At 46.5% G+C, this 57,671-nt stretch carries 52 protein-coding genes (2 of these 52 running past the window's edge); 51 read left to right on the top strand and 1 reads right to left on the bottom strand.

Features of this window, described 5'->3' with window-relative positions; translation table 11 throughout:
- The 36 genes from fabG to purD all read left to right on the top strand — a co-directional run.
- Nucleotides 1-446, top strand: partial view of a 3-oxoacyl-[acyl-carrier-protein] reductase gene (gene fabG, locus VSQ61_RS01585; RefSeq protein WP_334342677.1) — the 3' portion only. The gene continues 295 nt to the left of window position 1, outside the view; the window shows 446 of its 741 coding nt (coding positions 296-741); the start codon falls outside the window, past its left edge; its stop codon occupies nt 444-446.
- A 125-nt stretch (nt 447-571) separates the two neighbouring features.
- Complete coding sequence (fabF, locus tag VSQ61_RS01580; RefSeq protein ID WP_334342676.1) at nt 572-1,816, top strand: beta-ketoacyl-ACP synthase II; 1,245 nt, start codon at nt 572-574, stop codon at nt 1,814-1,816.
- Between the two features lie 52 nt (nt 1,817-1,868).
- Nucleotides 1,869-2,324, top strand: a complete 456-nt coding sequence (gene accB / locus VSQ61_RS01575) for an acetyl-CoA carboxylase biotin carboxyl carrier protein (protein WP_334342675.1) — start codon at nt 1,869-1,871, stop codon at nt 2,322-2,324.
- A gap of 9 nt (nt 2,325-2,333) precedes the next feature.
- A complete protein-coding gene (gene fabZ / locus VSQ61_RS01570) occupies nt 2,334-2,762 on the top strand; it encodes a 3-hydroxyacyl-ACP dehydratase FabZ (protein WP_334342674.1) in 429 nt (142 codons plus the stop codon).
- Nucleotides 2,763-2,811: 49 nt separating this feature from the next.
- Complete coding sequence (locus tag VSQ61_RS01565; protein WP_334342673.1) at nt 2,812-4,149, top strand: acetyl-CoA carboxylase biotin carboxylase subunit; 1,338 nt, start codon at nt 2,812-2,814, stop codon at nt 4,147-4,149.
- Nucleotides 4,150-4,247: 98 nt separating this feature from the next.
- The gene (locus VSQ61_RS01560) at nt 4,248-5,996 is read left to right on the top strand and encodes an acetyl-CoA carboxylase carboxyltransferase subunit alpha (protein ID WP_334342672.1); all 1,749 of its coding nucleotides are present in this window, start codon (nt 4,248-4,250) and stop codon (nt 5,994-5,996) included.
- 72 nt (nt 5,997-6,068) lie between these two features.
- Complete coding sequence (locus VSQ61_RS01555) at nt 6,069-7,190, top strand: NAD(P)H-dependent flavin oxidoreductase (protein WP_334342671.1); 1,122 nt, start codon at nt 6,069-6,071, stop codon at nt 7,188-7,190.
- 120 nt (nt 7,191-7,310) lie between these two features.
- A complete protein-coding gene (locus tag VSQ61_RS01550) occupies nt 7,311-7,880 on the top strand; it encodes a TetR/AcrR family transcriptional regulator (protein WP_334342670.1) in 570 nt (189 codons plus the stop codon).
- 67 nt (nt 7,881-7,947) lie between these two features.
- Entirely contained in the window at nt 7,948-8,853 is a 906-nt protein-coding gene (locus VSQ61_RS01545; RefSeq protein WP_334342669.1) for a ribokinase, read from the top strand.
- A gap of 100 nt (nt 8,854-8,953) precedes the next feature.
- Nucleotides 8,954-9,802: a DegV family protein gene (locus VSQ61_RS01540; protein ID WP_334342668.1), complete on the top strand. Its 849-nt coding sequence runs from the start codon at nt 8,954-8,956 to the stop codon at nt 9,800-9,802.
- Nucleotides 9,803-10,027: 225 nt separating this feature from the next.
- Entirely contained in the window at nt 10,028-11,077 is a 1,050-nt protein-coding gene (locus VSQ61_RS01535) for a DUF3829 domain-containing protein (RefSeq protein ID WP_334342667.1), read from the top strand.
- A gap of 225 nt (nt 11,078-11,302) precedes the next feature.
- The gene (locus VSQ61_RS01530; RefSeq protein ID WP_334342666.1) at nt 11,303-12,841 is read left to right on the top strand and encodes an FGGY-family carbohydrate kinase; all 1,539 of its coding nucleotides are present in this window, start codon (nt 11,303-11,305) and stop codon (nt 12,839-12,841) included.
- Entirely contained in the window at nt 12,834-14,945 is a 2,112-nt protein-coding gene (locus VSQ61_RS01525; RefSeq protein ID WP_334342665.1) for a BglG family transcription antiterminator, read from the top strand. Before VSQ61_RS01530 ends, VSQ61_RS01525 begins: the two co-directional genes overlap by 8 nt.
- A gap of 90 nt (nt 14,946-15,035) precedes the next feature.
- Nucleotides 15,036-15,332: a PTS sugar transporter subunit IIB gene (locus VSQ61_RS01520; RefSeq protein WP_334342664.1), complete on the top strand. Its 297-nt coding sequence runs from the start codon at nt 15,036-15,038 to the stop codon at nt 15,330-15,332.
- On the top strand, nt 15,326-16,552 hold the full coding sequence (locus VSQ61_RS01515) for a PTS transporter subunit IIC (protein WP_334342663.1): 1,227 nt from the start codon (nt 15,326-15,328) through the stop codon (nt 16,550-16,552). The genes VSQ61_RS01520 and VSQ61_RS01515 overlap by 7 nt, the downstream gene beginning before the upstream one ends.
- Nucleotides 16,553-16,567: 15 nt before the next feature.
- Nucleotides 16,568-16,831 carry an HPr family phosphocarrier protein gene (locus tag VSQ61_RS01510; RefSeq protein ID WP_334342662.1) on the top strand — a complete coding sequence of 88 codons (264 nt, stop codon included), beginning with the start codon at nt 16,568-16,570 and terminating at the stop codon, nt 16,829-16,831.
- A gap of 169 nt (nt 16,832-17,000) precedes the next feature.
- Complete coding sequence (locus tag VSQ61_RS01505; protein ID WP_334342661.1) at nt 17,001-18,524, top strand: sugar ABC transporter ATP-binding protein; 1,524 nt, start codon at nt 17,001-17,003, stop codon at nt 18,522-18,524.
- On the top strand, nt 18,511-19,476 hold the full coding sequence (locus VSQ61_RS01500) for an ABC transporter permease (RefSeq protein WP_334342660.1): 966 nt from the start codon (nt 18,511-18,513) through the stop codon (nt 19,474-19,476). Before VSQ61_RS01505 ends, VSQ61_RS01500 begins: the two co-directional genes overlap by 14 nt.
- Nucleotides 19,469-20,464 (top strand): ABC transporter permease, encoded by a 996-nt coding sequence (locus VSQ61_RS01495; protein ID WP_334342659.1) that lies wholly within the window; start codon nt 19,469-19,471, stop codon nt 20,462-20,464. The genes VSQ61_RS01500 and VSQ61_RS01495 overlap by 8 nt, the downstream gene beginning before the upstream one ends.
- 80 nt (nt 20,465-20,544) lie before the next feature.
- Complete coding sequence (locus VSQ61_RS01490) at nt 20,545-21,786, top strand: sugar ABC transporter substrate-binding protein (RefSeq protein WP_334342658.1); 1,242 nt, start codon at nt 20,545-20,547, stop codon at nt 21,784-21,786.
- A 182-nt stretch (nt 21,787-21,968) separates the two neighbouring features.
- Nucleotides 21,969-24,332, top strand: coding sequence for a glycyl radical protein (locus tag VSQ61_RS01485; protein ID WP_334342657.1), 2,364 nt, complete (start codon nt 21,969-21,971; stop codon nt 24,330-24,332).
- A 2-nt stretch (nt 24,333-24,334) separates the two neighbouring features.
- Complete coding sequence (locus VSQ61_RS01480; RefSeq protein WP_334342656.1) at nt 24,335-25,228, top strand: glycyl-radical enzyme activating protein; 894 nt, start codon at nt 24,335-24,337, stop codon at nt 25,226-25,228.
- 209 nt (nt 25,229-25,437) lie between these two features.
- Nucleotides 25,438-25,707, top strand: coding sequence for a hypothetical protein (locus tag VSQ61_RS01475; protein ID WP_334342655.1), 270 nt, complete (start codon nt 25,438-25,440; stop codon nt 25,705-25,707).
- Nucleotides 25,708-26,234: 527 nt separating this feature from the next.
- Nucleotides 26,235-26,396 (top strand): hypothetical protein, encoded by a 162-nt coding sequence (locus tag VSQ61_RS01470; protein ID WP_334342654.1) that lies wholly within the window; start codon nt 26,235-26,237, stop codon nt 26,394-26,396.
- Nucleotides 26,393-28,327 carry a threonine--tRNA ligase gene (gene thrS / locus VSQ61_RS01465; RefSeq protein ID WP_334342653.1) on the top strand — a complete coding sequence of 645 codons (1,935 nt, stop codon included), beginning with the start codon at nt 26,393-26,395 and terminating at the stop codon, nt 28,325-28,327. The genes VSQ61_RS01470 and thrS overlap by 4 nt, the downstream gene beginning before the upstream one ends.
- A 140-nt stretch (nt 28,328-28,467) precedes the next feature.
- Nucleotides 28,468-29,511 carry a [FeFe] hydrogenase H-cluster radical SAM maturase HydE gene (gene hydE, locus VSQ61_RS01460; RefSeq protein ID WP_334342652.1) on the top strand — a complete coding sequence of 348 codons (1,044 nt, stop codon included), beginning with the start codon at nt 28,468-28,470 and terminating at the stop codon, nt 29,509-29,511.
- 124 nt (nt 29,512-29,635) lie between these two features.
- A complete protein-coding gene (locus VSQ61_RS01455) occupies nt 29,636-30,244 on the top strand; it encodes a hypothetical protein (RefSeq protein WP_334342651.1) in 609 nt (202 codons plus the stop codon).
- A 124-nt stretch (nt 30,245-30,368) separates the two neighbouring features.
- Entirely contained in the window at nt 30,369-31,046 is a 678-nt protein-coding gene (gene pyrE, locus VSQ61_RS01450) for an orotate phosphoribosyltransferase (protein WP_334342650.1), read from the top strand.
- 167 nt (nt 31,047-31,213) lie between these two features.
- Nucleotides 31,214-31,366, top strand: a complete 153-nt coding sequence (locus tag VSQ61_RS01445) for a hypothetical protein (protein ID WP_334342649.1) — start codon at nt 31,214-31,216, stop codon at nt 31,364-31,366.
- Nucleotides 31,367-31,380: 14 nt separating this feature from the next.
- Nucleotides 31,381-31,857 (top strand): VanZ family protein, encoded by a 477-nt coding sequence (locus VSQ61_RS01440; protein ID WP_334342648.1) that lies wholly within the window; start codon nt 31,381-31,383, stop codon nt 31,855-31,857.
- Nucleotides 31,838-32,149 carry a DUF6142 family protein gene (locus VSQ61_RS01435; RefSeq protein WP_334342647.1) on the top strand — a complete coding sequence of 104 codons (312 nt, stop codon included), beginning with the start codon at nt 31,838-31,840 and terminating at the stop codon, nt 32,147-32,149. The genes VSQ61_RS01440 and VSQ61_RS01435 overlap by 20 nt, the downstream gene beginning before the upstream one ends.
- Nucleotides 32,150-32,217: 68 nt before the next feature.
- The gene (locus VSQ61_RS01430) at nt 32,218-34,293 is read left to right on the top strand and encodes an aminopeptidase (RefSeq protein WP_334342646.1); all 2,076 of its coding nucleotides are present in this window, start codon (nt 32,218-32,220) and stop codon (nt 34,291-34,293) included.
- Between the two features lie 108 nt (nt 34,294-34,401).
- On the top strand, nt 34,402-34,902 hold the full coding sequence (gene purE / locus VSQ61_RS01425) for a 5-(carboxyamino)imidazole ribonucleotide mutase (protein WP_334342645.1): 501 nt from the start codon (nt 34,402-34,404) through the stop codon (nt 34,900-34,902).
- An 85-nt stretch (nt 34,903-34,987) separates the two neighbouring features.
- Entirely contained in the window at nt 34,988-36,013 is a 1,026-nt protein-coding gene (purM, locus tag VSQ61_RS01420) for a phosphoribosylformylglycinamidine cyclo-ligase (RefSeq protein ID WP_334342644.1), read from the top strand.
- Nucleotides 36,007-36,609: a phosphoribosylglycinamide formyltransferase gene (gene purN, locus VSQ61_RS01415; protein ID WP_334342643.1), complete on the top strand. Its 603-nt coding sequence runs from the start codon at nt 36,007-36,009 to the stop codon at nt 36,607-36,609. The genes purM and purN overlap by 7 nt, the downstream gene beginning before the upstream one ends.
- Nucleotides 36,610-36,723: 114 nt before the next feature.
- On the top strand, nt 36,724-37,995 hold the full coding sequence (purD, locus tag VSQ61_RS01410; protein ID WP_334342642.1) for a phosphoribosylamine--glycine ligase: 1,272 nt from the start codon (nt 36,724-36,726) through the stop codon (nt 37,993-37,995).
- A 253-nt stretch (nt 37,996-38,248) separates the two neighbouring features.
- On the opposite strand, the gene feoB is transcribed toward purD, so the two are convergent.
- On the bottom strand, nt 38,249-40,561 hold the full coding sequence (feoB, locus tag VSQ61_RS01405; RefSeq protein WP_334342641.1) for a ferrous iron transport protein B: 2,313 nt from the start codon (nt 40,559-40,561) through the stop codon (nt 38,249-38,251).
- A gap of 167 nt (nt 40,562-40,728) precedes the next feature.
- On the opposite strand from feoB, the gene VSQ61_RS01400 reads away from it, so the two are divergent.
- The 15 genes from VSQ61_RS01400 to VSQ61_RS01330 form a co-directional block, all read left to right on the top strand.
- The gene (locus VSQ61_RS01400; RefSeq protein ID WP_334342640.1) at nt 40,729-42,009 is read left to right on the top strand and encodes an SH3 domain-containing protein; all 1,281 of its coding nucleotides are present in this window, start codon (nt 40,729-40,731) and stop codon (nt 42,007-42,009) included.
- Between the two features lie 207 nt (nt 42,010-42,216).
- On the top strand, nt 42,217-44,652 hold the full coding sequence (locus VSQ61_RS01395) for an ATP-dependent Clp protease ATP-binding subunit (RefSeq protein ID WP_334342639.1): 2,436 nt from the start codon (nt 42,217-42,219) through the stop codon (nt 44,650-44,652).
- An 87-nt stretch (nt 44,653-44,739) separates the two neighbouring features.
- Nucleotides 44,740-45,159 carry an endosialidase gene (locus VSQ61_RS01390; RefSeq protein WP_334342638.1) on the top strand — a complete coding sequence of 140 codons (420 nt, stop codon included), beginning with the start codon at nt 44,740-44,742 and terminating at the stop codon, nt 45,157-45,159.
- An 8-nt stretch (nt 45,160-45,167) separates the two neighbouring features.
- Nucleotides 45,168-46,529: a DNA repair protein RadA gene (gene radA / locus VSQ61_RS01385; RefSeq protein ID WP_334342637.1), complete on the top strand. Its 1,362-nt coding sequence runs from the start codon at nt 45,168-45,170 to the stop codon at nt 46,527-46,529.
- Nucleotides 46,530-46,711: 182 nt separating this feature from the next.
- Entirely contained in the window at nt 46,712-48,046 is a 1,335-nt protein-coding gene (rsxC, locus tag VSQ61_RS01380) for an electron transport complex subunit RsxC (RefSeq protein WP_334342636.1), read from the top strand.
- A gap of 20 nt (nt 48,047-48,066) precedes the next feature.
- A complete protein-coding gene (locus tag VSQ61_RS01375) occupies nt 48,067-48,270 on the top strand; it encodes a hypothetical protein (protein WP_334342635.1) in 204 nt (67 codons plus the stop codon).
- A gap of 13 nt (nt 48,271-48,283) precedes the next feature.
- A complete protein-coding gene (locus tag VSQ61_RS01370; RefSeq protein ID WP_334342634.1) occupies nt 48,284-49,822 on the top strand; it encodes an RnfABCDGE type electron transport complex subunit G in 1,539 nt (512 codons plus the stop codon).
- A 12-nt stretch (nt 49,823-49,834) separates the two neighbouring features.
- Entirely contained in the window at nt 49,835-50,509 is a 675-nt protein-coding gene (gene rsxE / locus VSQ61_RS01365) for an electron transport complex subunit RsxE (protein WP_334342633.1), read from the top strand.
- Between the two features lie 3 nt (nt 50,510-50,512).
- Nucleotides 50,513-51,091 (top strand): electron transport complex protein RnfA, encoded by a 579-nt coding sequence (locus tag VSQ61_RS01360; RefSeq protein ID WP_334342632.1) that lies wholly within the window; start codon nt 50,513-50,515, stop codon nt 51,089-51,091.
- A gap of 176 nt (nt 51,092-51,267) precedes the next feature.
- Nucleotides 51,268-52,056, top strand: a complete 789-nt coding sequence (locus VSQ61_RS01355; protein ID WP_334342631.1) for an RnfABCDGE type electron transport complex subunit B — start codon at nt 51,268-51,270, stop codon at nt 52,054-52,056.
- Nucleotides 52,057-52,209: 153 nt separating this feature from the next.
- Nucleotides 52,210-53,928: an AAA family ATPase gene (locus tag VSQ61_RS01350; protein WP_334342630.1), complete on the top strand. Its 1,719-nt coding sequence runs from the start codon at nt 52,210-52,212 to the stop codon at nt 53,926-53,928.
- 208 nt (nt 53,929-54,136) lie between these two features.
- A complete protein-coding gene (asd, locus tag VSQ61_RS01345; protein ID WP_334342629.1) occupies nt 54,137-55,225 on the top strand; it encodes an aspartate-semialdehyde dehydrogenase in 1,089 nt (362 codons plus the stop codon).
- A 31-nt stretch (nt 55,226-55,256) separates the two neighbouring features.
- Entirely contained in the window at nt 55,257-56,162 is a 906-nt protein-coding gene (locus VSQ61_RS01340) for a M15 family metallopeptidase (protein ID WP_334342695.1), read from the top strand.
- A gap of 114 nt (nt 56,163-56,276) precedes the next feature.
- Entirely contained in the window at nt 56,277-57,080 is an 804-nt protein-coding gene (locus VSQ61_RS01335) for an IclR family transcriptional regulator (protein WP_334342628.1), read from the top strand.
- 278 nt (nt 57,081-57,358) lie between these two features.
- Nucleotides 57,359-57,671, top strand: partial view of a sugar phosphate isomerase/epimerase family protein gene (locus VSQ61_RS01330; RefSeq protein WP_334342627.1) — the start only. Its footprint extends 584 nt past the window's final position; 313 of the gene's 897 nt are visible here — the first part of the coding sequence; its start codon is at nt 57,359-57,361; its stop codon lies beyond the right edge, outside the window.

Raw genomic sequence — 57,671 nt, 5'->3', positions numbered from 1 at the left:
TGCGGATGTCAGAGGAAGACTTTGAGGAAGTCTTAAATACCAATTTAAAGGGAGCTTTCCATACCATGCGGCTGGTATCCCGTTACATGCTGAAGCAGAGAAGCGGCCGAATCATCAATATGGCATCCGTGGTAGGCGTTGCCGGCAATGCCGGACAGGTAAACTATGCGGCTTCTAAGGCCGGCGTCATCGGCATGACAAAGTCCGCCGCAAAGGAACTGGCAAGCCGGGGCATTACGGTAAATGCGGTGGCTCCGGGCTTTATTGAGACCGACATGACCGGAAAACTCAGCGATAAGGTAAAGGAACAGGCGGTGAGCCAGATTCCTTTGGGAAAGTTTGGAAGCACGGAGGATGTGGCAAAGGCCGTGGCATTTCTGGCTTCCGATGATGCAGGATATATTACCGGCCAGGTTCTTCATGTGGACGGTGGTATGGCAATGTAATCATAAACAGCAATCTTTTGTACAGTGCCAGAAAGATTTACATGCCCATGTATATGTGACTGGAAATCTTTCTTTAGGAGGGGGCTGGCAGAAAGATTGCGGGACTGGAATAGAGGAGCAGACGGATGAAAAGAAGAGTTGTTGTTACCGGATTGGGGGCGGTGACGCCCATCGGAAATACCGTGCCGGAATTCTGGAAAGGTATCCGGGAGGGAAAGGTCGGCATCGGTGAGATTACAAAATTTGATACCACAGATTACAAGGTAAAGCTGGCAGCTCAGGTAAAGGATTTTAATGCAGGAGAGCGGATGGACCTGAAAGCATCCAAGCGTATGGAGGCATTTTCCCAGTACGCAGTAGCGGCGGCAAAGGAGGCTTTGGCAGATTCCGGCATTCGGATGAGTGATGAGGATCCTTTCCGGGCCGGCGTTATCGCAGGATCGGGAATCGGAAGCTTGAGTACGGTAGAGACGGAGTACGCAAAAATTCTTCAGGGAAAAGTAAACAGGGTAAATCCCCTGATGGTCCCCCGCATGATCTCCAATATGGCGGCAGGCAATATTTCCATTCAGCTGGGTCTTCGGGGAAAATGCACCAATGTGGTGACCGCATGCGCATCCGGCACTCACTGCATCGGTGATGCTTTCCGTGCCATTCAATATGATGATGCGGACATTATGCTTGCGGGAGGAGCGGAAAGCTGCATCTGTCCCACGGGAGTAGCAGGCTTCCATGCGCTTACGGCCCTTTCCACCGAAACCAATCCATTACGGGCGTCTATCCCTTTTGACAAGGATCGGCAGGGCTTCGTGTTGGGAGAGGGAGCAGGTATCGTGGTGTTAGAGGAGCTGGAGCATGCAAAAAAGCGTGGAGCCAGAATCTATGGGGAGGTAGTCGGATACGGGGCCACAGGAGACGCCTACCATATTACTTCTCCCTGCGAGGACGGAAGCGGGGCGGCAAAGGCTATGGAGCTTGCCATGAAAGAGGCAGAAATAGAGCCGTCGCAGGTAGACTACATCAATGCCCACGGAACAAGCACCCATCACAACGATCTCTTTGAGACAAAAGCCATCAAAAGCGCTTTTGGTGATGCTGCATATAAGGTTATTATCAATTCAACCAAATCCATGATTGGTCATTTGCTGGGGGCAGCAGGCGGTGTGGAATTTATTGTGTGTGTGAAATCCATAGAGGAAAGCTTTATTCATCAGACCATGGGTACGGTTGCCCCAGGAGAAGACTGTGATCTGAATTATGCCGTCGGCGCACCGGTTGAGAAAAGCATCAACTATGCCCTCAGTAATTCCCTGGGCTTTGGGGGACATAATGCGTCCATTTTGATCAAAGCTTATAAAACAGCAGAGTGATGCCGGTGTACTGTCAATATTTTGCGGAACTTAAAATAGAAAGGCATAACCAATGGAATTTGAGAATCTTTTAAGGCTGGTAGAATGTGTTTCCGAATCAGGGTTAGACAGCTTTTACTACGAGCAGAACGGAACAAAGATAAAATTAAAAAAGAGTGCCGGGACAGCTGCTCCAAAGGCAAAGCTCTCATCTGCGGGCCAGGCAGAAGCAGAGGTTCAGGAGCAGCCAAAGGCAGTGGCTGAGGAAGAAATATCTGGCCATGTAATGCAGATAAAATCCCCTCTGGTGGGTGTCTTCTACGAAGCGCCGAAAGAGGGCGCACAGCCCTTTGTGTCAGTGGGCGATAAGGTGAAAAAGGGCCAGATTTTGGGTATTATTGAGGCTATGAAGCTGATGAATGAGATTGAAAGTGAATGCGATGGTATTGTAAAAGAGATTTCTGTGAAAAACGGGGATGCGGTGGAGTATGGGCAGACGTTGTTTGTTGTTTTGCCAAAGATGGAATAGGAGAGTGTAATGAAGCGTTTAAATAGTAAGGAAATACAGGAAATTATTCCCCATCGGCATCCTTTTTTACTGTTAGATTATATTGAAGACTATGAGCCGGGAGCCTATGCGGTAGGATATAAATGTGTAACTTTTCGGGAAGATTTTTTTGCCGGACATTTTCCGGGGGAGCCGGTTATGCCAGGGGTGTTAACCATAGAGGCCCTGGCACAGGCAGGTGCGGTTGCGATTCTTTCCTGTGAGGAAAACAAAGGAAAGACAGCGTATTTCGGAGCTATTAATAAGTGTAAATTCAAAGGCAAGGTAGTACCGGGAGATAAGCTTCGGCTGGAAACAAAAATTATCAAGCAGAAAGGCCCTTTGGGTGTGGGAGAAGCCGTAGCCACAGTGGATGGAAAAGTAGTGGCTCAGGCGGAACTGACCTTTATGGTAGGTTAAAAACCCTTTAGTGCTGTTGCGCAGCAACTTATAATGGTAGGAGAGTAATATGATTAGAAAGGTTCTAGTGGCAAATCGGGGCGAGATTGCGGTGCGCATTATCCGTGCCTGCCGGGAAATGGGAATAGAGACAGTTGCCGTATATTCGGAGGCGGACAGGGAGGCACTTCATGCCAAGCTTGCGGACGAAGCCGTCTGCATCGGGCCGGCAGGTCTGAAAGACAGCTATCTTTCCATGGAGAAGATTATCAGCGCTACCATTGTGTCAGGTGCGGAGGCCATTCACCCTGGCTATGGGCTTTTATCGGAGAACAGCAGATTTGCCGAGCTATGTGAAAAATGCCATATCATTTTTATAGGCCCTTCTTCTCAGGTGATGGCGAAAATGGGAAATAAGCAGGAAGCCCGAAATACCATGAAGGCTGCCGGCGTTCCTATTGTTCCGGGAAGCGAAAGCGCCGTTTTTGACAGTAAATCAGGAATGGAAGAGGCAAAAAAAGCCGGCTACCCCGTTATGATCAAAGCCGTTCTCGGAGGCGGCGGAAAGGGAATGCGCATGGTAGAGACAGAGGATGAGTTTGAACACAACTTCCATCTTGCCCAGTCCGAGGCGGAGAAAGCCTTTGGAGACAATGCCATGTACGTAGAGCATTTTATAACAAAGCCAAGGCATGTGGAGGTACAGATTCTAGCGGACAGCTGCGGAAACGTGATCCATCTGGGAGAGCGTGACTGCTCCATACAGAGAAATCATCAGAAAATGATAGAGGAAGCCCCCTGTGCGGCGCTTTCAGAGGAGCTGCGCAGCCGGATAGGAGAAGCGGCGGTAAAAGCGGCAAAGGCAGCCGGGTACGTGGGAGCCGGAACCATCGAATTCCTTTTGGAAAAAAGCGGAAACTTCTATTTTATGGAAATGAATACCCGGATCCAGGTAGAGCATCCCGTTACGGAATGGATTACGGGAATTGATCTTATCAAGGAACAGCTTCGGATTGCAGATGGACGAAAGCTGTCCTACACACAGGAACAAGTGAAGATAGAGGGCCATTCCATCGAGGTCCGTATCAATGCGGAAAAGCCGGAGAAAGGCTTTCTTCCCTGCCCCGGTACAGTTACGGGCTTACATCTGCCCGGCGGAAAAGGCATACGCATTGACTCGGCAATCTACAGCGGTTATACCATTCCGCCCTTTTATGATTCCATGGTGGCCAAAATCAGCGTGTGGGCAAAGAACAGAAACGAAGCAATCCGCAAAATGCAGAGCGCTTTGGGCGAGGTCATTATTGAGGGCGTGGATACCAATGTTGACTATCAGTATGATATTTTAAACAATCCCCAATTTCTGACCGGAAATATAGATATTGAATTTGTCAATGAGTTAGCATAACATTCAATAAATAACTGGTTCAAGTGTGCTAAAATGTCGTACCAGGCAGTGAGAATGGAGCTTTGACTTTGGAAGCATAAGCTTTAGAGGTGAAGGAAATGAATCTGGATCATGTATTTAAAAAGACAAATAAAAGAGTTTCCCCTGACGAAAGCAAAAAGCCCCAGGTACCGGAAGGGCTTCTGTGCAAATGCAGCAAGTGCGGCGGAACGCTTCTTGTGGAGGATATGCGGCAGAATTATTACGTATGCCCCAAATGCAAGGGCTATTTTCGAGTTAAGGCCTACGAACGCATCCGCCGCCTTGCCGACGAGGGAACCTTTCGGGAATGGGATAAGGAGCTCATAGGCAGCAATCCCATGAACTTTGAGGGATATGAGGAAAAGCTTGCGGTCACAAGGCTAAAGTCACGGCTGAATGAAGCGGTAGTTACAGGAAAATGCCGGATAGACGGCTGTGAAGCAGTCCTGGGAGTGATGGATGGCCGTTTTCTTATGGCAAGCATGGGAGAAGCGGTAGGAGAGAAGATTACAAGAGCCGTGGAGCGGGCCACGAAGGAGAGGCTTCCGGTGATCTTATTTACCTGTTCCGGCGGCGCAAGGATGCAGGAGGGAATCACCTCTCTGATGCAGATGGCAAAGACCTCCGCCGCCCTGAAACGGCACAGCAATGCCGGACTTTTATATATCAGTGTACTGACGGATCCCACCACCGGCGGAGTGACAGCAAGCTTTGCTATGGAGGGGGATATCATTCTGGCGGAACCGGGAGCGCTGATTGGCTTTGCGGGTCCCAGAGTCATTGAACAGACTATACGGCAGAAGCTTCCGAAGGGCTTTCAGAGATCGGAATTTCTTCTGGAGCATGGATTTGTGGACCGGATTGTGGAGCGCCGTGAGCTTAAAAATGTTTTAGGAGATATTTTACGGATACATGACCAAGATTTATTCAGGACGGGCGGTACGGCAAACCGTTCTTTGAAAGAGCACGGGAAGGACGGCGCTGTGCAAAAAGAAAAGGGAAAGGACAGCGCCGTACCGGAAGAGCGAAAGATACGCTATCAAAGAATCGGCGTCTGGGATCGGGTGCTGCGTTCCAGAGATAAGAACAGGCCGGTGGGAAGCGATTACATTGAGGAATTATTTGAGAGCTTTTATGAATTTCATGGAGATCGGCTTTTTGGGGACGATATAGCGGTTATGGCCGGCATTGCTTATTTTCAGGGGAGGCCGGTGACGGTGATTGCCCAGGAAAAAGGGAAAAACACAAAAGATCATGTGGCCCACCATTTCGGCATGTGTTCGCCGGAAGGCTATCGGAAAGCCCTTCGGCTGATGAAGCAGGCAGAGAAATTCGGCAGACCCATTATCTGCCTTGTAGATACGCCGGGCGCATTCTGCGGTTTGGAAGCGGAGGAACGGGGTCAGGGAGAAGCCATTGCCCGAAATATCTACGAGATGTCAGACCTTAAGGTGCCTGTTCTGACGATGATTATCGGAGAGGGCGGAAGCGGCGGAGCTTTGGCCCTGGCAACATCCAATGAGGTGTGGATGCTGGAGAATTCCATTTATTCCATTTTGTCGCCGGAGGGCTTTGCAAGCATTCTCTGGAAAGACAGCAAGCGGGCAAAGCAGGCGGCGGAGGTGATGAAGCTTACGGCAAGGGATCTGAAAAAAGCCGGCGTGGTAGAGCAGGTATTCCCGGAGCCGGAGAAATTCTCAAAAGAAAACCTCCATCAGGTAACAGAGCCTATGAAGAGGAAGGTTCAGAAATTTCTGGATACCTATGGAAAGCTTACAGGGGAAGAACTGAGCAGTCACCGATATGAACGCTTCCGCAGAATGTAAGAAGAAACATATCCTGTTTTTTTCAGCAGGAGTATAGAGTATGGGTTCTATTGAAAGAATAGGGAGAAAAATATGGCAGCAAGGTCTTTAAGAATCGGAGATTTAACCCTGAGAAAACCTATTTTTCAGGGGGGAATGGGAATCGGCATCAGCTTGTCCGGGCTGGCGGGAGCCGTGGCACGGGAAGGCGGTGCAGGCACCATCTCTGCGGCTCAGATTGGATTTATGGAGAAGGATTTTGAAGAAAATCCCTTAAAAGCCAATCTGCGGGCCATGGAACAGGAGCTAAAGAAGGCCAGAGAGGTCGCTTCGGGTGGCGTAGTTGGCTTCAATGTTATGGCAGCCATGAACCATTACAGAGAATATGTAAAGCAGGCGGCGAAAATCGGAGCTGATTTCATTGTATCCGGTGCAGGGCTTCCCGTAGATCTTCCCGATCTTGTGAAATCCTATTCCATAAAAATTGCCCCCATTGTTTCCACGGAAAAATCGGCTCAGGTAATCCTCCGGTACTGGGCAAAAAAGTTCAACCGGATTCCTGATTTTCTGGTAATAGAGGGACCAAGGGCAGGGGGACATTTGGGCTTTACCAGGGAACAGCTGGAAGAATTTTCTCCGGAGATTTCCCGCAGCAGCCGTAGCGTGTCCCAATCCGGGAGAGATAAATCCCAGGGCGCTTTTGGGGCCTACGGGAAAGAGATAGAAAAGATTATAAGTAAGGTCCGGGAATACGAGGAACAGTTTGCAAAAAAGATTCCCATAGTTCTGGGCGGCGGCATCAGTGACAGGCAGCAGGCAGAGGCAGCTTTCGCTGTGGGAGCGGATGCCGTTCAAGCAGCAAGCAGATTTGTGGCTACCGAGGAATGTGATGCCCATGAGAATTATAAAAAAGCTTACATAGAGGCCAAGGAGGAAGATATTGTTCTGGTGAAAAGCCCTGTGGGAATGCCGGGACGTGCCATCCGCAATTCCTTTTTGGAGCGTATCAAAAAAGGAGAACGGATTCCGCCCGGGAAATGCCGTGGCTGTCTGAAAAAATGCAGGCCGGCAGAAATTCCCTACTGCATAACGGAAGCCCTAATCCATGCGGCAAAGGGAGAGACGGATAAGGGACTTCTGTTCTGCGGCGGGGATGCTTATAAAATTCGTAAAATAGAGACTGTGAAAAGCGTTATGGAGGAATTATTTGACTGAAATTCTTTCCTATTTAAAAAAACTATGTTACTATGAAAGTACCTTTTTTGCATAGAGGAAAACTAAGTTCAGGGATGCCCCATGCCCCAGGGATATATTATTCGGGAAAGGAGCAGCAGGATGGCGGATCTATTTTCCAAAAATTATAATAAAAGGACAAGATTTACCAGAGTGTGCATAGGCGAGGCTATATTTGCTCTTATGGATAAGAAGGAATACAAGGACATCCGCATATCGGATATTGTGAAAAGAGCCGGAGTATCCAGAATGACTTTTTATCATTATTATGAGACAAAGGAGGATGCTCTGGCGGATTTTTTTCATGAGATAGTTGCTGGCTACATACGGGAATGTATTTCCGAGAAGGAGAAAATCGGAAAATTCCACGATATAACCAGCATTGTTCATGCTCTCAAATATTTTGATCAATATGCCGGTTTTATCTTAAAACTGGTGGATGCAAAGCTCTATTATATTGTCATAGATGCAATGAATGCCTATATGAAAAATAGAATCCAGCCCCGCTACAAAATTCCTATCTATGAACTTTATTTCTATGGGGGAGCATTGCTGAACATTTTTATTATGTGGGAACAGGATGGCAAACAGGAATCAGCAGAAGAAATTGCCCGAATGGTTGCAAACAGCGTAGCCGATCCCGGGAAAGACGAAGTGAAAAACAAAATGTAAGTATACAAATGATTGATAACTTTATAAATTGATGTTATTCTAATCATAAAAGAAAGGGGTGCAGAGAATGAAGGTATTATGTTTTGGATCACTAAATATTGATTATACATATAAGGTAGATCATTTCGTAAAAAAGGGAGAGACAATTTCTTCCGATTTCCTTCAGGTCTTCAGCGGAGGAAAGGGATTGAATCAATCCATTGCACTGGCTAAGGCAGGGGTGGAAACCTGGCATGCAGGTTCTATCGGGGAAGACGGAAGGTTTCTGTTAAAGCAGATGGAGGAAGCAGGAGTTAATACGGAATGTGTGGCTGTTCTGGATGAGATAAGAAGCGGAAATGCGATTATCCAGAATGACAGGGAAGGGGATAACTGTATTCTTCTCTACGGCGGTGCAAACCAGGCCATTACAAGGGAGCAGGTTGATGCAGTTATGAGCCGCTGCCAGAAAGGTGATTTCATTGTGCTACAGAATGAGATCAATGAATTGGCCTATATTGTGGAGCAGGCTCATAAAAATGGCCTTAAGATTGTGCTTAACCCTTCGCCGATGAATGAGAAGATCCGGAAGCTGCCGCTGGAATATGTGGATTATTTTATGCTCAATGAGATTGAAGCAGGACAGATCCTGGGGCAGGATGTAAAAGAAGGCTTTGATAAAGAAAAGCTTGGCAGGGCGCTGATGGAATGTTTTCCAAAAGCAGTGATTGTATTGACTCTGGGCAAAGAGGGAGCAATGTATATGGATCAGAATGAAAGCTTTTTGCAGCCCTCCTACAAAGTGGAAGCTGTGGATACTACAGCGGCCGGGGATACTTTTACCGGATATTTTATCGGAGGAATTTTAAGAGGGCTTTCTGTGGGTAAAGCGATGGATATGGCATCCAGGGCTTCTGCCATAGCAGTAACCAGACAGGGTGCGTCTCCGTCTATTCCGGTATTGAGGGAAGTGGAAAATTTTCAATTTTCGTAAAGCAAGCAGTTATCTGTGAATAGAACTGAAAAATAAAGAGACAGAAGTGATTGGAGTTAAAGGGATATTGCGGAATTCATAATACTAGGAGGCAGACTTTATGGCAGTAAAGCTGGTAATTGATTCGTCATCAGACATTGGCAAGAAAGAAGCAGAAAAACTTGGGATCCATATGATTTCCATGTCAATTTTGTTCGGTGATAAGACCTATATGGATGGCGTGGATCTGTCCGGCAGGGATTTTTTTGAAAAATTGATTGAGAGCGATGAGCTTCCCACTACAAGCCAGATCAATATGTTTCAGTTTGAAGAATGTTTTTCGGAGCTTACGGCGGATGGCAGTGATGTGGTGGCTGTCACCTTATCTTCAAAGCTTTCCGGAACCTATGCAGGTGCCGTAGCGGCAGCAGGTTCTTTTCCAGGGAAGGTTTTTGTGGTAGACAGTTTAAATGCAAGCCTCGGAGAGCGGATTTTGATTCAGTATGCTGTTCGTCTGTTAAAAGACGGAGCTTCTGCAAAGGAGCTGGTGGAGAAGCTGGAGGATGCAAGACACAGGATTAAGCTTATGGCATTGCTCGGTACTTTGGAGTATCTTCAGAAGGGCGGAAGGATCTCGGCAGTTACCGCTATGTCAGGGGCAATTCTTCAGATAAAACCAGTAATTGCAATTATGGATGGAGAAGTGAAGATGATTGGAAAGGCTATGGGCTCTAAAAAGGGCAATAACCTTTTGATACAGTTGATTGAAAAATCCGGCGGCATAGATTTTCAGATGCCTTATGCTACGGCATACTCCGGAATGGATGACAGCCTGCTGCAGAAATATTTAAAGGACAGCGCAAGTCTCTGGGAAGATGAACTGGATCATATTCCGTCTTATTGTATTGGAAGCACCATTGGCACACATATAGGGCCAGGGGCCATTGCAGTAGCGTTTTTTGCAAAATAGAATTACAGGAATATATGAAAGCAAAGGTGAAACTCAACTATACAAATTGTTCTGTTTTTGGTATAATACATTTATCTTTTAATTTTTATCTTATGTAGTCCAGCTAAGAAATGTCAAGTGTTTTAAGAAATATTTTATGCTGGACGGTAAAGTCACAGGTGTGCCGAAGTGACTTTACCCTTTAGTACCGTTGCGTAGCAACTTAAGATAGGAGGTATGTAAATTATGAAAAGTAACCGTTTGACAAAGCTGATAGCAGTGCTGCTTATTTTTGTGTTTGTACTGTCAGGCTGCGGCAAAAAGGTTGAGGAACCAGAAAAAACAAAGCCGGAGCAGCCGGAGCAGGAGACTTTTGCAGGGGCAGAAGCAGAGTCAGAAGCAGAGTCAGAATCAACGGAGGAGGATGAGATTCCTCCAGAGCAGATGGATCTGATCAAGTATAATTACTATGTGGAACTGAACAATGATATTGTGGAAATTATGGATTCCATTAATTACTATTATGAGGTTGTGGACTATGCAGAAGAGTTTTCCCTGCTGCCGGATACGGGACTTACCTATGGTTATCGTGTCTACGGGAAGAATACAGATACATTGGAAGACTGTCTGATGCTTGCTGATATGGATCCGGATTATGGGGAGATGGACGAGCTGGTGAAAGAGATGGCGGACCCTCTTTGGGCTTTGATGGAGACTTTCTCTGATATCAGCAGCAGCCACGATTTTGCGGATAATCAATATCAGAAGGCAAAGGAGTATCATGCGATTATTTATGCCAATGCAGATGCATTTGCAGACCTTGGTTATGCATTCATGGATGCCATTGATGAAATGGGTACTGCCCGGATTGAAGAGGAAGAGCAGCAGATGAAGGAAGAGGGAAATCTTATCATCTACAATGCCAGCAGGGCAATTTCCATTGGAAGGGAAGTTTTAAATGTAGCTTATGATCAGGGCGTCAGTGATGAAAATCTTACGGATCTGGATCTTACGGAAATTCGGGAGTTATATGATGAACTGGTGGCAGTGGTAGCTGATTTTGATGCAGCTACAGCAGATAATGATCAGCTGATCAAAGAATCTCTGTCCAATTCTCGTCCCTTTGATGGTCTTTTGGATGGTCTGGTGTCAGCCCTTGAGTGGGTGATGAAGCAGACGGAGAGTGGACAGCTTCCGGATATGAGCGGTTCGGGTGCGCCGTTGGGATCTCTGGGGCATTTTTCGTATGTGCTTGGCCAGTGTATTGATCGGTATAATTCGGTGTTTGTAGATTAGTGGTAAATAAAATATCATAAATAGAGCTAGCGGGGAGATGTGGGTTTACAGCTCACATCTTCCCGCTAGTTTTCTATTATAAGTTTTATCCACATATTTCGATATCATGGAAAACTCCTGCATTTTCAAAGGAAAAGTTTGTGACTTTAAATCAATATTTATGCAAGATATAATAAAAGAAACACCGGATTACCGGAATATGGATTGGAACAAATGGGTGATGGCATGGCAAAATATCTTGTAGGGTGTGATATAGGAACCAGTGGAGCAAAAGCAGTGATTGCGGACGAGGAAGGAAGAATTTATGGAAGCTATTATGTAGAATACCCCTTATACTCTCCGAGGGCAGGCTGGTTTGAGCATAATCCCAATGACTATTGGGAAGTATTTAAAAAGAATATGCAGTCAATATTAAAGCAGTCCAGGGTAGATCCCAGCGAAATTGTTGGAGTCAGTGTGAGCGCATGTTCTCCCTGTTGCATTTTGGTGGATAGAGAGGGAAATCCATTAAAGAACAGTCCAATCTGGATGGATAGGCGTGCACAAAAGGAATGCGATTTTGTGCGAAACTATTATGATGATGATAAAATTTTTGAGATTTGTGCAAATCCGTTGGACCCGCACAGTGGGGCAATTAAGCTTCTGTGGGAGAAAAATAACAATCCAGAGCTATATAAAAAGGCTTATAAAATGTTGAATCCTGCTAATTTTATTACAATGAAGCTGACGGGAGAGTTTGTAACAGATTATTCGAATGCTTCTCTAATCGGAATCTTTTTTGATATTGTCAAAAGAGAATGGCGAACTGATATGATAGAACGGCTTGGAATAGATGCAGAAAAGCTAACACGTCTGGTACCCTGTCATGAAATTGCGGGAGAGGTAACAAAAAAGGCCAGTGAGGAATGCGGTCTGTGTCCAGGAACACTGGTTATGGCGGGGAGTGTGGATTGTAATGCGGCCTGGTTGGGAAACGGAGCTACACATCCGGAGGATGCGAGCTTTGTAATGGGGACGGCCGGAGCTTTGGGAGTTGTCCATAAGGAGCCTAGATTTACGAAAAGTCTAACCACTATTATACATACTGCCGATTCTCAAACCTTGTATACAACTTTAGCTGGCACCTCATCCTGTGGAGGTCTCCTTCGTTATCTGCGGGATACCTTCACAGAAAGAGAAAATGAAATATGCAACAGAGAAGGAAAGGATATTTATGATATTTTCTCAGAGGAAGCAGCATCGATTCCGGCTGGAGCAGAAGGACTGATTGTTCTTCCCTATCTTTCTGGAGAAAGAACTCCTCTTTGGAATCCCAATGCTAGGGGAATGGTATTTGGTCTATCTTTTTCCCATAAAAGGGGTCACTGGGTACGAGCGATGATGGAGGGAGCAATTTATGCAATATATCATTGTCTGAAGATCATGCAGGAAAACCATCTCCCTGTCAGCAATCCGATTTTAGTCAGTGAGGGCGGAGCAAAAAGCGAGCTGTGGCGTCAGATAGCCTCAGATATTCTGAATGTAGATTTGAATTATATGAAGGAAGCAAAAGGAGCGCCTATGGGGAATGTGATCAATGCGGGGGTAGGTGCAGGCGTTTTTGGAAGCTTTGATGTAGCAAAAACCTTTATCAAGGTGGATAAGACCCATCATCCAGTTCCAGAGCAGCATGCAATCTATGAAGAATATTATACTATCTATCGTAAACTTTATGAGGATATTAAGAGTAACTACGACATTTTATCGAGGATGAGGAATGGTTAGCCAAAAGGACTTAAAAATACTTGTGTTTCTATTTGAGCGTGCAAAAGAGCAAAAAGGCATTACCATAGAAGAGCTGGCAGCAACATTGGCAATCTCTAATCGAACTGTCCGCAATAACTTGGAACGAATTGATTATTATTTGAAGCTGAATCACCTGCCGCCTCTTAAGCGGGAACGAAAAAATGGCATTTTTCTAGATCTGGAGCCAGAGGATCTGGAAAAGTACAAAAAGCTTCTTTTGGAAATGAACACAGACAATTATGTACTTTCCAAAGAAGAAAGAATTATGTATATAAAGCTTCTGCTTTTTGATGCAGAGGAATATCTGACCTATGAGCAGCTTTCACAAGCCTTATTTGTAAGCAGAAAAACAGTGATAGATGATGTGCATGTTGTAAAAGAGGACTGTGAGGCCCGAGGGATAAAGCTTTTAGGAACAAAGCATGGTTTAAAATATGAGAGTACGGAGCTTGAGCTTAGGAGACTGTTGATTGACAGTCTCCTAGAGATGTTTACCCCATTGGAATTATGGGAGATTCTTCGTGATATTTATCCCAATAAAAGCATTATCATTGAAAAAATGTGGCGTAGAATTGCAGGAGAGAATGGAATTGGTGACTGTGAGGAAAAGCTAAGAGCAGCAGAGCAAAAAGGAAAGGCAGCGATTACAGATGCGCAATATTATGTGATAATCGTTTTGACGGTTCTATCTGGAAAGCGAAGGATGGAAGAAAGAGTAGCTAAGCCAGGAAATGACGGGCTTAAGGTACCCTGGTATCTCAAGGAATATTTTGAGAAAATGCGTAAAAGCAAGGTATTGGATTTTCGGGCAGAGGATGAAAATTATCTTCTTGCTGAGCTCCATCGAATCTTTAACCTGGAAAATATGGAAAAATCGGAGGAGCTGTCTCTGGCTTTGACGGATCATATTCTTCTCAAGGTAAGTGAAAAGACAAAAAAGTCCTATTATAATGATGAAGAGCTTCGTTCAAGTTTGCAAAAGCATTTGATCTCATTAATTGAAAACAGCTTTGTCTCCTATGATACGGATATGAAAAATATCCGAGCAATGATAGAGGAAAATCCCATACTGTACCAGTGCATTCGCCAGTGCTTGTCACAATTTTCGGAGGAGGAGCTGCACATGAATTCGGAGAGGGAAGACGCCTTGCTGATGCTTCACTTCCTTGCTGCTGACGAGCGCCGTTATATGCAAAACAGTGTGAATTACAGTACGATTATTGTGTGTAATAACGGGGTAGGAACCGCAAAGATTGTATCTGCACGTGTGAAGCAGTATTTTCCTCAAATCCGGATTATTACAACTACAGCAGTTCGAAGTGCAGGGAAAATAATCCATGAAGAGAGACCTGATTTTATTATTTCAACAGTTCCATTTGAATACTTGAATATTCCGGTTATCCTAGTCAATACACTTCCTACGGAGGAGGATATTAAAAAGATCCGCCTTTTTTTGGACAGCAATGGAAGGCTGAATCAAAAATTTATCGGAGATAGTGTTTACACAAGGGTGATGAAGGCAATCTCGGAAACCTGCGAGATTCGTGACAAAGAGCAACTGCAATTGAAGCTGTCAAGAATTTTCCCAGTGGAAGAGCCACAAGTAGAGCTTTTGGATGCTCTGACAGAGAAGGAGATTCAATTGGGGCTTGAGGTGGACGGCTTTGAGGATGCGATTCGCCAGGGAGCTAAACCATTGGTAGAACAAGGCTTTGTGACCCCTAAATATGTGGATTGTATGGTGCAAAACGTAAAAACTATGGGACCTTATATTGTGATTACAAAGGGAATTGCCCTGCCCCATGCCCTTTCTACAGATGGTGTTCTGCGTTCTTCTATCAGTCTGGCAACCTTGAAGGACAGTGTATCCTTTGGCCATAGGATGAATGATCCGGTAAAGCTCTTGATCTGTATTGCTACCATTGATAAAAAAGAGCATATGCGGGAAATGGTAAAGCTGATTCAGTTCATTAGTGACAAGGAACTAGTGAGAAAGGTAAATGAGGCGAAAGCTCCGGAGGAGATTCTTAAGCTTATACGGCAGATGCATGAATATATGCCTGTGAAGCATGAACAACAGTAGTTGCTATGGATACATGCATTTGTGACCGGAATTTGATTTAGTTCAGGTGTACTTCATAAGTAACTACGGAACCAAAATGGAGGAAAAACAGTGAAAATAGTTACCTTATGCGCTTGTGGCCTTGGAACCTGCTTTGCGCTAAAAATCAAGACGGAGGAGGCTTTGGAGCGTCTGGGAATGCTTTGTGAGGTACTGCCCTGTGACGTGAGCAGTGGCTTTATGGAGCAGGCAGAGCTTTATGTGATGCCCTATGGGTTGGACATGGAAGGACTTACAATCGCAGACAGCTCCGTGCTGGTGATTGAAGATGTTTTGGATGTAGATGAGATTGAAGAAAAGCTGTTTAATTGGCTGAAAAATGAAAAATGGAGTGGAAACGGATGTTGATGCAGTTTCAAAGAATACCATGGCTGCCGGCTTTTATAGCGGCAGCTTATTTATTGAAAAAGAAAAAGCCGATCAATGAGATCATAGAAAATATTATGAAAACCATAATTGGCTGGTATCTGATCCTCTTAGGAGCAGAGCTTTCCGCCTGGGCAATGGGACCTTTGTCAGAAAAGCTATTTCTTGTCTATGGGCTTAAGGGCGGGGTAATGAATACGGAAATCTTTGGCTCCTGGCTTTTACAGAGTGCTGGAAACATTGGCTTTTTAGCCTTTCTTACTGCTTTTTTTGTGAATCTTATGCTGGCGCGCATACGGAAAAAGGGATATCTATTTTTGACAGGGCATCATTTACTGTTTTTGAGCTTGATGAGCGTTTCGCTTTTTCATCAGCTAACGGATTTTAGGGAGGTTCCGGCTGCTCTTAGTGCGGGAGCTGTTACAGGAATCTATGCGTATTTAAGCGTATGGATAGGTGCTAAAAGCATGAAAAAGTTAAATCCGAAAACAGAGGCAGGTTTGGCTAATTCCACATCCGGTGCAGCTCTTTTGGGAGTTTGGATTGGTAAATGCTTTCAAGGGAAAGCAAAGGCTGCCTACGGAAAAAATGGGAAGAGTTCGGGGTACATTACCTCAATGGGAATTCTTACAGTTTTGGGACTTCAGATACTTTTATCACTGGCAGCAGGAGAAAATATTTTCGTGAAATGGAAAGAATGCCTAATGGAATCTTTTGCATACGGTACGGCACTCACTATGATTATTCAGGGACTTCGCATGCTTTTGGGAACCTTTATTCCCATGTTTTGGGATATGGGGAAGGCGGTCTTGCCACAGCTTGTAGTGGGACTTGATTCCACGGCAGTGATCACCTACTCCCCCGGAGCATGGAAAGCGGGCTTTTTGGCCTCTGGTATTTCGGGAGTATGTGTCTTGTGTGCCTTGATTTTTTTTAAAGTGCCTTTTATACCGCTTCCTGGATTTACAAGCCTTTATTTTGCGGGAGGTGTGGCAGGAGTTTTTGGAAATGCAGAGGGTGGAAAGGCAGGAGCGGTAGTCTCAGGAGCAGTAGCAGGGGCAGTGGTTGTTTTATTGATGAGCCTGTTTATGACCCTTCATGGGGGATATTATGAGGCTGGTGCGGCTTTTGGGGAGACTGGATATGGAAGCTTAGGCTTGCTACTCTCATTTATATTGAAGTTATTAAAATATTATATCTAGAGGTGGAGGAAAATAATGGTAGTTTATAAAGTGGAAATCAGAAATCATATTGGGCTTCATGCACATCCATCCTACTTACTGGCAGAAGAGGCAGAAAAGTTCAAATCAGATATTCAGATTCGTTATGGAGAAAAGCTTGCGGATGCAAAGAAGAGTATCTGTATTTTGGCATTAGGGGTAAATTCAGGAGAAAGCATTGAGGTATTGGTATCCGGTGAGGATGAAGAGGAAGCGGCAGAGGGGATGCTGGAGGTGTTCCGCCACATGGGTAATGCCTAGGGCAGCTTGTTGAATTGTGGGAAAAGTGTAAAAAGCTCCGAAATGCGGGGAGGTATTTGTTACTTTTTCGACAAATAAAGATATGCTACTATAATTTTGTCATTAAAATGATGAAAACAAAGATACAGAATGGGAACTTAAATGATGGAACTGAAATAGGAGAACGAGAATGGACAAGGAAACATGTGCTCTTGAAATGAAACATATTATAAAACGATTTTCTTCCTTTCTTGCAGTTAACGACGTTAATATACAGGTACATAAAGGTGAAGTGCATGCAATCTGTGGGGAAAATGGAGCAGGAAAGTCCACGTTGATGAAGGTATTGGCCGGAGAATATCCGGATTATGAGGGACAGATTTTCCTTCATGGAGAGGAAGTGAGGATTGATAGCCCCACTAAGGCAAGGCAGTGTGGAATTGCAATCATTCATCAGGAGTTGGGTTTGGCAAGACCTATTACAGTGGCAGAGAATATCATGTCTGGAGCTTTGCCAAAAAAGAAATGGATTTTTCTGGATAAGAAGAAATTGGAAGAGAACTCTATAAAATATTTAGAGATGGTAGGACTTAAGGATCTGAATCCAAATACATTAGTTTCGGCCTTGAGCCAGCATGAGGCACAGCTGGTGGAAATTGCAAAGGCTTTGTCCAATCATCCTGGCATTTTGATTATGGATGAGCCCACCTCCTCTTTATCCAGAGAAGAAAGCCGCCGTCTCTTTGCAATTATTCATGACCTTACTAAGCAGGGATTGGCAGTTCTATATATTTCTCATTTTATGAGCGAGGTCTTTGAAATTTCAGATTCTATAACCACTATGCGAGATGGAATGCATGTGGAGACCATAGATAAGACGAAGACAACACCAGAAGCGGTTATTCGCAATATGGTAGGCAAGGATATTCAAGATTTTTACGCAAAACGAAGGCTGGATGTGGGTGCCGTAGTTTTGGAAGCAAGGAAGCTGACCCGCTATGGATTTTTTAAGGATATTAGCTTTCAGGTTCATGAGGGAGAGATTCTTGGAATCTGCGGCCTTTCTGGTGCGGGAAGAAGCGAGCTTGCAAGGGCCTTGGTTGGAATTGACCAGTGGGATACGGGAGAGCTTTATTATGAGGGAAAAGCTTTAAAAAATCGAAGCTATACCCAGGCTATACGAAAAAATATTGCGTATCTGTCAGAGGATCGAAAGCTTGAGGGTTTAATGCTGAATCTTTCTATTGGTGAGAATATTGCAAGTGCAAGAAGTGTAAGTCAAAGCAAAAGCTTTTGGTGTCGAGAGGGACAGCAAAAGGAGAAGGTGGAGGAGTTGATGGAAGAGCTTCAGGTCAACCCCCGGAATGTAAATAAAATGGTTGGACAGTTGTCAGGTGGAAATCAACAGAAGGTACTTTTGGCAAAATGGCTTTTGACCAATCCCAAGCTGCTGATTTTAGACGAGCCTACCAGGGGTGTAGATGTTGGGGCAAAAAGTATGATTCACGAAGCTGTCAAACGACATGTAAGTCAAGGAAATGCAGCAATACTGATTTCTTCTGATTTGATGGAGGTTGGAGGGCTCTCAGATCGGGTATTGATCCTGTATCAGGGACGACAAAAGGGAATCATTGATAAAGAGCAGGACAACTGCTCCGAGGTTTCACTTCTAATGTTGGCAAATGGGGATGGGAAGGCTTATGAAGAAGAGTAACGGTTTCACATATCTTGAAAAATTTGGGACCTATATGATTGTTATTTTTTTGCTCATAGTAGGCTCCTTTGTATCAAAGAAATTTTTGAGTGCGGCGAATCTGTTGAATATCCTGGATGCGATTTCTTATCTGGGAATTCTGGCAAGCGGAATGGCTCTTGTAACCTACTGTGGTCAGAGTGTGGATTTGTCCGTACCATCCACCATTGCGGTAGCCAGCTTTGTATCAATTTTGACACTCAAATTTGGCATGATCCCAATGATTTTTTGCACACTGATAAGCGGAGCCTTGATTGGTCTGCTGAATGGCCTGGTTGTGGGAATCTTTCGGATTAATACAGTGGTATGGACTTTGGCTATGAGCTTTGTGTTCGCGGGTTTGATTCGTGTGATTTTTGGAAGTGCCAATATTTATCCTACGGAAGGAAATATACAGGTTTTTGAACAAATCTCCAGATATCGTGTGTTTGGTCAGGTACCATTAGGTGTTGTGATGATGCTTTTATTGATGACATTACTTCATATTCTGGTGTCCTACAGTCGGATTGGAAGGCAGTTTAAGATGGTAGGCTGTTCAGAGACTGTCGCTTGGTATAGTGGAATCCATGTGTCAGGAATTATTACTCTGGCTTTTGTGGGAAGCGGTCTTATGGCAGCCTTGACAGGATTGTTTATTGCATCTTTGTCCAAATCTGCCTGCTACAATTATGGAGTTGGATATGAATTTCGAGCTATCACTGCAGTCGTATTGAGCGGCATGGTTTTAGATGGCGGAAGAGGAAGCATAGCAGGTGTGTTCGGAGGTGTTTTGGCAATTGGCCTTTTGAACAACATTATGACCTTGATAGGCTTGAACAGCTTTTTGCAGGATGTGGTTACTGGTGTGGTTTTTATCGCAATTGTATGGCTGACGAATTATACAACGAAAAAATCGGAGGCGCTCAATGGTTAAAGATAGGAAAGAGATATGGGCAGCTCTGAATGCCCGAAGAATTTATCTGATATTTTTGCTGGTATTTGTAATTATGAGCATATTTGCACCTAGATTTTTCAATGCTTATAACATTAGTGCATTATTTGGAACAGCTATGCTGAATGGCATTGTAGTCATTGGCTTTACCATTGTTTTGATATGTGGACATTTGGACTTATCTACAGTGACGATCATTAATATGTCGGGAAACCTGGCTATCTATATGGTTGGTAAGGTGGGCAGTTTTGGAGTTGCGATTTTTACAGCAATCCTAGCGGGAGTTTTGATTGGAATCGTGAATGGCTTATTGGTAACAAAAGCGAAAATCAATTCCTTTATTGCAACTCTTGGAATGTCAACACTGCTTCAGGGACTAGTGAGCTATTCCAATAATGCAGCAACCCGCTCTATTACCAATTTTGCTATGACAGATTTCTTGGATCAAAAGCTGATACCAATTCTTCCAAACCGGGCGATTATAGCAATTCTGATTGTACTGTTGATGGAGGTATTTATGAATTGGACAACCATTGGAAAAAATTTTTACCTGGTAGGGGGAAACGTGGAGTCAGCTTGGTATGCAGGGCTCCATACGGACATATATTTGACATCAGCCTTTGCTCTGAATGGAGCCTTTGCAGCACTGGGAGGTGCCCTCTATGCTTGCTATCTGGCATCAGCTATGGCAGATATTGGAGCTATGGGGATTAGTCCCTTAAATATGCTGATTGCGGCATCCGTTTTGGGAGGTGCAAGCCTTACTGGAGGAAAGGGAGGTATCTTAAGCAGCTTCTTCGGAGTTTTGACGCTGACAGCTCTGTATAATGGCCTTACCTGCTTCAAGCTTGGATATGAAATGCAGATTTTTGTCAATGGTCTGGTGTTGATTTTGGTGGTTTTAATGGAGGCGGTCAGCATCTATCGAAAAAAGAAGCTTTTGGGCTCTAAATGTGATTTGTACTTATAAAGGTAATAATCTGGAGACAGATTTATTATAGAAACGAGTTTCGATAATACTCAAAAAAATTTAAGGGAGGTTTTATCAACATGAAAAAAAGATTTGTAAGCTTGCTGATGGCAGCGATGCTGGTGAGTGGACTGCTCGCTGGCTGTGGTTCAAAGGAAGCGCCGGCGGCGGACCCGGGAGTGACGGAGGAAGGCACAGAGACGCAAGCCCCAGAGCAGGCAGAGGAGCCAACAGGTGACAATCTGGAGGCAAGTAAAGCCATTGACTGGCAGTCAGCCAAGGACAATGCGGGAAATCCCCTGTTTATTGATACCTTTGTTCCGGAGGTTCCCACAAAACCGGAGAATCCTGACGCATTGGCTGAGACTGACGAGATGCATTGGTTTGATTTTGAATATCCATATGCCGAGATTCAGAAGATGGATCAACCGGTATCTCCCGCGGATGGTTGTATTGGAAAGAAAATTGTTCTTTTGAAAAATGGAGATCATCCCTATCACACAGCCTATATTAATGCCACAAAGCAGGCAGCAGAGCTGTTTGGGATGGAGGTTGATGTAATGTCAGCCAACTGGGATGTCAATATTCAGACCCAGCAGGTAGATCAGGCGATCAATGAACAACCGGATCTGATTATCTATAATCCGGTGGATCAGGAGACCTCCGTAACACATCTGCGAAAAATGTATGATGCGGGAATTCCGGTGATTGGTTCCAATGTTATGCCCAGCAATGAAGGCTTTCAGTACCTTTTAAGCTTTTGTGGACCAGCAGATTGGGATCAGAGTAAGCTGCTGGCTGAATATATGGCAGAGGAAGCCGGCTATCAGGGAGGGTATTGTGTCATCACCCATAACCCAGGCGGTTCTGCTTATTATGCACGTGCCTATGGTGTCATTACGGAGCTGGCAAAGATTGCGCCGGATATGAAATGCTTGGATATTCAGTCACCAGGAACCGATTCTGCTGAAAATGTAAAGCAGGTGGTATCTGACTGGATCACAAAATATGGCGATGAATTAAATGTTATCTTTACCTCTGAGACGACAGCACAGGCAACTGGCTCTATTGAGGCTTGTGAGACAGCAGGCCGCAGTGATATTCTTATTGGCGGTATTGACAATAGTGAAACTGCTTTGAATTATATTAAGGATGGAAGGCTGAAGTGTTCCACCAATCAGCCGCCTATGCAGGATGGCGCTCTTCCGGTGCTCCTTGCGGCAAAGTGGTTCAATGGAGAGGACTTGGATGATTATGTATTCATGGAGCCAGCAGTCATTCATAAAGATAATGTGGAAAGCTTCCTGCCTGCGCAGTGGTAGAACAAACAATACGGAACCAAAATAGAAGGATGAAAGAGGATGTCAGCGATACATGGCATCCTCTTTTTCGTGCAAAAGCATCCCTTTTTCTGTGACAAGATTGTGACTTTTCACAGAAAAACAGACTGACTATAATGAAGCTAAGAGAACGAAAACAGTAGAAAGCCCAAGGAGGTTTGAAGATGAAGGATAGAATTACAGAGCTAAGAGATGCTTTTTTTAGCGCAGTACGTGCGGCAGATACGGAACGAGCTGTGCTGGTGACGGAGAGCTATAGACAGAATGAAAATAAATCAGAGACAATGAAGAAGGCTCTTGCATTGCGTCATGTGATGGAACACATGACTATAGCAATTCATAAGAATGAGCTGATTGTAGGCTGCCATGCACAGAAGGTACGCAGTACGCCGCTGTTTCCGGAATATGCTGCTGGCTGGATATCAAAGCAGATGGATGATTTTTCTACTAGACCAGGAGATCGTTTTGCCATTACGGAGGAACAAAAGGGGCAGCTTAGAGAATGTCTAAAGTATTGGGAAGGGCGCGCGTTAGATGAGAGAGTGGAAGCGTGTATTCCAAAGGAGCTGACACGCATCATAGACTTTGGAGTTGTGTATAATGCAAGCTACTCATCCAAATCTCCAGGGCATTTGGTTCCAAATTATGAATATCTGTTAAATACAGGCTTTGAGCAGATGATCACCATTTGTGAAGAAAAGCTTGAAGCACTTGACCTTAAGAAGGATGATTATATAGAAAAAAGAGAGTTCTATCTTTCTTGTATAGAGGCTATGAGGGCAGTCATCCTTTATGCAGAACGTTTTTCAAAATTGGCCAAGGAGCTGGCAGAGCAGGAGGAGGATTTGCAAAGAAGGCGAGAATTGCTTGAGATAGCTGCAAACTGCGCAAGAGTTCCGGCAAAGCCTGCACAGACCTATTGGGAAGCCCTGCAGTTTCTTTATTTTATACAGCTTTCCATTCAGCTAGAGGGAAATGGGCTGGCGATCAGCATCGGGAGAATGGATAAGTTTTTGTATCCCTTCTATAAGGCGAATGTGGAGAATGGAAGCTTGACTCATGAGAGTGCACTAGAGCTGATGGAATGTCTGTACCTAAAGCTCAGCGAGATTGATAAGATCTCATCCAACGAATCGACTGCTGTAAATACAGGACCGGCTCATGGTCAAACCATTACTGTCGGGGGAACTCTTGCTGATGGCAGCGATATCACCAATGACGTGACTATTCTTGTTCTAGAGGCGGATCGAAGAATTGCTCTGGCACAGCCGGATATCGCTGTTCGTATCCATAAAAATACCTCCCAACGCCTAATCGATGAGGTGACAAGGAATGTTAAAATGGGGCTTAATAAGGTGAAGATTTATAACGATGAGCTTATTACAGAAGCAGTAAAAAGGATTGGAGTTCAGGAAAAGGATGCCTATAATTTTAGCTTTCTAGGGTGCAGTGAACCAGTGATAGACGGCAAAACCAATAGCTGGGGGAACAGTGGACATATTAATCTGTCAAAGTGCTTGGAGCTGGCTTTAAATGATGGACAATGTATGATAACAGGAAGGCAAATGGGGCCTCATACAGGTGATGCTTCTTTATTTACCTCCATTGAGGATGTGAAGCAAGCATATCGTGAGCAGGTGAATTATTTTACAGACATTCTTGTAAAGTATGATAGAGTGATTGATATGTGTCATAAAATGTATTTGCGCCTTCCATTCTGTTCGGCTGTGATTGAGGGATGTATAGAAAAGGGTGAGGATTTTGAAGTGGGTGGAGCTGAGTACAATTTTGCTTCTCCACTTGGGGTAGGTCCGATTACGGTGGGAGATTCTCTGATGGCCCTAAAGAAATTCGTGTTTGAGGAAAAGACTTTGAGAATGAAGGAGGTTCTAGAGGCATTGCGAACAGATTTCCAAGGAAAGGAAGCCCTTCGAATGATGTTGAAAAATAGGGCACCCAAGTATGGGAATGATTTGGATGAACCAGATGAGATGAGTAATTTTGCGATTTCAGTATTTTGTGATGCCTTAGAGGGATATAAAACTGCACGAGGTGGGGTATTTACAGCAGGGATTTATTATATGACAGCCAATGTTCCCAATGGAAAGCGTACAGCGGCAACGCCAAATGGAAGACACGCAGGAGAGCCCTTAAATGATGGAGGGGTTTCTCCGACCCATGGAGATGACAGACTGGGGGCAACAGCAATCTTTAAGTCAGCGGGGAAGCTTTGCAATGTACGAGCAGGGCACGGATCGGTACTGAATCAGCTTCTGCATCCATCCATTTTTAAGGGGGAGGGCTGCGAACACATATTTGGTGAATATGTACGCAGTATCTGTGACTGTGGAGTTTGGGAAACCCAGTTTAATGTAGTAACAAAAGAGGATTTGATGGAGGCTAGGGAAAATCCGGAAAAATATCGGGGATTGGTGGTACGTGTTGCAGGCTACAGTGCATTTTTCACGGCACTCGGAAGAGAGGTTCAGGATGATATTATTGACCGGACCAGTCTGATGGAATTTTAATTATGGTAGGACGAATTACGAATATTCAACGATTTTCTGTGCATGATGGACCAGGAATTCGCACCGTGGTATTTTTAAAGGGATGTACACTTCGCTGTAGATGGTGTTGCAATCCAGAGGCTATGCTGCAAGAATCGGTGCTGATGTTTCAGCCAGAGCTTTGCATTCGCTGTGGTGCTTGTGTTTCGGCATGTGCTATGGGAGCTTCTGGGACTTTGGAGCAAATCACTCTGGATCGTACTCGCTGTACAGGCTGTGGTGCTTGTGAGGAGGTATGCTATGCAGGGGCAAAATATAAAAAAGACATTTATATAAGTGCAGAAGCGCTATGGAAAGAAATTGAAAAGGATAAGATTTTCTATAAGAGAACAAAGGGAGGTGTAACCTTTAGCGGAGGGGAAGCACTTTTGCAGGCGGACTTTTTGACAGAGCTTTTAAGGCTTTGCAAAGAGGGGGGAGTTCAAACTGCCGTTGAAACCTGTGGAAATGTTCCGTGGGAAAGCTTTGAACAGATACTTCCATGGATGGATTTGTTCTTATTTGACATCAAGCACACAGACAGTGCAAAGCATAGAGAATATACAGGTGCAGGCTGTGAGAAAATTATGGAAAATTGTAGGCGGCTGTGCAGCAGGGGAAAGAGCGTTATTGTACGTGTACCTGTGATACCAGAATTTAATTTTCATAGAGTAGAGCTGGAAAGTATTATTCGATTTGCAAAAGAGGTAGGAGCAAGGGAGGTGGATTTCCTTCCCTATCATCGTTATGCAGCAAATAAATATCGGTATCTTGATATGGAATATTGGAATCCGGGTGTTCAAAGACTAGACAAAAGCTTGGTGGAGGAATGCTTGGTGGGAATTGATACGAAGTTGGAAATTAGAATTGATGGATAAAAGTAAGTCTGCAAGTCTGTTTAATAACAGATTTTGTTACATATAGAAGCGACATTGTGCTGTGCATTAGAATTGGGACCTATGTTTTTGAATTTTATAATATGAAAGATTGAGCCGGGACAAAGAGAACGTTTGGCGCTTGACTGGGGGATGGATATATTTTTCGTTCGGCAGATATTGTAGGGTGGAGAAAGTCAATTGAAGAATTAATGAATGAACACTGGAACTACATTGCACGAGGACATGGCGGCATTGTGACAGCAGATTATCTAAAAGATGTAGCATGGTATTTAGAACTTTTGGACAATGCAAGAAAGTGGCAGGAGATTCACAACGAAGAAATAAATCCTGATACAGTGGAACATCCTTTCGAAAATTTGAGTCCAGAATTAGCTCAAATTGTAAGTGAATTAACAAAGGTCGTAGATCCGAAAAATGTAGCCAGACAAATCAACCAGCTATTTTATAAAATCAGATGAGAGTGTTATCTCTCAAATAAATAATAAATCATTCAAACAGTCTTTGCTAAAAAGCTGAGACTGTTTGACGATGAAAAAGCTGAGTAAAATTGTCTTGAGAAAAATGAAATCTAGAAAGCGGAAATATAGAAAATTTGGAAAAGCCAGTTTTTGGTTGACAAACCAATTTCCAATGCTATAATAAGCCTATGGAAAAATACATAGGCAAATGCGTAGAAGAGACGAGTAGGCTGTGGAAGATGCCAGAGAGGGATGTGTATGCTGGAAGCATCCTCATCGGGAAGCAGAGGACTGGAAAGCAGTATAGTCCGTACTGAAAACTACCTCTGAGCGGCCCCAATCCGGCCCGGTGACTCCGTTATCGTCCAATGAGTGGTTTTAGAGTAATTGAGGATTAAAACAAGTAGGGTGGAACCGCGATAAGAATTTGTCGTCCCTTTCTGTCGAGTATGGCAGAGAGGGACTTTTTTTGCGCAGTGAACATGTGCAAATGGAGGAAAGTGGTGTGAAGAAAGGAGAATTGCAGAATGAATACAGAGAAGAAAGAGAAGCTTTTGTTGGCGCTGGCCTGTTTTTTTGCAGGCATGGTGTTTGGATTTTACAGTGCGCCCATTAAGAAAGGGATTTCCGTAACATGCGGAAATAACAATACGATTGAAAAAGAGAGAAAGAGGAGAGAAGAAAAATGAAAATAACATTAAAGGATGGATCCGTAAAGGAGTATGCAGAAAGTAAATCTGTGTATGAGATTGCCCTTGACATTAGCGAGGGCCTGGCAAGAGCGGCCTGTGCCGGGGAATTGGATGGCCAGGTAGTGGATTTGAGGACTGTGGTGGAACAGGACTGTGAGCTTAGTATTCTCACAGCCAGAGACGAGAAAGGCTTATCTGCCCTGCGCCATACGGCAAGTCATGTGATGGCTCAGGCGGTAAAGCGGCTGTATCCCTCCGCTAAGCTGGCGATTGGTCCTTCCGTGGCAGACGGATTCTATTATGATATTGATTTTGAAACCCCCATTACTGCTGAAGATCTGGAACGGATTGAGGGTGAGATGAAGAAGATAGTAAAGGAAGCTCTTCCTCTGGAGCGTTTCACTCTGCCAAGAGACGAGGCTCTTGCATGGGCGAAGGAGAAGGAAGAGCCTTATAAGGCAGAGCTTATTTCCGATCTGCCAGAGGATGCCGAGATCAGCTTCTATAAGCAGGGAGAATTCACGGATCTCTGTGCCGGTCCTCATCTTCGAAGCACAAAGGATGTGGGAAAGGCTTATAAGCTCACCAGTATTGCAGGAGCCTACTGGAGAGGGGATGAGCACAATAAGATGCTGACCCGTATCTATGCTGCCGCATTTGCGAAGAAAGATGAGCTGGAGGCTTATCTGACCATGATGGAGGAGGCAAAGAAGCGTGACCACCGGAAGCTTGGAAGGGAGCTTGGACTCTTTATGATGCATGAAGCTGGGCCGGGATTCCCGTTCTTTCTTCCAAAAGGAATGACTCTTAAAAATACGCTTCTGGATTACTGGAGGGAGATTCATAAGAAAGCAGGATATGTGGAGGTTTCCACTCCTATTATTTTAAACAGAAGCCTGTGGGAGACTTCCGGCCATTGGGATCATTACAAAAATAATATGTATACCACTGTCATTGACGAGCAGGATTATGCAGTGAAGCCTATGAATTGTCCGGGCGGAATTTTGGTATATGCATCGGAGCCCCGCTCCTATCGGGATCTGCCCATGCGTGTGGGAGAGCTTGGGCTGGTACATCGCCATGAGAAATCTGGCCAGCTCCATGGTTTGATGCGTGTGCGCTGTTTTACTCAGGATGATGCTCATATCTTTATGACACCGGAACAGATTAAGGGTGAAATTATGGCGGCAGCCAGGCTGATCAATGAGGTTTATACCCTCTTTGGTTTTGAATATCATGTGGAGTTGTCTACCAGACCGGAGGACAGCATGGGAAGCGATGAGGACTGGGAGATGGCTACGGAAGGTCTTAGGAGTGCACTGGATGAGTTGGGCCTTGATTACGTGGTAAATGAAGGGGATGGAGCATTCTATGGACCTAAGATTGACTTCCATCTGGTAGATGCCATCGGAAGAACCTGGCAGTGCGGCACCATTCAGCTTGATTTCCAGCTCCCCCAGCGGTTTGAGCTGGAGTATATCGGAGCGGACGGAGAGAAGCATCGTCCCATTATGATTCACAGAGTAGCCTTTGGCTCTATCGAGCGGTTTATCGGCATCTTGATTGAGCATTTTGCAGGCGCATTCCCCACCTGGCTGGCTCCGGTACAAGTAAAGGTTCTGCCTATCTCTGAGAAGCATATGGAGTACGCACAGAAAGTAATGGAGGCACTTACCGCAGCAGGAATTCGTGTGGAGCTGGACGGTCAGGCTGAGAAGATTGGTTATAAGATCCGCAGCGCCCAGATGCAGAAAGTTCCTTATATGCTGGTAGTAGGCCAGAAGGAAGCAGAGGAAGGTCTGGTATCTGTCCGCAGCCGTTTTGCAGGAGATGAGGGCCAGAAGAAGCTGGATGCCTTTATTCAGGATATCTTGAAGGAGATAGAATCAAGAGAAGTTCGTCAGAAGCAGACGGAGGATACAAAGTAAGGAACAGGGGGACTTAATAGGACAGGGGGATCCAAGGGCAGAAATGCACAGGGTTGCTCTGTCTCTTTTTGTGGGTAATACTTCCATAAAAAATGCAGTGGCCAGAGGATAGAAAGCTGGGATACAAGGAGGAACGGGGTATGCCGGAACTGGTGGAACGTTTTATCAGGAATCATAAGTTGGATGACAGGGAAGAATACAAGAAGCTGTTAGAGCAGCTGGAGGAACCAGAAACGGCGGAATATCTCAGGACAGAGGCAGTAAGGCTTCGGGAGCAGTATTATGGAAAGAAGATTTATATCCGGGGACTGATTGAATTTACCAATTACTGTAGAAATAGCTGTTATTACTGTGGGATTAACAGGGAGAATCAGAAAGCAGTGCGATACCGTCTCTCCGCAGAAGAGATTCTTGCGTGCTGTGAGAATGGCTGGCGGCTGGGATTTCGTACTTTTGTTCTTCAGGGGGGTGAGGATCCCTGGTTTACGGATAAGCGGCTGGTACAGCTGGTTCATTCGGTAAAGGAGGCGTATCCAGAGTGCGCCCTGACTTTATCTGTTGGAGAACGTTCTATTGATAGCTTTTACAGGCTTCGTAAAGCCGGGGCAGATCGCTATCTGCTTCGCCATGAGACGGCAGATGAAGTCCATTACGGGAACCTGCATCCGGCGTGTATGAGCTTACCTATAAGAAAGCAGTGTCTTAGGAACTTAAAAAGTCTTGGGTTTCAGACAGGAGCAGGTTTTATGGTAGGAAGTCCGGGGCAGACATATTGGGAGCTTGCAGAGGATTTGGTATTTTTAAAGGATCTTCAGCCGGAAATGGTGGGAATCGGCCCCTTTATTCCCCATCATGATACAAGATTTTGTGAGGAACCGGCAGGCAGCGTGGAGCTGACTCTTAAGCTGCTGTCCGTGGTTCGGATTTTGCTCCCCACAGTGCTGCTTCCGGCAACGACAGCCCTTGGCACTTTATCTGCGGATGGAAGGGAAAGGGGGCTGATGGCAGGAGCCAATGTGGTAATGCCCAATATATCACCAAAGAACAATCGGAAGCAATACAGCCTTTATGATAATAAGCTCTGCGAGAACGAGGAGGCCGGAGAGGGATTTGAGGCTTTGAAAAGGCGTGTGGAAACGATTGGTTACTATTTGAGCATGGAGAGAGGTGACGCCCTGGTATAATCTTCAACGAATAATCGAACCTTATATTGGTGTAAAATTCTGATATAAGGCTTCGGTATTTACCGAACAGTGTACCAGGGATTGGTGAAGGATTGGAAAGCTTGCAATTTGAGGATGGATGATTATGAAAAAAGAATTGGATTATATTCGTGTGGACGAGGCGTTGGGAGGCAATCAAGATTGGTTTTTGGATCCCTTTATGAAAGGGGGAGGCTGTGCGGCGGTTACAGCTTGTGATCTCTGTATCTATTTTGCCAGGCATAGAGGTCTTCGGGAGCTGTATCCTTATGATGCAGGGAGGCTCGGCAAAGAGGATTATATACGGTTTTCCAAGCAGATGAAGCCCTATCTGCGTCCCAGATGGCAGGGGATTGATACTTTGGATATTTATTTGGAAGGGATTCAAGCTTATTGGAAGGATGTGGATTGCAAGGCCCTTTCGGCGAAGGGGCTTTCGGGGACGGAGCCTTTTGAGATGGCGAAAGAGGCTGTTTGCGGGCAGATTGACAAAGGGATTCCGGTACCCTTTTTATTGCTCCGTCATAAAGAACCAAGGTTCAAGGATTATGTCTGGCACTGGTTCAATTTGGCCGGATATGAGGAATTTGAAGAGGAATTCTTTGTGAAGGCAGTAACCTATGGGGAGATGGAATGGCTGAACTTACGCAAGTTGTGGGACACAGGATTTGAGCGCAGGGGCGGGATGATTCTTCTGCAAATCAAAAATGGTTGAATATAGATGGAAAATATGGTAAAATCGGGAAGATATTTAATAATTCTTTCCTTGGTTCTGCACAGGAAGGAGACAGCGATGGAAAAGGCTGAAAAGCCTATGAGATAAGGAGAAAACAAAAGCTATGGAACAGTACAAGCAGGAATTTATTGAATTTATGATAGACTGCCAGGTCTTAAAGTTTGGTGACTTTGTGACAAAGAGCGGAAGGAATACCCCCTTTTTTGTGAATACAGGTTTTTACCGTACAGGTTCCCAGCTTCGCAGATTGGGACAGTATTATGCAAAGGCCATTCAGGATGCATTTGGCTTGGAGTTTGATGTGCTGTTTGGGCCGGCTTACAAGGGCATTCCTTTGACTGTGGCGGCTTCAATGGCGATCAGTGAGTTGTATGAGACAGACATCCGCTACTGCTCCAACCGCAAGGAGGTAAAAGATCACGGAGACAAGGGTATTCTTCTGGGAAGCCCTATACAGGACAAAGATCGAGTTGTGATCATTGAGGATGTTACCACAGCCGGAACCTCTATTGAGGAGACGCTTCCCATTATTCGAGCTCAGGGAGAAGTAGATCCTGTAGGACTGGTGGTATCGGTAGACCGAATGGAGCGGGGGCAGGGGGAAAAGAGCGCCCTTCAGGAGATTCAGGAAAAATATGGTCTGAAAACAGCAGCGATTGTTACTATGGAAGAGGTAGTGAAGCATCTTTACAATCGGCCGTACAAAGGGAAAGTTATCATTGATGATACATTAAAAGAGGCAATTGATGCATACTACTTAAAGTATGGAGTAAATAAATAATAAAAAGGGATATTACGGGACTTATATCAGTAATATCCTGCTAGTAGTCCGTACCGGAAATCCTTGTGCACAGATCGATTTACAGACACATGGATCTGTGGCTGTAAATCGATCTAAATAAAAGTGCACTAACAGGATATTACGGGACTTATAATAGGAGGAATTTAATGAACGAAAAAGCATATAAAACCATGACAGGAGTAGGTGCAGGAAATTTGGTAATTGGGATTATTATTTTGGTTGTGGGGCTGACAACTGGTATTTTGACCATTGTAAATGGCGGCAGGCTGCTGAAATCAAAATCAGACCTGATGTTTTAAGCAGGACAAAGTGGATGAAGAAAGAATCGATTGGGAAGCTTCGATTGGGCGGGCGGATATTGCTTGGCATTTATCTGGCGTGTCTGATTTATTTTATGTTTTTTTCGGAGAGCTATGGCCGGACGGAGGTTCATCGGGATTATCACTATAATCTGGTATTGTTTCGGGAGATTCGGCGTTTTATTCAGTATCGCCATGTGGTGGGAACAATGGCGGTTCTTATAAATGTGGCAGGAAATGTGGCAGTATTTATTCCTCTGGGGTTTGCGCTGCCTGTCTTGTTTGAGCGTATCCACAGCTTTGGGCAGGTATTGATTTTGTCTTTTTCTATCAGTCTGCTGGCAGAGACCATGCAGCTTGTGCTTCGGGTGGGCTGCTTTGATGTGGATGATTTGCTTTTGAATACCATTGGCGGCTGTATTGGATATGTGATATATGGGATATTCCGCTGCTTTTGGAAAAGAGGAAGATATGGCAAAGAGAAGCTATAAATTTACAGATAAAAAGCATACACGGCAAGGGATTATTTCCAGCTTATTGGGCGTGGCGGCTTTGGCTTTGCTGGCGGCTGGTTTGGTGACAGCCTATGGCATGGCAGAGGGAACAGGCCCCACTACAGCGCTCATGGGCTTTTTGTCTATGGTGTTTTCCGTGATTGGTTTTGTGCTTGGGGCCAGAGGGTTTCAGGAAGAGGAGGTATATTATCTCTTTTCTAAGATTGGCATAGGACTGAACGGGCTCCTGTTTGTAGTGTGGGTGCTGATTTTTGTTGCAGGCATGTAGCGAAGCGCCTGTCTAAGAACCAAGCAGCGAAGAGCAGGAAAACGGCATGCGGGATGGAGGCGGAAAAAATGAGAACAGAAATATGGAAGCAGGAAAATGAAGAAATCCGAGAACGATATGAATTGAGTATGGAGCGGGTACAGGCTATGGGGAGAGAAAGGTCTGTGGCTGCTCCCTTTTATGATTATTTTCACAAAACGGCAGCATTTATAGAGCGTATGGGGGAGCTTGCCAAGGCAGCAGGAAAAGAGAATTTTTCAGAGATTTCTCTAGAAGAACTTCAAAAGCAGAATCGGGAGCTTTATGCCGATGTGGCTGGAGAAGAATACAAAGAAAGCTACGCCTGCCTGGAGACGGCGGTTCGGCGGTTGGGAGAGGGCTATGGTCAGATTTTAAGTTTCCTATATACAGAAATCCGGGGGATGATTGTCTGGGCTTACGAGCAGCGATTTACGGATTTGACGGTTGTGACGGAGCTGTTTATTGAGATATATAATGCCTTTGAGGGAGGGACGCCGGATATTCAGAGCCTTAAGCAGACTATTTATTGGTATATCAGCGATTACTGTGATGTGTGGATTCCAAACCGTATTCGGGAGCAGCTTGATCCGGGATTGTCCTTTGCAAAGGATATTATTTGTGAGGCGGATTTGAACGATGTGCGCTATTTGTACCGTTTTGGAGAGTATATTACAGAAAATGAAATAAAAATGAGCCGATTTTTGGCAGGTCTTCCTCAGGAACAAATAGATGCCATGGCGTCCACATTTACAGAGGGATATCGGATAGGCTTTGATAATGCAGGCATTGATTTGAGCCGTAAGAGAACAGTAAATATCCGCTATTCTCTGGGGTTTGAGCGAATTGTCCGTGCAGCCATCGGTCAGTTTAAGGGAATGGGGCTTGATAGTATCATTTACCGGCAGGCCGCACACAGCGTCAACCGCAGACCCCAGGGCAGCCCGGGGTATCAGACTACGGCATTTTCCAAGCAGTATTTCTATGATCACAGAGAGGATGCTGCCTTGTATCTGGACAGCAAGCTGGTGGAGCGCAAACTATCTGTATTGCGGTCGGCTTATGAGGAATATCAAGAGCTGGCAGCGGTCCATGCAGGGCCGGCAGTGATGGAGGTTTTCGGAGAAAAGCCGTTTCTGCCGGAGAATTGTCCTGAGGCTTTGCGGTTCAGTGAAAAGCAGCAGGAGCTGAATGTTCGCTACAACAGCGGAGCCGGGCAGATTATCAATAAGTACATTCCGGGGGATGAGCGCAGCTTTACCATCATTGCCTACCCTGTTCCGGAGATTGGACCGCAGTTCCCGGAGATATTTGCAGAGACGGTAAAGATTAATACTTTGGATTACCATCTGTATCAGGAGCTGCAGCAGAAGCTGATTGATGCTTTGGATCAGGGGGAGAGTGTGTATATTCGGGGAGCAGGTGGTAATCGGACGGATCTGACGGTAGCTCTTTGGGAGCTTACAGACCCGAAGAAGGAAACCTTGTTTGAAAATTGTGTGGCAGACGTGAACATTCCTGTAGGGGAGGTCTTTACTTCACCGAGATTGACTGGTACTAATGGGATTCTCTATGTCAGTGAGGTTTACTTAAATGAGTTGAAATATTTAGACCTGGAACTGAAACTGGAAAATGGAAAAGTAACAGACTATACTTGTAAAAACTTTGATACTGAGGAGGAAAACCGGAATTATATTCGAACCAACGTCTTGTTCAACCATGAGACACTTCCGCTGGGGGAATTTGCTGTGGGAACCAACACGACAGCATATATGGCGGCCAGAAAGTATGATATTGGAGCGAAGCTGCCGATTCTCATAGCAGAGAAAATGGGCCCTCACTTTGCGCTGGGAGATACTTGCTTTTCCTGGTCTGAGGACACGCCTACCTATAATCCTGACGGAAAACGCATGACGGCTAAGGAAAATGAGTGTTCCATGCTTCGAGGTGAGGATTTGTCTAAGGCTTATTTTAACTGTCACACAGATATTACGATTCCCTATGATGAATTGGAGTGTATTCGGGTGAATTGCAGGGATGGGAGGACTGTTTCGATTATTGAAAAGGGACGGTTTGTTCTGCCGGGGACGGAAAAACTGAATGAACCATTTGATGAATCGGTTTAGAGATGTTTAGGAGAATTTTGGTTGACAAGGGATCTGAGACAGGTTAAACTCCTTTATGAGTAATAGCGGTTTGTACACTGGATTTAGTCAAAAAGGGAGGACTTTAGTATGGCAAAGGTAGGAATTGTAATGGGCAGCGATTCGGACATGCCCGTCATGAGCAAAGCGGCAGATATTCTGGAGCAGCTGGGAGTGGACTATGAGATGACGATTATCTCAGCCCACCGGGAGCCGGATGTGTTCTATGAGTATGCCAAGACAGCAGAGAGCAAGGGATTCAAGGTGATTATTGCAGGGGCAGGCATGGCGGCCCATCTTCCGGGCATGTGTGCGGCGATTTTTCCCATGCCTGTGATTGGCATTCCCATGCATACCACATCACTGGGAGGCAGGGATTCTCTCTATTCTATAGTACAGATGCCGTCAGGTATTCCGGTGGCAACAGTAGCGATCAACGGAGGAGCCAATGCGGGACTGCTGGCGGCAAAAATACTGGCGGCTTCCGACGAGGCACTTCTTGACCGGTTAAAGGCATATTCGCAAGAGCTTAAGAAACAAGTGGAGAAGAAAGCGGAGCGGCTTAAAGAGGTGGGATATAAAAATTATTAAACAATCGTGTCAGGCAGAGTAGAAATGGTTACAAAACTTCCATATCTGCCTGATAATGCAGCAGGTGTGTCAAGAGGAGGAAAAAATGGATTATAAGAAAGCAGGAGTAGATATTGAAGCTGGCTACAAGTCAGTGGAACTGATGAAGAAGCATGTGGCGGCAACCATGCGTCCGGAGGTGCTGACGGGAATCGGAGGATTCTCAGGAGCCTTTTCTATGGAGGCATTTAAAACCATGGAGAAGCCTACGCTGGTGTCTGGTACGGACGGCGTGGGAACAAAGCTGAAGCTGGCATTTCTCATGGACAAGCATGATACAATGGGCATTGACTGCGTGGCTATGTGTGTGAACGATATTGCCTGTGCAGGAGGGGAGCCTTTGTTCTTTCTGGATTACATTGCCTGCGGCAGAAATATTCCGGAGCGGATTGCAACGATTGTAAGCGGTGTGGCAGAAGGCTGCCGCCAGTCAGGGGCAGCGCTCATCGGCGGTGAGACGGCAGAGATGCCGGGCTTTTATCCCGTGGATGAATATGATTTGGCAGGCTTTGCCGTGGGTATTGTGGATGAGAAAAATCTGATTACAGGATCCGAAATAAAGCCGGGAGACGTGCTGGTGGGCATGGCATCCTCCGGCGTGCACAGCAACGGATTTTCTCTGGTGCGCAAGGTATTTACCATGAAAGAGGAATATATGCATACCCATTTTGAAAGTCTGGGCAAAACCCTTGGAGAAGCCTTGATTGAACCCACTAAGATTTATGTGAAGGCATTGCGGGCCGTGAAGGAAACAGGGGTGAACATTAAGGGGTGCAGTCATATTACAGGCGGCGGCTTCTATGAGAATATTCCACGGATGCTTCCGGAGGGCGTCAAGGCTGTTGTGAAAAAGGACAGCTATCCCATTCCTGTGATTTTTAAGATGCTTGCAGAGGACGGAAGAATTGAAGAACATATCATGTATAATACCTTCAATATGGGAATCGGCATGGTGATGGCGGTGGATCCTGCGGAGGCGGATAAGTGTATGGCAGCTGTCCGGGAAGCAGGAGAGACACCTTATCTGTTGGGCGAGGTTCGCTCCGGTGAAAAGGGAGTGACCCTATGCTAAAGACAGCCGTGCTGGTATCGGGAGGCGGAACGAATCTTCAGGCCATTCTGGATGCCATAGATCGAAAAGAAATAAGAGATGCAGAAGTTTCCGTTGTTATCAGCAACAATCCGAACGCCTATGCACTGGAACGGGCCAGACGGAAAGGGATCCCGGCACTGTGCATCTCTCCCAAAGCGTATGAGACACGAGAGAAGTTTCATAAGGCGCTTCTGGAAGCTTTGAGAGACAGTAAGGCAGAACTGGTGGTTTTGGCCGGCTGTCTGGTAGTGATACCTGAGATGATTATCCGGGAATACAAAGGGCGGATGATTAATATTCATCCTTCTCTGATTCCTTCCTTTTGCGGAACGGGTTATTATGGACTGAAGGTTCATGAGGAGGCCTTAAAACGGGGCGTGAAGGTGACAGGAGCAACGGTTCATTTTGTGGACGAAGGTACGGATACAGGCCCTATTCTCCTTCAGAAAGCTGTGGAGGTTAAGGAAGGGGATACGCCGGAGGTCCTTCAGCGCAGGGTTATGGAGGAAGCGGAGTGGATCCTGCTTCCTAAAGCCATTGATATGCTGGCGCAGAAAGCTTTGGGGCCGGAATAGTAATATCCTGTCAGTGCACAGAACGATTTACAGGCACATGCTGCTGTGACTGGAAATTGTTCTATTATAGGTGCACTGGAAGGATATTACGGAACTTAAAATAGGAGGTATGAGATGAGGATTTTGATTGTAGGCTCTGGCGGCAGGGAGCATGCCATTGCGTGGAAGATTGCTCAGAGTCCTAAGGCAGAGAAGATTTACTGTGCGCCGGGAAATGCCGGCATTGAGGAATATGCAGAATGTGTGCCCATTGGTGCTATGGAGTTTGAGAAGCTGGCTGCCTTTGCAAAGGAAAAGGAGATTGATCTGACTGTGGTAGGCATGGACGATCCCCTGGTAGGCGGTATTGTGGATGTGTTTGAAAGGGAAGGGCTGCGGATCTTCGGGCCCAGAAAGAATGCTGCTATATTGGAGGGATCTAAGGCATTTTCCAAGGATTTGATGAAAAAATATGGCATTCCTACGGCGGCTTACGAGAACTTTGATAACCCGGAGGCTGCGCTTGCGTATCTGGAGCATGCAGCGTTTCCCATTGTGCTGAAGGCGGACGGGCTGGCTCTCGGAAAAGGTGTGCTTATCTGCAATACTCTGGAAGAAGCCAGAGAGGGCGTGAAGACGATTATGCAGGATAAGCAGTTTGGAACTGCCGGTAACCGCATGGTGATTGAAGAGTTTATGACCGGGCGGGAGGTATCGGTTTTAAGCTTTGTGGACGGGAAGACGATTAAGTGTATGACTTCTGCCCAGGATCATAAACGGGCTCTGGACGGAGATCAGGGATTGAATACGGGCGGCATGGGAACTTTTTCGCCCAGTCCCTTCTATACGGAGGAAGTGGATGAGTTTTGTAAGGAGCATATTTATCAGGCAACAGTGGATGCCATGGCGGCGGAGGGCCGGGAATTTAAGGGCGTTATTTTCTTCGGACTGATGCTGACTGATAAGGGGCCCAGGGTGTTGGAGTATAATGCCCGGTTTGGCGATCCGGAGGCTCAGGTGGTGCTTCCCCGCATGAGGAATGATATTGTAGAGGTTTTTGAGGCATGCGTGGATGGGACGCTTGATCAGGTTGAACTGCAGTTTGAGGATAATGCGGCGGTTTGCGTGGTTTTGGCGTCCGGCGGATATCCGGTGGCTTATGAGAAGGGGTTTCCCATCAGGGGATTGGAAAAGTTTCAGGGTAAGGACGGGTATTATGTGTTCCATGCAGGGACAAAGAAGGCGGACGGACAGTTTGTTACCAACGGCGGACGGGTGCTGGGGGTGACGGCTGCTGGGGCTGACCTTAAGACCGCCCGGAGGAATGCTTATGAGGCGGTGAAGCTGGTGGAGTTTGAGAAGGCTTATTGCAGGAGTGATATTGGGAAGGCTATTGATGAGATCTGAATAGAGGGGACGGACCCGGAGCAGACTGAGCGCTGAGGCTTTTCCGTATCCTGTGTGCGCAATTTCTCGTTACATCTGTCTGCTTCAATCGGACGTTGGTTTTTGGGGTTGTCAGGCTTCGCCTGTTTGGTCTCATTGATAACGTCCGCTTGAATCAGACAGCTGTCTCGAAAAGGCGTACACTGGATATCGGAAAAGTCTAAGCGCTCAGTCTGATCTGGGCCCTGGTTTTGGCTGTGGGTATATGAGGGAGTTAGAATAACAGGCGTGCTCCTTGGGCGGTGAGGAGGCAGAGGAGGAGGCCGAAGGCCGTGGGCAGGAGGAAGGCCAGGAGTGTCCATTTTAGGCTGCCGGTTTCTTTGCGGATGGTTAGGAGGGTTGTGGCGCAGGGCCAGTGGAGCAGGGTGAAAAGGATGGTGCAGGCGGCGGTGGTACAGGTCCAGCCCTGGGCGGTCAGGAGAGCTTTTAGGGTCAGGAGGCTGCCGGGTTCTGTGAGGGTACTCTGGTTCAGGTAGGCCATGAGGATGATGGGGAGGACGATTTCATTGGCTGGCAGCCCCAGGAGGAAAGCCATGAGGATGACGCCGTCCAGTCCGAAGAGGGCGGCGAAGGGATCCAGGGTGGAGGCACAGAGCATAAGGAGGCTGCTGCCCCTGAAAGAGAGGTTGGCCATGATCCAGATAAGGATGCCGGCTGGAGCGGCGGCAGTGACGGCCCGGCCCAGAACAAAGAGTGTCCGATCTAAGAGGGAGCGCACAAGGACAGGACCGAACTGAGGGCGGCGGTAGGGCGGCAGCTCCAGGGTAAAGGAGGAGGGAACTCCTTTTAAGACGGTTCGTGACAGCAGCCAGGAGGACAGGAAGGTGGCGGCAATCCCCAGAAGCACTACGCCGGTGAGCAGGAGGGCGGAGAGGAGGCTGCCGGCCAGGGTACCTGCTGTGCCTGCAAAGAACATGGTGATTAGGGCGATGATGGCAGGGAAACGTCCGTTGCAGGGGACAAAGCTGTTGGTCAGGATGGCAATGAGGCGTTCTCTTGGGGAATCGATGATTCGACAGCCTGTCACGCCGGCGGCATTGCAGCCGAAGCCCATACAGAGAGTAAGGCCCTGTTTTCCGCAGGAATGGCAGCACTGGAAGGCATGATCCAGGTTGTAGGCTATTCTGGGAAGGAGGCCGGCATCTTCCAGAAGAGTGAACAGAGGAAAGAAGATGGCCATCGGAGGAAGCATGACGGAGACTACCCAGGCCAGAACACGGTATGCGCCGGATATGAGAAGGCCATGGAGCCAGGCAGGGGCATGGAGCTGTACAAAGAGGCTGGTCAGAGGGACTTCCAGGGAAGTGAACAGATCTGAGAGCAGCCGGGAGGGATAATTTGCCCCTGTGATGGTGAGCCAGAATATGACGGCAAGTAAAAGAAGCATAAGGGGATAGCCAGTCCGTTTGCTTGTAATAAGGGCATCCAGCTGCTCTTCCTTACGGCGGAGGTTGTTTTTCTTTTTTTGAATAACAGTCCGGCATAGGGCTTCTGCCTGGTGAAAGAGTGCAGTTGTAATGAGATCGGACAGATTGTCTCCCCGGATTTCGGCGGCATTTAGTATTTGCTCTGTTTCGGCAAGAGTCTGGCAGACGGAAGGATCCGAGCATAGGCAGGAAGGAATCTGGGCGGGAAGCGGATTCTCTGGATTCAGTCTGTGCTCCAGAAGGCGAAGGGCAAGCCAGCGGGCAGGGAATTGTCCTGAGGATTTTTCTTTGATTACGGGCTCTAAAATGGTCAGGACAGATTCTAAGAGCGGAGGATAGGAAATGGGCCTGGCCGAAGATACGAAGGAGGCATCAGTCAGGGAATCCAGGGCATCAAGGAGTGCATCAAGGCCCTGCCTGTCTCTGGCAGTGGTGCCTATGACGGGAACACCGAGAGACTCGGAAAGGGCAGACAGATCGATCTGAATGTGATGTTTGGCAGCTTCGTCCATAAGATTGACACAGACCAGTACTTTGGGAATCAATTCTATGGTTTGAAGCACCAGATTCAGATTCCGTTCCAGGCAGGAAGCGTCACAGACCACGATGGCGGCATTTGCTTTTCCGGAGCAGAGAAAGTCCCGGGCTTTGGCTTCTTCCGGAGAATGAGCCATAAGAGAATAGGTTCCCGGCAGATCGGCAAGTATGTAGGTACGGCGTTTGCTGCGGCAGATGCCAAGAGCATTTTCTACGGTTTTACCCGGCCAGTTCCCTGTGTGCTGTTTCATTCCTGTAAGCTTGTTGAAGAGAGTGCTCTTTCCTACATTTGGATTTCCGGCAAGGGCAATGACTTTTCGGTTTGAGGATGGCTTTTCAATAAGAATTTCTCTGCCGTCTGCAGAACGGATGGCAATGACGGCTCCACGGATCAGGAAGGCGCGGGGGTCGCCGTAAGGACTTTTTCCCACACATTTCACTAAAGTTTGTTCCACCAGTCCCAGATCCAGAAGACGGCGGCGTGTGTCTCCTGTGGCGGTAAGGGTCCGGATCCGAGCGGATTCACCTGGCTTCATATCATTTAAATAGTAATAATTGGACATAGTTTCCGATCTCCTTGGGTAAATTCCTGATATTAGTATTTTATTATTCTAGGCAGGAATGGTTACATATGCTATTTGACAAGGCGACTTTTTATGATTATAATAGTTACAGAATGCGCAAAATATAGAGAAAAAGCGAAAAGATACCTATATGGAGGAGAAAGAATATGAAAGTACTGCCTCAGAAGCGAAGAAGCCGCAGACTTTATGGATTGGCGGCAGCATGTGCGGTATGCGTAATGCTGATGATGTATGGAATAACCGGACGGGCGGCTCAGACAGGAACTGTCCGCAGTGATAATGTAAATGTACGAACAGAAGCCAATGCCAATTCGGAGCGGGTCTGCAAGCTTTCTGCCGGTACACAGCTTTCTATTTCAGATCAGACAACGGGCAGCGACGGGCAGATTTGGTATAGTGTAACCTTCACTCATGAGGGAGCTGAGAAGTCCGGGTGGATTCGTTCTGACATGGTGAATGTTTCCGAGACGGAGGAACCTTCACAGGAGGGCAGTCCGGAAGAAGGGGCGGAAGGCGGAGCCGTATCGATAGGCGGCTATTCCATCCAGGAGCCGGCGGAGACTTATCCGGCCGCAGATGCCTTGTCTCAGACTGCAATTCCGGTAGGAGAGCAGAGCTTTACCGCATGGGTAGTGGATGCGGGTCTGACCGGCGGCCGGGAGCTGTATCTTGTCTGGGCTTCAGACGCAGGCGGAAATCAGGGTTGGTTTTACTATGATCCTCAGGATGGAACCTTCCAGCGAGAGATGGGTCAATTTTCCGGCAGCGGTTCAGGAGAGCCGGAGGGGATGATTGAATCTCTGCAGGAAGAATTGACATTTGTGAAGGAAGAAAATGCAAAAACCTTAAGCCAGCGTCTCTATATTATCATCGGCCTGGGTGCGCTGAGCGGCATTCTGCTGATTATTGTCATTGTTCTGTCAGTGAAGCTTCGAAATGCAGAATATGAGTACTATGATGATGACGAAGATGAAGACGAGGATGATGAGGATGACGATTATGAGGAAGAGCCCAGAAAGAAAAGAGGCGGTCTTTTCCGGCGCCGTGCTCAGGAAGACGAAGAAGAGGACGAGGCAGAAATAGAAGGCAGTGACTTTGACGATCTTCTGGTAGCAGTCAGAAAGAAATGGGCCGAGGAAGAAGCTCAGGAGGCCCGTGCAAGAGATTATTATGACGATGAGGAAGAAGATGATGAGGATGACTTCTATGAAGAGGAAGAAGTAGAAGAAGAGGATCTGTTTTCCACCAAAGAGCTTCCCGAGATCGACATGAGTGCCGTCCTGGAAATTGAAGAAGAGGCATCGAAAGAGAAGCAGAAGAAAAGTCCCAAGAGTAAGGCTGCTAAGCCCGTTGCAGAGGAAAAAGAGGAAGAAGCCGACGATGATCTGGATATTGAGATTCTGGATTTCGAAGATTTAGGGATATAGGGATAAAATGAAATGGATACGGGCGAGGTGCATACCTCGCCCGTTGTAATAAGTTTCGTGTGCTGTCAAGATTCTGCGGAACTTAAACAGCAGAAGCTTGTCAGCGCACAGAAGAATTTACAGGCACATGGCAATGTGTCTGGAGATTCTTCTAGGTAAAGGTGTGCTGTCAAGATTCTGCGGAACTTAAAATAGGAGGTTTAGCTGATGTTTGAAACATATACAGAAAAGGCAAAAAGAGCCTTAAAGGAGGCAGGGAAGATTTCCCGGGAGCTGAATCAGAATTATGTGGGAACAGAACACATTCTGCTGGGACTGCTTCGGGAGAAGAGCTGTGCAGCCTCTCAGCTACTGACAGAGCGAAAAGCAGAGGAAGAGAAGATTCTTCAGCTGATTCAGGAACTGATTTCTCCTGAGCATACAGTCCAGCAGAAGGAGCGGCCCGGATTTACCCCAAGAGCAAAAAAAGTATTGGATGAGGCAGGAAGGGAAGCTGCCCAGTTTAAGGAGCAGAAGATTGGAACAGAGCATATATTGATTGCCATGCTGAAAGACGTGGAGTGCACGGGAAGCAGACTGCTCAATACCATGGATGTAAATGTAAAGGGACTCTATGCATCTCTCTTGGATTCCATGGGAAGAACCGGCAGGGAATATCGGGAGGAGATGGCCCGCAATGGGAAAGGCCAGGGAAGGGGAACACAGGCACTGGATCAATACAGCCGGGATCTGACAGAGCTGGCCAGAGAGAAGCGCTTGGAGCCTTGTATTGGCCGGGAGGATGAGATACGCCGCCTGATACAGACCTTAAGCCGCAGAACCAAGAACAATCCCTGTCTCATTGGAGAGCCTGGGGTAGGAAAGACTGCAATTGTAGAAGGGTTGGCTCAGCGAATTGCGGAGGGGACCGTTCCGGATTCCGTAAAGGGGCGCCGCCTGCTGATCCTGGACTTGTCCGGCATGGTTGCAGGCTCAAAGTACCGGGGAGAGTTTGAGGAACGGATCAAAAGAGTGATGGATGAAGTCCGGCAGGCAGGAAATGTTCTGTTGTTTGTGGATGAACTTCACACCATGATCGGCGCCGGAGGGGCGGAAGGGGCTATGGATGCCTCCAACATCTTAAAGCCTGCTCTTTCCAGAGGGGAGCTTCAATTGATCGGCGCCACTACATTGGAGGAATACCGAAAGTATATTGAGAAGGATGCAGCGCTGGAGAGAAGATTTCAGCCTATCACTGTGGAGGAGCCCAGCGAGGAAGAGACGGTTGCCATCTTAAAAGGAATCCGCAGAAGCTATGAGCGTCATCATCAGGTAGTGATTACCGACGAAGCTTTGGAGGCAGCAGCCAAACTTTCCAGACGTTATATCAATGATCGCTTCCTGCCGGATAAAGCAATTGACTTGATGGATGAGGCAGCGGCAAAGGTGCGCCTTGGCAGCTATAAAAAGATAGATTCCATGGCAGAACTGGAGCATCAGAGCATAGAGCTTCTGGAACAAGTGGAGGATGCAATCAAGGCTCAGGATTTTGAGCAGGCAGCCGGGCTTCAGGAGGAACGCTCCAGGGTGATTGCGCTTCTTGAGAAGGAGCGGGCAAAAGCAAGCCGCAGCACCAGAAGGAAGGCCCTGACCGTAGGGGAAAATGAGGTTGCTCAAATTGTTTCCGATTGGACAAAGATTCCGGTAAGCAAGCTGGCAGAATCAGAGACACAGCGCCTTAAGAAGCTGGAATCGATTCTCCATAAGCGTGTGATTGCTCAGGAAGAGGCTGTGACGGCAGTTGCAAAGGCCGTGCGCAGAGGCCGTGTAGGACTGCAGGATCCAGGCCGTCCCATTGGTTCTTTCCTGTTTCTCGGACCTACCGGTGTGGGAAAGACAGAGCTGTCCAAGGCTCTGGCGGAGGTGCTGTTTGGCCGGGAAGAGGCCATGATACGTGTTGATATGTCAGAGTATATGGAAAAGCATAGTGTATCCAAGCTGATTGGAGCGCCTCCTGGATATGTAGGACATGACGACGGCGGACAGCTCTCGGAGAAAGTGCGCCGGAATCCTTATGCTGTGATTCTGTTTGACGAGATTGAAAAGGCACACCCGGATGTTTTTAACATTTTGCTGCAGGTACTGGATGACGGGCGTATTACAGATTCCCAGGGCAGAACTGTGGATTTCAAAAATACAGTCATTATTATGACCTCCAATGCCGGGGCTACCTCCATTATTTCGCCCAAGCGTCTGGGCTTTGCCTCTGTGGAGGATGAAAAGCAGAACTATGAGGCTATGAAGGGCAGCGTTATGGAGGAAGTGAAGCGAATGTTCAAGCCAGAGTTTTTAAACCGAATTGATGAGATCATCGTCTTCCATGCCCTGAACAAAGAGCAGATGAAGAAGATTGTATCCATTCTCTTTAAAGACCTTTCCAGACGCTGTGAGCAGCAGCTTGAGATTCGTCTGAAGATACGTGACAGTGTGAAGGCTCATATTGTGGAGACGGCCTATGATGTGAAGTATGGAGCACGTCCCCTGAAACGGGCCATTCAGACAAAGATTGAGGATGCCCTGGCAGATGAGATACTGGCCGGACAGGTAAAGCGTAACAGTGAAGTGACAGTCACCATGCAGAAAGGAAACATAAAGTTTTTATAAAAGAACTGGAAATGAAAGGCAGGATGGTTTATAATTAAAATATCAATAATCGATTTATAACGAATTCCGATTGGGAGGACAAAAGAAATGGCAGCAGTAAAAGAATTGATACGTGTGGAAGCAGATGGAAGCATCAGCTTTGGGGATTATGAGCTGGCATCGAAGACCAAGCTGAAGGATTTTAATCACCAGGGTGATTTGTATAAAGTAAAGACCTTTAAGGAAATCACAAAGCTGGAGCGCAACGATCTCTTTGTCTATGAGTCTGTGCCGGGTACAGCAGTACAGAACTTTCAGGTATCGGCCGACGGTGTGGAATTTCAGGTGAGCGGTCCGGAGGATGCCCAGATTACCTTGGGAATGGAAGAAGATACGGAATACCTGACAGAAGTAGACGGACACGAGTCCGGCCGGATCAAGACAGGCCGGGGCGGCAAGCTGGTTCTGAGTGTGGAACTTGGGGGCAAAGAGAACGTGAGTGTGAAGGCTGTAAAAGCACAAGCATAGGAAAAAGGATGGCAAAGGGAAAAACTACCGTATTCTTCTGTCAGAACTGCGGGCATGAGTCGGCCAAGTGGATGGGCCAGTGTCCGGGATGCAGGCAGTGGAATACCTTTGTAGAAGAAACGATTGAAAAAACAAGTGTCCGAAGGATACAAAAAGAAAGGGCAGCCGTGGGTGCGGTCTGCCTTTCTTCTATTGATACGGCAGAAGAAGAACGGATGACCACCCATATGGGAGAACTGGACAGAGTATTAGGAGGCGGCATTGTGCCCGGCTCCCTGGTTTTGGTGGGCGGAGATCCGGGAATCGGAAAGTCCACCCTGCTTTTGCAGGTCTGTCAGAAGCTTTCGGAGGATCGAAGAGAGGTGCTGTATATTTCCGGGGAGGAATCCTTAAAGCAGATTAAGCTGCGTGCATCCCGGATCGGCACCTTTTCCGATCATTTACGTCTGCTTTGTGAGACGAATCTGGAGTTGATCCGTGAAACGATCCGGGAGCAGAAGCCGGAGGCAGTGATTATAGACTCGATCCAGACCATGTATCATGAAGAAGTCAGTTCGGCTCCCGGCAGTGTGTCTCAGGTTCGGGAGGCTACCTCTGTGCTGATGCAGTTGGCAAAGGGCTTGGGAATTACGATTTTTATTGTGGGACATGTGACTAAGGAGGGAACAGTGGCCGGGCCGAGAGTCTTGGAGCATATGGTGGATACTGTGCTGTATTTTGAGGGGGATCGCCATGCTTCCTACCGGATTCTTCGGGGGGTAAAGAATCGTTTTGGATCCACCAATGAGATTGGTGTCTTTGAGATGCGTGAAAACGGTTTGATTGAAGTGGAGAATCCCTCTGAATATATGCTGAACGGCAGACCGGAGGAGGCATCCGGATCTGTGGTGGCCTGTTCTATGGAGGGAACCCGTCCTATTTTATTAGAGATTCAGGCTCTTGTCTGCCACAGCACCTTGGCTGTGCCCAGAAGGACAGCGGCCGGAATGGACTATAACCGGGTGAATTTGCTGCTGGCTGTGCTGGAAAAGAGACTGAATCTGCGCCTTTCCAACAGTGATGTCTATGTGAATATTGCAGGGGGAATCCGGATCAATGAACCTGCCATTGATCTGGGGGTGGTGCTGGCGGTGATTTCCAGTTATAAAGATCGGCCCATTGACGAGAGGGTGCTTGCTTTTGGGGAAGTAGGCTTAAGCGGCGAGGTTCGGGCAGTCAGTCAGGCCGGACAGCGTGTACAGGAGGCAAAGAAGCTGGGCTTTACTACCATTATTTTGCCGGAGGTCTGCCGGGAGCAGATTGGAGCAGTGGAAGGCATCCGGCTCTGCGGCGTGCGGACGGTGGCGGATGCTCAGCGGCTTGTGTGCTGATCCTTCGTTAAATGAATATAGTAATGAATTTTGATACACAAGTGTGGCAAAGTGGTAAATAAATGAAATAGTAACCGGCTTGTCAGCGCGCCGGCAGTTATAACAGGCTGGGAGTTTTTTGGCTGAGTTGTTGGTTATGAAGTAATAGCAGTAAAAATAGCAGCAGAAAGGGAAGAGTGTTTATGTTAAGTAAAACATTTCAGGGAGGTGTGCATCCGGCAGACGGAAAGGAATTGGCCAGGGATGCATCCTATCGTACATACCTCCCAAAGGGGGACTTGATTTTTCCGCTGAATCAGCATATCGGAAAGCCTGCAAAGCCGGTGGTGCAAAAGGGAGATACGATTCTTGCGGGCCAGATTCTTGCGGAAGCAGACGGCTTTGTATCAGCCAATATTGTCAGCTCCTGTTCCGGTAAGGTGAAGGCGGTGGAGAACCGCAGGACCGTTGCGGGGGCATCGGTTCCCTGCATTGTGGTGGAGAATGACGGAAACTACACATTGGCAGAGGGCATCGGTAAGGAGACGGATGCTGCCAAGCTTGGCAGTCAGGAGATTCTTGACAAGATTAAGGCTGCCGGAATCATCGGACTGGGGGGAGCAGGCTTTCCCACCCATGTAAAGCTTGCGCCGAAGAATCCGGAGGAGATCGAATATGTGATTGCAAACGGGGCGGAATGTGAGCCTTATATCACCTGTGACGATCAGCTTATGCGTACCAAGAGCAGAGAGATCGTGGGAGGTCTTAAGATTATGCTGCGGCTGTTCCCCAAGGCGGAGGGTGTAATTATCATTGAGGAAAATAAGCCGGAGGCCATGAAAGCCATGGAGCAGGCATGCGCAGGAGAAGGAAAAGTGCGTGTGCAGGCAGTTCATACCAAGTATCCTCAGGGCGGCGAGCGTTCTATCATCAGTGTGGCAGCGGGAAGGCATCTGAAGCTTGGGATGCTTCCGGCGGACGCAGGCTGCGTTGTGGACAATGTGGCTACGGTCTATGCTATATATCAGGCGGTGAGCAGATCAGAGCCGATTATGGAGAGAGGCTTTACGGTGTCGGGAGACGCTGTGAAGAATCCATGCAATCTTATGGTGCGGATTGGAACCAGCTTTTTGGAGGTCTTGGAGGAAGCCGGGGGCTTCAAAGAAGGTGTAAAGGCAGACAAGATCCTTTGCGGCGGCCCAATGATGGGGATTGCGCTTTCTTCCCTGGATGTGCCCATTTGTAAAAATAATAATGCTCTGACAGTTCTGTCTGCGGATCCGGTGGCGGAGGCGCAAAAGCAACAGACCGCCTGTCTGCGGTGCGGGCGCTGTAATCAGGTCTGTCCTTTGGGGCTGACCCCTCAGATGATGGCAGCTGCGGCAGAGAAGAAGAATTACGAGCGGTATGAGAAGAAGCTGTACGGTCTGGAGTGCATTGCCTGCGGTTCCTGTACTTACATTTGTCCGGCAAAGCGGCCTTTGATGCAGCTGTTTAAGCAGGCGAAGGCTGAGATAATGGCGGCTAAGAGAAAATAAAAATCAGCAGAACTAGTACAGTGCATAGAAGGATTTACGGACGCAGGGTTAGGCGGCCGGAAATTCTTCTTGGTAAGGATGCACTGAACAAGTTCTGCGGAACTGGAATAGAAAAATCAGCAGAACTTGAACAATGCATAGAAGGATTTACGGACGCAAGGTTAGGCGGCCGGAAATTCTTCTTAGTAGAGATGCATTGGATAAGTTCTGCGGAACTGGAATAGAGAGGATAAAAGTATGAATGAATTATATAATGTTTCTTCCAGTCCCCATGTAAGAAACAAGCTGACTACGAGCAGCGCCATGGGTCAGGTGATTTTATCTTTGATGCCTGCTGCAGTTTTTGGCATCTACAGATATGGAACAGGGGCATTTCTGGTGATTGGGCTTTCTGTTTTATCTGCCGTTTTGACGGAATTTATCTTTGACTGGATTACCAAAAGGCCCAATACGGTTACGGACGGAAGTGCGGTTGTGACGGGGCTTCTGCTAGCCTTATGTCTTCCGGCATACGTACCCCTTTATGTGCCCTGCATGGGAAGCTTCTTTGCGATTTTATTTGCAAAATGCTTCTTTGGAGGTCTTGGACATAATTTTATGAACCCGGCTCTGGCCGGAAGATGCTTTCTGCTGATTTCTTTCAGCGGTGTTGTGGCTGACTTTTCTTTAGACGGAATGAGTTCGGCAACGCCCTTAGAGGCTTTGGCATCCGGGCAGGCGGTGAATGCCATGGACGCATTTTTAGGCGTTGGCAACGGTGTAATTGGAAGTTCGATTCTGGCCCTGTGTATTGGCGGGATCTATCTGCTGGCGGTCAGGGCAATTACATACGAGATTCCATTGGCAACTCTGTTGTCTTTCTCCATCTTTCTGCTACTGTTCGGAGGACGTGGACTGGACTTAGAGTTTGTTTTGGTGCATCTGGTGTCCGGCGGCATTATGATGGGGGCGCTTTTTATGGCGACAGATCCGGTGACCAGCCCGGTGACGTCCACAGGGCAGTTGATTTTCGGTGCGCTGGTAGGTATTTTGAGCGCCATTTTCCGGGTATATGGAAGTGCGCCGGATTCCGCAAGCTATGCCATTATTATTGCAAATATGACGGTTCCCTTGATTGATGAGATTTCCGTTCCTGTGCCCTTTGGTCTTCGCAAGCAGACAAAGGGAAAAAAGGGAATTCCAAAGTCAGCCATAATTCTCTGTGCGATTACCCTGATTGCAGGAGCTTGTTTAAGCAGTGTGTATGAGATGACAGAGGATCAGATTGCGGAGCAAAAAGCGGCGGCAAAGGCAGCCTCTTACCGGGAGGTATGTCCGGATGCGGCAGACTTTACTTATGATGAGGAAGTAAATAAGGCTATTGAAGCCTTGGAGGGCAATGTCTATGGCACGGACTTTGGCAAAGCCTATATCAATGAAGTGGCGGTTGGAGTGGATGCCGGCGGTTCTCCTGTGGGCTATGTGATAAGCGCAACTACCGGAGACGGTTTTGACGGCAATATTACGCTGTCCGTGGGAATTATGCCGGATGGAACCATAAACGGCATTGCCTTTACGGAGCTGAATGAGACGGCAGGCATGGGAATGCTCTGTGATGAGGAGGCATTTAAAGGCCAGTTTGCAGGTGTGAATGTGGAACGGTTTACCCTAAACAAAGCAGGAGATTCCACAGCAGAAAATGAGATTGATACGGTGTCAGGCGCCTCCACCTCATCAGGAGCGGTTATAAATGCAGTCAATGCGGCGTTGGATTTCTTTGGAGAATATATCAAATAAGGGGGGAAAGAAATGAAACCATGTATGGAACGTGTTTATAATGGTATTTTAAAGGAAAATCCGGCTCTGGTGCTGATGCTGGGCATGTGTCCGACCCTGGCAGTTACTACATCGGCGATAAATGGGTTTGGAATGGGTGTTTCCACTCTGGCGGTGCTGGTGGTGTCCAATCTGGTGATTTCTCTTCTTCGGAAGGTGATTCCCGATGAGGTCCGGCTTCCGGCTTATATTGTCATTGTGGCTTCTCTGGTTACGGTAGTGGAGCTTTTAACGGAGGCTTATGTTCCGGCCCTTTACAGTGCTCTTGGAATCTATATTCCCCTGATTGTGGTGAACTGTATTATTTTGGGAAGAGCCGAGGCGTTTGCGTCCAAAAATCCGCCCCTGCTTTCCGCCATGGACGGCGTGGGAATGGGGCTTGGCTTTACCATTGCCCTGACTGTGATAGGGCTTGTTCGGGAGCTTCTGGGGGCAGGCACCGCCTTTGGATTTGAAGTGATGCCAAAGTCCTATGCGCCCATTGCCATCTTTATCAAAGCGCCTGGGGCATTTCTGGTGCTGATGATTATTATTATGATTATGAATGCGGTGAATATAAATACCAGGGCAAATAAGGTGGTTGAGGGCTGTGACGGCTGCTGTGCCACATGTGCAAAGTCCTGTGACACAAAGGAAGGAGAGAGCTAGAAAATGACTTCGCTGATTATGATTGTAATTTCCACGGCACTGATTAATAATGTGGTGCTGAACCAGTTCCTGGGAATCTGTTCCTTTTTGGGCGTGTCCAGGCAGATTAAAACCTCCGCAAGCCTGGGAGGAGCCGTTATTTTTGTAATCACCATTTCCTCTGCGGTGGCGAGCCTTTTGTATGATTTCGTTCTGGCTCCCCTAAACCTTACTTATCTTAAGACCATTGTATTTATTCTGGTGATTGCGGCGCTGGTGCAGTTGGTGGAGATGTTTTTGAAAAAGACCTCACGGGCGGTTTACCAGGCTCTTGGAATCTATCTGCCTCTGATTACGACTAACTGCGCAGTTCTTGGCGTGGCTTTAACCAATGTGCAGAACGGCTATAATCTGCTGGAAAGCGTTCTGGCAGGTTTTGGCACAGCGGTGGGTTACACGGTTGCCATTGTACTGCTGGCAGGCATCCGGGAGCGGATTGACGAGGACGCAATCCCGGCGCCCTTGCGGGGAGCGCCTATCGTGCTGCTCTGTGCGGTATTGATGGCGATTGCGTTTATGGGATTTGGAAACTTGTCATTTTAGTAGAGAGAGTAGTAAAAATGTACTGTACAAGTTCTGCGGTACTAATCTTATAAAAACAGCAGAATTTGTGCGGTGCATAGAAAAATTTACGAACACCGGTCTTTGGTGGTCGGAAATCCTTCTAGATAAAAATGCACCGTACAAGTTCTGCGGAACTGGAATAGAAAGGAACATATATGAATGGAATTGTAATAGCAACGCTCATTGTGGGAGTGATTGGACTTTTGATCGGGGCTGCTCTGGTGGCCGCCGGAAAAAAGTTTTATGTGGAGGTTGATGAGCGGGAGGCAAGGGTGCGTGCGTGTCTTCCTGGAAATAACTGCGGCGGCTGCGGCCAGGCCGGTTGTGATGCTGCGGCAGCGGCAATTGTAAGCGGTGAGGCGGACGTGAATGTCTGTCCTGTCTGCAATGAAACGGCTATTCAGGAGATTAGCGCAATTATGGGTGTGGATGCGGTGCAGTCCGTGAAGAAAAGAGCCTTTGTCCGCTGTGCGGGAAGCTGTGATAAGACATCGGTGAAATGCAACTATGTGGGCATTCAGGACTGCCGCTCTGCAGTTCTGTCCGGGCTTTCTGTCTGGCAATGTGATTACGGCTGTCTGGGATTTGGCTCCTGTGTGGAAGCCTGCGCTTTTGACGCAATCCATGTGAAGGACGGCGCAGCGGTGGTGGATCCGGAGAAATGCACCGGTTGCGGCCGCTGTGTGTCTGTGTGTCCCAAGAATCTGATTGAACTGATCCGCAGCGATGGGAAAGCCGCCGTTGCCTGCTCCAGTCATGCAAGGGGGCCGGAGGTAAAGAAAGCCTGTGCAGCAGGCTGCATTGGCTGTAAGCTTTGTACAAAGCAGTGTGAGGCGGAAGCCATTTTGGTGGAGGGCAATCTGGCCCATATTGATTATGATAAGTGCGTAGGATGCGAGAAATGCGTGGAGAAGTGTCCGGCTAAGGTGATTACCCGATTGTAAGCTATAGGGAGTGAGACAAAGGGAAAAACAAAAAGGAATGGAAAGTTTCATCAAGCCCTTTGAACTTCTTTTGATATCTGTTAAAATGAAACTGAAGCAAAAGGATTTAGAATCTGCCATCAGATGTGGTAAGGAAGTGAGCAGGGTATGGAAATGACAAAAAAATTACCCATTGGTATTGAAAATTTTGAAACAATGCGTAAAGAGGGCTTTTACTATATAGATAAAACAGGGCTCATAAGAGATCTGTTAAAGAACTGGGCGCAGGTCAATCTGTTTACCCGTCCAAGAAGATTTGGGAAGTCCCTGAATATGAATATGCTTAAATATTTCTTTGAGTATGGCTGTGACAGCAGTCTTTTTGACGGGCTTGCCATAGGAGAGGAAAAGGGGCTCTGTCAGGAGTATATGGGGAAATTTCCTGTTATTTCGATCAGTCTGAAGGATGCGGATGCTATGAATTACGAGGGAGCCAGGGAGATGCTGTGCTCCATTATTGGCTGCGAGGCTCTTCGTTTTTCCTTTTTGTCAGAAAGTGAGCAGCTTTCGGAGTTAGAGAAATCGCAATATAAACAATTGGTGCAAGTAGATACCAGCGGCGCTCAGCATTTTATTATGTCCGATGGTGTGCTGGGAAGCAGCTTATTTACGCTCACACAGCTTCTAAGGAAGCATTACGGGCAAAAAGTGATTCTTCTGATTGATGAATATGATGTTCCCTTGGACAAGGCTCAGCATTTTGGGTATTATGATGAAATGGTGGCAATGATACGAAAAATGTTCAGCCATAGCTTAAAAACCAATGACAATCTGCTGTTTGCCGTGCTGACAGGCTGCCTTCGAATTGCAAAAGAAAGTATTTTTACGGGTCTTAATAATCTTAAAGTTCTGACTATTACGGATGTCCGGTTTGATGAATATTTCGGACTTTTAGATTGGGAAGTTCAGGAAATGCTGAGATTTTATGGGCTTGAGGACAAATATGAATTGATAAAGGAATGGTATGACGGCTACCGTTTTGGAAATTCGGACGTATACTGCCCCTGGGATGTGATCAATTATGTGGATTTGCTTCGGGCTGACCCTTCTGCATCCCCAAAAGCCTACTGGATTAACAGCAGTGGAAATGATATTATCCGCAGATTTCTTAAGATGGCAAAGGGCGGAGTAAGGCGGGAGATTGAGAAATTGATTGAGGGGGGAACCGTTGTCAAAAAGCTCAATGAGGAATTAACCTATCGTGATATGTATAATAGTATTGATAATCTCTGGAGCGTGCTTTTTACTACAGGTTATTTGACCAAGTGTGGGGAGGAAGAGGGAGACAGGGCATACGGACTGACAATTCCGAATCTGGAAATCCGGCAGATTTTTATTGAGCAGGTGATGGAATGGATACAGGAGGAGGTCAGAAAGGATACGCCGAAGCTGGACGAATTTTGCGATGCATTTTTAAAAGGCGAAACGGAAACCATTGAAGCACTGTTTACCGCATTTTTAAAGAAAACCATCAGCATCCGTGACACAAGTGTGCGAAAGGAAAAAAAGGAAAATTTTTATCACGGCGTCCTGCTGGGACTGCTGAGTCATCGTGAAGAGTGGGATATCCGTTCCAATGCGGAATCAGGGGACAGGTTCAGTGATATTCTGATTGAAATAGAGGACGACGAGATAGGAATTGTGATTGAGGTGAAATATCCGGATAAGAGCAGCCTGGAAACGGGATGCAGGGAAGCATTGGAGCAGATAGAAAAGAAAGGCTATGAGGAGAGGCTTCTTGAGGATGGGATGACTGCTATTCTCAAATATGGAATCGCCTGCGAGAGGAAACGCTGTATGGTGAGAAGCTGTTGTCAGAGCTTAAGCCAATGAATCAATCCATCATTGGCTTAAAGGGTGCCGGAAGCTTAAGGGAAATAAATACTTGCATTTTCTTATAAAATGCGTTAGGATACATAAAAAGTTATCATACATAACAATAGAAAAGGCGGCAGTATTAAGGAAAGGCAAGCTTCGCCGGTCGAACGGTTACGGATTCCCAAAAGCCGCACATCAGAGGAAAAAGAGGAGAGTATGAAAAATGAGTGACAGATTAAGAGTTGGAATCTTAGGAGGTACGGGAATGGTGGGACAGCGGTTTATTTCCCTGCTGGAGAACCATCCCTGGTTTGAGGTTGTTGCCATAGCAGCAAGCGAAAGAAGCGCAGGAAAAACCTATGAGGAAGCAGTAGGCGGCCGCTGGAAGATGACTACGCCTATGCCGGAGGCTGTGAAGAAGCTTGTAGTTATGAATGTAAATGAAGTGGAAAAGGTTGCCGCAGAGGTGGACTTTGTGTTCAGTGCCGTGGACATGACTAAGGATGAGATTCGTGCCATTGAGGAAGCTTACGCAAAGACCGAGACACCGGTTGTTTCCAACAACAGTGCTCACCGCTGGACACCGGATGTACCGATGATTATTCCGGAGATTAACCCGGAGCATGTGAAGATTATTGAGGAGCAGAAAAAGCGTCTGGGAACAAAGAGAGGTTTTATTGCTGTAAAGCCCAACTGTTCCATTCAGTCCTACACACCTGCGCTGAAAGCATGGGAGGAGTTTGAGCCTTATGAGGTAGTGGCAACTACTTATCAGGCGATTTCCGGCGCCGGAAAGACCTTTAAGGATTGGCCGGAAATGGTGGAGAATGTGATTCCTTACATTGGCGGCGAAGAAGAGAAGAGCGAGAAGGAGCCCTTACGTGTCTTAGGAACCTGTGAAGACGGCGAGATCAAGCTTGCCAAAGAGCCGGTAATCACCTGTCAGTGCATTCGAGTTCCCGTGCTGAACGGTCATACAGCGGCCGTATTTGTGAAGTTCCGCAAAAAGGTAACAAAGGAACAGCTTATAGAGAAGCTTCGTAATTATCGGGGACTGCCCCAGGAATTAGAGCTTCCCAGCGCACCGAAGCAGTTTATTCAGTATATGGAGGAGGATAACCGCCCCCAGGTGAAGCTGGATGTGGACTTTGAGAAAGGCATGGGCATCTCTATCGGAAGAATCCGGGAGGATCATGTCTATGACTGGAAGTTTGTGGGCCTTTCCCACAACACGGTTCGCGGTGCGGCCGGAGGCTCCGTTCTCTGTGCGGAGTTTTTGAAAGCGCAGGGATACATTGCGGCAAAGGCATAAGGGATAAATAGGAGAATGCTTTGTGAAACAGATGAAGTGGAATAATTCTATCAAAATGGTCATTTCTATTATAGGAATGACTATTTGCCTGTTAAGCGGATGCGTGAAAGAAAATCATATGGATGACAGGGAGCCAGAACAGGAGCAGACAGACAATCGGGAGGATGCAGGCTTGGAGGAGCTGGAAGCCTGGAGAGTTGAGGAGCAGCAGAATACAAAAGAAAAGTCAGATGCAGAAACTCCCGAAAATGACAGCCAGACAGATATGCTTAAATCGGAGGAAGAAGTGCCGGATTACCTGACCTGTATGTCCGGAACGATTGTGGAGCAGGCGCTTACGCCGGAAGAGGCTTCAAAGCTTTTTTATGCACAGGAGATTCCGGAGGAGGTATTTGCCAGGATGAACGGCGTTTCCTATGTGGAAAATGATGATATTGCATTGGAGGATCTGCGGTATCTGCGGCTTTTGTATGCAGGCTTCGATGAACAGACCCATGTGGGGGAGCTGGTGGTTCATGAATCCATTGCGGAATCCATTCTGGAGATTTTTCAAATCCTCTATGAAAATGGGTATCAGATTGAAAAGATGCGGCTAATTGATGATTATGACGGGGATGATCATGCCTCTATTTTAGATAATAATACATCGGCTTTTAACTATCGTGTGGTAGAGGGGAGCAAGACCCTTTCCCGGCATGCATATGGGCTGGCTATTGACATCAATCCTTTCTACAACCCTTATGTAACCTATCCGGACGGCGTGGAGCATATTTCACCGGAGGGCAGCGAACCTTACGCAGATCGGGAGGCGGATTTTCCCCACAAGATTGGAAAGGATGGGGATCTGTGCTGGCAGCTATTTTCGGAACGGGGCTTTACCTGGGGTGGAGATTGGCGGAGCCTTAAGGATTATCAGCATTTTCAGATTTCGGAGTAATGTATCAGAACTTTTTCTTTATTTTCACAGAGCTGTTTGCTATACTATATATGAACATGTTCAAAAAGATTAAGCGAAAGAACTGGAAAATTCATCCAGATTCATAGGGGGAAAATGAGGGGAAAAGTAAAAAAAGAAACTGACATGACATCATATAATCAATCATCTGAAAAAGCATTGAATATTATTGAGTATCTGGCAGAAAGTAAAGAGCCCAAACGTCTGATGGATATTGCAGAGTATTTTGGATATAATACAGCCACTACACTGCGCTTTTTAAATTCTCTTCAGAAATGCGGATATGTGGATCAGGAAAGTGAAACTATGCGGTATTTTTTGACGCTGAAGCTCTGCAGAATAGCTCATATTCATGAAAATAATATCGAGATACAAAAATTCACGCATCCATTTCTGGTACAGCTTTCCAATGATTTTGGAGAATCCACCTGTATTTCTGTTGAGCGCAATATGATGATGGTTTACATAGATGTAGCAAGCGCAGCGAATCGAATCCTTATGGGGCAGCAGTTTGTAGGAAATGCAGTATCCATGCACAGTACAGGTAATGGAAAGTTAATGCTGACACAGTATACAATGGAAGAGCTTGACATGCTGATTGAAAAGAAGGGACTTCACCGATATACAGAGAATACAATCTGCACAAAAGAGGATTTGCTGAAAGAGCTTGCGGACGTCAAAGCCCGGGGCTATGCTATTGATGATGAAGAAAGTGAGATAGGTATGCGGTGTATTGCATATCCGGTTTATAATGATTCCGGAAGAATTGTTGCTGGGGTCAGTGTTACAGGGCCGACGGTCCGAATGACATCAGAGGTGATTGAATCTAAATTGGAATATTTAAAAGAAATCTCAAAGGAGCTCTCCAACGTTATAGGTATCAGCTATCTAAATGTTTAGTAAAAGGATTAAACCAAAAAACTGTCGAATTCTGAATAAGAATTCGGCAGTTTTTTTGACTTCTCTGGCAGTGAGCAGACAGAAACGCATGTAAATTCAAAGCCTGTATTGCCCTTCGTTTAGTTTCGGTAAAAAAATTGTGTGAAAAATGCACAAAAAAATAACTGTATTTTTTGATGATATTACATATTGCGGATTGGAAACGAGTGTGCTAATATAAAAACACAATAAATGAAATTTAATTTCAATTATTGAAACTAAAAGAAGGGAATATAAAAATGAAGGAATCCATTCATAAGTATTTTAAGATTGGAACAATCACATGGATGTCATATCCTGGAATGCCGCAGGAAGAGGTCATTCGGCGAATTGCTGAAGACGACTATTTTGATGCAGTTGAGGTATGCAGGTGTCCGGATGATGCATCGCGGACAGCATGCAGAAAGTTATTGGAACAGTCCCATTTGAAGGTATGTTATGGAGCGCAGCCGCGTCTGCTGGGACCAAAGCTGAATCCAAATGATCTGGATGAAGCTGGACGGGCAAAAGCAGAGGCAACATTGATTGAAGCCATTGACGAAGCAGAATATC

It is taken from the genome of Candidatus Merdisoma sp. JLR.KK006 (assembly GCF_036941035.1).
Taxonomy (GTDB): domain Bacteria; phylum Bacillota; class Clostridia; order Lachnospirales; family Lachnospiraceae; genus Laedolimicola.
Note: the sequence above shows the minus strand (reverse complement) of the source record. Positions and strands in the feature narration are given on the sequence as shown.

What these genes read in the sequence shown, in the direction of transcription:
- fabF (WP_334342676.1), top strand. Translation starts at nt 572, where the DNA reads ATGAAAAGAAGAGTTGTTGTTACCGGATTGGGGGCGGTGACGCCCATC.
- accB (WP_334342675.1), top strand. Translation starts at nt 1,869, where the DNA reads ATGGAATTTGAGAATCTTTTAAGGCTGGTAGAATGTGTTTCCGAATCA.
- fabZ (WP_334342674.1), top strand. Translation starts at nt 2,334, where the DNA reads ATGAAGCGTTTAAATAGTAAGGAAATACAGGAAATTATTCCCCATCGG.
- VSQ61_RS01565 (WP_334342673.1), top strand. Translation starts at nt 2,812, where the DNA reads ATGATTAGAAAGGTTCTAGTGGCAAATCGGGGCGAGATTGCGGTGCGC.
- VSQ61_RS01560 (WP_334342672.1), top strand. Translation starts at nt 4,248, where the DNA reads ATGAATCTGGATCATGTATTTAAAAAGACAAATAAAAGAGTTTCCCCT.
- VSQ61_RS01555 (WP_334342671.1), top strand. Translation starts at nt 6,069, where the DNA reads ATGGCAGCAAGGTCTTTAAGAATCGGAGATTTAACCCTGAGAAAACCT.
- VSQ61_RS01550 (WP_334342670.1), top strand. Translation starts at nt 7,311, where the DNA reads ATGGCGGATCTATTTTCCAAAAATTATAATAAAAGGACAAGATTTACC.
- VSQ61_RS01545 (WP_334342669.1), top strand. Translation starts at nt 7,948, where the DNA reads ATGAAGGTATTATGTTTTGGATCACTAAATATTGATTATACATATAAG.
- VSQ61_RS01540 (WP_334342668.1), top strand. Translation starts at nt 8,954, where the DNA reads ATGGCAGTAAAGCTGGTAATTGATTCGTCATCAGACATTGGCAAGAAA.
- VSQ61_RS01535 (WP_334342667.1), top strand. Translation starts at nt 10,028, where the DNA reads ATGAAAAGTAACCGTTTGACAAAGCTGATAGCAGTGCTGCTTATTTTT.
- VSQ61_RS01530 (WP_334342666.1), top strand. Translation starts at nt 11,303, where the DNA reads ATGGCAAAATATCTTGTAGGGTGTGATATAGGAACCAGTGGAGCAAAA.
- VSQ61_RS01525 (WP_334342665.1), top strand. Translation starts at nt 12,834, where the DNA reads ATGGTTAGCCAAAAGGACTTAAAAATACTTGTGTTTCTATTTGAGCGT.
- VSQ61_RS01515 (WP_334342663.1), top strand. Translation starts at nt 15,326, where the DNA reads ATGTTGATGCAGTTTCAAAGAATACCATGGCTGCCGGCTTTTATAGCG.
- VSQ61_RS01510 (WP_334342662.1), top strand. Translation starts at nt 16,568, where the DNA reads ATGGTAGTTTATAAAGTGGAAATCAGAAATCATATTGGGCTTCATGCA.
- VSQ61_RS01505 (WP_334342661.1), top strand. Translation starts at nt 17,001, where the DNA reads ATGGACAAGGAAACATGTGCTCTTGAAATGAAACATATTATAAAACGA.
- VSQ61_RS01500 (WP_334342660.1), top strand. Translation starts at nt 18,511, where the DNA reads ATGAAGAAGAGTAACGGTTTCACATATCTTGAAAAATTTGGGACCTAT.
- VSQ61_RS01495 (WP_334342659.1), top strand. Translation starts at nt 19,469, where the DNA reads ATGGTTAAAGATAGGAAAGAGATATGGGCAGCTCTGAATGCCCGAAGA.
- VSQ61_RS01490 (WP_334342658.1), top strand. Translation starts at nt 20,545, where the DNA reads ATGAAAAAAAGATTTGTAAGCTTGCTGATGGCAGCGATGCTGGTGAGT.
- VSQ61_RS01485 (WP_334342657.1), top strand. Translation starts at nt 21,969, where the DNA reads ATGAAGGATAGAATTACAGAGCTAAGAGATGCTTTTTTTAGCGCAGTA.
- VSQ61_RS01480 (WP_334342656.1), top strand. Translation starts at nt 24,335, where the DNA reads ATGGTAGGACGAATTACGAATATTCAACGATTTTCTGTGCATGATGGA.
- VSQ61_RS01475 (WP_334342655.1), top strand. Translation starts at nt 25,438, where the DNA reads ATGAATGAACACTGGAACTACATTGCACGAGGACATGGCGGCATTGTG.
- VSQ61_RS01470 (WP_334342654.1), top strand. Translation starts at nt 26,235, where the DNA reads ATGAATACAGAGAAGAAAGAGAAGCTTTTGTTGGCGCTGGCCTGTTTT.
- thrS (WP_334342653.1), top strand. Translation starts at nt 26,393, where the DNA reads ATGAAAATAACATTAAAGGATGGATCCGTAAAGGAGTATGCAGAAAGT.
- hydE (WP_334342652.1), top strand. Translation starts at nt 28,468, where the DNA reads ATGCCGGAACTGGTGGAACGTTTTATCAGGAATCATAAGTTGGATGAC.
- VSQ61_RS01455 (WP_334342651.1), top strand. Translation starts at nt 29,636, where the DNA reads ATGAAAAAAGAATTGGATTATATTCGTGTGGACGAGGCGTTGGGAGGC.
- pyrE (WP_334342650.1), top strand. Translation starts at nt 30,369, where the DNA reads ATGGAACAGTACAAGCAGGAATTTATTGAATTTATGATAGACTGCCAG.
- VSQ61_RS01445 (WP_334342649.1), top strand. Translation starts at nt 31,214, where the DNA reads ATGAACGAAAAAGCATATAAAACCATGACAGGAGTAGGTGCAGGAAAT.
- VSQ61_RS01440 (WP_334342648.1), top strand. Translation starts at nt 31,381, where the DNA reads ATGAAGAAAGAATCGATTGGGAAGCTTCGATTGGGCGGGCGGATATTG.
- VSQ61_RS01435 (WP_334342647.1), top strand. Translation starts at nt 31,838, where the DNA reads ATGGCAAAGAGAAGCTATAAATTTACAGATAAAAAGCATACACGGCAA.
- VSQ61_RS01430 (WP_334342646.1), top strand. Translation starts at nt 32,218, where the DNA reads ATGAGAACAGAAATATGGAAGCAGGAAAATGAAGAAATCCGAGAACGA.
- purE (WP_334342645.1), top strand. Translation starts at nt 34,402, where the DNA reads ATGGCAAAGGTAGGAATTGTAATGGGCAGCGATTCGGACATGCCCGTC.
- purM (WP_334342644.1), top strand. Translation starts at nt 34,988, where the DNA reads ATGGATTATAAGAAAGCAGGAGTAGATATTGAAGCTGGCTACAAGTCA.
- purN (WP_334342643.1), top strand. Translation starts at nt 36,007, where the DNA reads ATGCTAAAGACAGCCGTGCTGGTATCGGGAGGCGGAACGAATCTTCAG.
- purD (WP_334342642.1), top strand. Translation starts at nt 36,724, where the DNA reads ATGAGGATTTTGATTGTAGGCTCTGGCGGCAGGGAGCATGCCATTGCG.
- feoB (WP_334342641.1), bottom strand. Translation starts at nt 40,561, where the DNA reads ATGTCCAATTATTACTATTTAAATGATATGAAGCCAGGTGAATCCGCT.
- VSQ61_RS01400 (WP_334342640.1), top strand. Translation starts at nt 40,729, where the DNA reads ATGAAAGTACTGCCTCAGAAGCGAAGAAGCCGCAGACTTTATGGATTG.
- VSQ61_RS01395 (WP_334342639.1), top strand. Translation starts at nt 42,217, where the DNA reads ATGTTTGAAACATATACAGAAAAGGCAAAAAGAGCCTTAAAGGAGGCA.
- VSQ61_RS01390 (WP_334342638.1), top strand. Translation starts at nt 44,740, where the DNA reads ATGGCAGCAGTAAAAGAATTGATACGTGTGGAAGCAGATGGAAGCATC.
- radA (WP_334342637.1), top strand. Translation starts at nt 45,168, where the DNA reads ATGGCAAAGGGAAAAACTACCGTATTCTTCTGTCAGAACTGCGGGCAT.
- rsxC (WP_334342636.1), top strand. Translation starts at nt 46,712, where the DNA reads ATGTTAAGTAAAACATTTCAGGGAGGTGTGCATCCGGCAGACGGAAAG.
- VSQ61_RS01370 (WP_334342634.1), top strand. Translation starts at nt 48,284, where the DNA reads ATGAATGAATTATATAATGTTTCTTCCAGTCCCCATGTAAGAAACAAG.
- rsxE (WP_334342633.1), top strand. Translation starts at nt 49,835, where the DNA reads ATGAAACCATGTATGGAACGTGTTTATAATGGTATTTTAAAGGAAAAT.
- VSQ61_RS01360 (WP_334342632.1), top strand. Translation starts at nt 50,513, where the DNA reads ATGACTTCGCTGATTATGATTGTAATTTCCACGGCACTGATTAATAAT.
- VSQ61_RS01355 (WP_334342631.1), top strand. Translation starts at nt 51,268, where the DNA reads ATGAATGGAATTGTAATAGCAACGCTCATTGTGGGAGTGATTGGACTT.
- VSQ61_RS01350 (WP_334342630.1), top strand. Translation starts at nt 52,210, where the DNA reads ATGACAAAAAAATTACCCATTGGTATTGAAAATTTTGAAACAATGCGT.
- asd (WP_334342629.1), top strand. Translation starts at nt 54,137, where the DNA reads ATGAGTGACAGATTAAGAGTTGGAATCTTAGGAGGTACGGGAATGGTG.
- VSQ61_RS01340 (WP_334342695.1), top strand. Translation starts at nt 55,257, where the DNA reads ATGAAGTGGAATAATTCTATCAAAATGGTCATTTCTATTATAGGAATG.
- VSQ61_RS01335 (WP_334342628.1), top strand. Translation starts at nt 56,277, where the DNA reads ATGAGGGGAAAAGTAAAAAAAGAAACTGACATGACATCATATAATCAA.